Source organism: Acaricomes phytoseiuli DSM 14247, from assembly GCF_000376245.1.
GTDB lineage: Bacteria > Actinomycetota > Actinomycetes > Actinomycetales > Micrococcaceae > Renibacterium > Renibacterium phytoseiuli.
In genome coordinates, this window is record NZ_AQXM01000049.1 from 1 (window position 1) to 56,156 (window position 56,156).

The following is a 56,156-nucleotide window of genomic DNA, read 5'->3' on the forward strand; positions in this document are numbered from 1 at the left end:
TTCAGCCAGTTGAACAACGAGGCTTCGGAAATCCCGAAGTCTCTCGCAATCTGCGATAACGGGGCCCGGGCTTTACGGGCCACAGCCACGACATCGTCACGGAACTCTTTCGGATAGGGCTTGGGCATGAGATACATCCTTCCAGCGAGGACGAATCCTCACAGATCAGATGTCAACCAAACCCGGGGCAGACCCTGTGCTCATGATGATCTTGCCCATACTCATGATTGTTTTGTTGGCGGTTGCTTTGATCTCGCTCGCCAGAAGTAAGTCTGTCACACCAGGACAGAGAGTGCTGTGGGCCGTTGTCATAGTTTTGCTCCCTATCCTGGGATCGGTTCTTTGGCTCGTCGTTGCTTTCCTCATCAGACGGCAAGAAGACGGTAAACAATCATCAGCCAATCGTGATGAAGTCGTGGCGGCGAGTTCAAGTCAAACCTGAGTCCCGCTGGGGTTCGGGTTTCGGAGTATTCTTTAGAGATTTAAGGCTAGATAAGAGACGCAACCTGTCTTGTAAACAGGGGGTCGCCGGTTCGAATCCGGCAGGGGGCTCCACGGAAAATCCCCGGAATCATCGCATCTAGCGCATGGTTCCGGGGATTTTGTACTATGAGGCGCATGACGTTCATCGTGGTCGGCATCTGCATCGGAGTGATTCTCGCGACAGGGCGTGTGCCGAAGATCCGATGGGTGCCCTTGATTGCAGCCGGGGTGTTACTGGCGGTGGCGATTTTCGGATTCCAGAACCTGCGCCTGGTCTCTACCGGGGAAGCACTCCTGCTTCTCCTCAGCATCCTCATTTCGATGGTCCTGTATTCAGGTGTCCTCTGGGATCGGCAGAAGCTTGACCCGCAAGTCACGTACTGGGGCTGGGCCTGGCGCGAGCTCATCCACCCCGGGTACGCACGAGCCCTCTACCGAGAGCGCCTTAGTGCTTCAACGTCAGGTGATACGAGATACCCGGTGGAGTAATCTTCATGTGTCTAGCACGCTGAACCTCACGTGATGCTCACGACCTGCACCGCTGGATAACAGGGCGCTTGATCATTCACCTCATGCGCGAAGAAATCACGGATGGCCGCAGCGACTCGGGCGGCGACCTCGGGCGCCGGCTGATCGGCGAAGACGCCTATCCGCGCGACGATTCGCAAGCCGCCACCATGCTCTTCGACCGCTACGCTGCGCATAGCGTTTGTGCTGTTTCCTCTGATCAGAGCCAGGAGCCGCCCAGCCGTAGCATGAGCGGTATTCTTTGGCGGATAGAGGTTGCGCACGCCCTGGACTGCCAGCACGGTTCGGTTGAGTGCATCGACGGTATCGGTGTTATTTCGTGGCGCCTCAGAGAGGGTCATCTACGACTATCCTCGTGTTGTAAGGCGCGAACATCGCTGATCGTGATGTCAATCGCTTCGATTCTCAGCTGGGTGTGCTGTGCCAGAGCCTGTTTGATCCGGTCCCTGACCTGCATGGCGAGCCTCTGCAGCGAAGGTTGGTTGCTGAGACCTGACAGCAGGGCAGTCACCCTGATGCTGATGCTGACCGCAGCACCGGGCTCGGTGATCTCGCCCTTGAGCCGGCAGCGCCCCACCATCGCTCCATCAGAGGAGTCGACAAAAGATCTGATCAACGCGATCACGGAACCCTCGGTCTGGCTCAGCTCGGAATTTCCGTGGTCATCAGCGGTCAGTCCCTCACTAGGATCCGTCAGCGGAATGGTGCGCCCCGAATGCGCCTCGAGGGCGATATTGCTGAAGATGGAACTCAGCCAGGTGCTCTCTTCCTGGTTCGTCGGCTGCGATTCGTGAGTTATCAGCTCGCCGGTGATTTCGTTGAGCTGGCTCAAGGCATCCAGTGCGGCCTGGCATTCCGGGCACGAATCGATATAGGGATCGGCCGGTTGCCGCCTGGCCGCCAGGTAGTCGCTGAGTTCATCGATGGAACGGCCGCAGCTCAGAAGATCGTCGGTCGTCATCGCCATCCCTCCATCTCTCTAACAAGTGCTATGCGGGCCCGAGACAGCTGACCGCGCACTGCGGTCGGGCTGAGCTCGAGCTGGTCCGCGATTTCCTGATAACTCAACTCGCCCATTTCACGAAGCGCCCAGCACTGCCGCTGAGCCTCCGGTAGGCGTTGCAGAGCTTCAGAGAGCGCTTCCATCTGGGAACCCACAAGGGCTGCGCGCTCCGGGCTATCTGCCTCACGGGTCGAAGCGACGACATTATCGATATCGTCATGCTGCTTCCGCTGGCGGAGCAGATCTGTGCTCTTGAAGCTTACGATCCGCATGAGCCAGCTTTTCGCTTTACTCGGATCCTTGATTTTATCCAAAGTCGTCCATGCAGCAACTAAGGAATCCTGAACCACATCTTCAGCGTCTGCTTGCGAACCCAGTAGCCGTGAAGCGTACGAGCGCATCAATAATGCATAACGCCTGGCGAGAGATTCAAAAGCTGCAACGTCTCCATCACGTGCTCGCTCAATGAGTAAATCGTCCGTGGCTGTGTCGAGCTTATTCATACTTTCCGCTTCCCTGGGCATTCTCTCCAGGTTATGCGATCCTATGGACCTGAAGCCAGGGCCACGGCTCTTCTCACCCGTGGTGCCGGGAAGAAGCTGCCCCTGCGAGCTGCAGGAAGCCGAGAAATGACGCGGGGCGCCGGCAGCGAGTGAAATCACTCCTGCCGACGCCCCCGCATCGTGCTACCTATCAGTGCATGAACTGAAGATCAGTCAGTTCTGCTTATCGTTATTGCGGAAGCCGTCGAGGAGCTTCTCACCAGCGGCCTTGATATTGGCTCCGGCTTCATCGGCAAAGTTCTTGATGTTATCGCCTGCGTCCTGAGCGAAGTCCTTGACGTTCTCCATCGCGTCCTTCGCGCCGGCCTCGGCCTGATCCGCCTTGCCTTCAGCCTGAAGGTCCTTATCGTCGGTGACGTTGCCAGCAGCTTCCTTGGCGTTGCCAGCGAGATCCTGCAGCTTGTTCTCTGCTTTATCTTCCATACCCATTGATCTATCCCTCCATTTTTATTGGTTGGTTCTGATAACCGGGCAAGTCTTAGTTGACCCGGTGCTGATGCGACCAGCCGGTGCGTGCTCCGGCATTGATCGTGATGAGGACCGGAACCGGTCCCAGTTCCCCGAGGAGTACGTCGAGGCCTTTGACGGCGGTCTCGACGACCTCGGCGATTTCGCGTGGTGAAGCACCCTTCCGGCTCTGTACATTCACCTTGAGGGCATTCACCCGGGAGCCAGCCTTAGCGGCTTTTGCCCGGCGCCCCAGATCCCAGGTGCTCACCGAAGTGGACAGGATCCGTGTATCTTCCTCCAGCGTCTCTTTGAGACTCTTAGAGGCGAGATCCTGACGGACTTCCAGCTCGCCCTGACCTCCGGAACCGCCTTCCTGCCCCTTCGCCAGCAGAAGCGAGGTCCGTCCTCCGCCCTGCGAGAAGATCCAGATGAGCAGCAGCACGATCACGCCGAGGATCACTGCCAAAGCTGCGATCCAGAGCCAATTGCTGCGCCAGCTGTCAATCATGAACGTCGTGCTCTGGAAGCCTTCGCTGGTCAGTTCCCACAAGCGGCTGACGCTGCTGCGCCAGGCTTCTGCGAACCATGGCCAGATGCCGCTGAGTAGAGTAGCCGCACCCGCTGCCAGGAACAGCAGGGAGAACAAGAAGATCATGAACCGGTTGAAACCGCGATGTGTTCTGCTCATGCTCCGACCGCTCCTTCCTGCCCGACCTTGACTTTGACCTTAAGCTCCCGCGGAAGCCTCCAGGTGGCGACTTCCTGATTGAGCCGCTCCAGGACGATATCCCCATCAACCGGTACACCGGTGGTTGGCCGGATATCGACCGCTGCGGTTCGCTTGCTCACTCTGACCATGACCTGATCCGGTTGTACCCGGGCTGTGTTCCGGGCGACATTTGCCAGTGCCGCAGCGACGACGGAGTCATCGACCACGATAGCGTTGCGGTCCCCGTTGCTGTCCAGGGCCCGGCGAGGCCGGTGCCCGCTGCCGATAGCAACGATGAGGAGCAGCAGTCCGATCAGTAACAATCCGATCCCGGCTAGGATCAGGCCCCAGGGCACGGTGTTCTCCGGAACTCCGGTGAGCCAGTCCGCCATCTGCAGGGGACTCGCGAGAAGTGCGGGCCTTCCGGCTAGATGAAGAACGATCTCAGTGCCGACCCAGGCAAGGGATGCGATCGCGATGATCCCGATCCCCACCGAAGTGGCTGCCCGGGAGCGATGGATATCCCTGCGGACCATGCGCCGGTTGAGCGCCATAGCAGGAGCGTATTCCTGCTGGTCCATGGTTCTCACCTCACTCCTGAATAGATTCGGTTAGGGATTGGCTTAGCTAACCCTCGGTGGTTCCGTGATTTCAGCTCCGCTGATCACGATGTCCACCCGGCCTAGTGTCGATCCCGTGATTTCACTGCCTTTGCGCACCACTTCCGCCCTTGCCCGGCGTGCTCTCGCATTGAGATCAACATCCTGAGCAGCCTGAGCGTCAGAAGCGAGCTGGATAAGCGGCGGCGTCACCAGAGGAACGGTGAGCTGCAAGCCGAGGAGGCCGCGATCATCACGGGTCTCTACCTTGATCTGGCCCGGCTCCAGAGCGAAAGCCTCCGCGGCAACAGCCGCCAGCACCCGGTTCAGCGCCGTTTTCGTGATTTTGGTGGAACCGGGGTACGCGGATGCGTACTCAGTGCTAGCGGCGTTGCTCATGATGAGGACCTTTTCCCAGTGAGTGCGTCAAAGACGCCTCGAAGGTCCAATTTGCCCTCTGCCGTCCGGCCGAGGATGGCTCCTATTGCCATGAAGATCACCATGAGCAGGAACCCCCAGAAGCCGAAGGCCAGGGCTGTGGCAGCTAGAGCCGTCCCGATGGCTATTCCAGTAACCGTGGAGCTCATTCGACTCGGCCTCCTTCAGTAGCTTTCTTGTCCTTGCTCTTGCTGTCTTTGCCGTCCTTCTCATTGTCCTCGGAAGGAATGTGGATGTCGGTGACGGTCACATTGACCTCGACGACATCGAGCCCTACGAGCTTCTCGACAGCACGGTACACGGCGGAGCGCACGGAGTCGGAGACTTCCTGCAGCGGCTGCGGGTAATCGACAACAATCGTGATATCTACAGCAGCCTGCTTCTCGCCTACCTCAACTGAGATTCCCTGGGTGAGGTCGGTATTTCCGACGGCATCCCGGATGGCTCCGAGTGCTCGGGCGGCACCCCCGCCGAGAGCGTATACGCCGGGAACATCGCGAGTTGCGATTCCGACTACCTTGGCGACAACACCATCTTCGATAGTGGTCTTGCCTGCGACGCCCGCATGGGCTCCAGAGTTCTTCTCATTCTGACGTGCGGTGGGAGTTGGTGTGCTCATCAGTGCCTCCTTGGTCGACTGGCGTTCCGTAAACGTTACGGTGTATTTCTACGCTGCATCTACGACCGTGCCGCAGATGCGTTGATACCAGTAAGTCGTGCCGAGGCGTGGGAAGCTCACGCTTTTAACAATGTGATCTGGAGCACACTTTGCCGAAGGGTGAAGTCCCGGCTCGGCGGTGGCCACGCCCTGGCTAAAATGGAAACTCTGCTGCCGTACATCCGAGCCGCGAAATGAGGAAGTCTTGTCAATATCCTTGCCAGCGCCCGCTGCGTTCACCGCGCGGTTCGCTTCTGCGGAAGAACTGCAGGATTGGGATGAGCTTGTCACGGCCAATCCGCAAGGCGGCAATCTGCTTCAATCGGAGGCGTTCGCCGAGGCCAAGGCCGGTGCGAGCTGGTTTCCGCGGTACTTGGTCCTGGAGGCAACCCAGGAGGCGGGATCCTATCGCAGCTATAACCTGCTCCTGGAGAAGCGTATTCCGGTCTTCGGCCGGTTGTGGTACCTGATTAAGGGGCCAGACCTGGCCACTGCGGATCATCTGCCGGCAGCTCTCGACGCCATTCGCGAGCTAGCAAGTCAGCAGCGGCCCGGAGTCTTCGCGGTGAAGATCGAGCCGGATATCGTGGACACTCCTGAAGTTCAGGAGATCCTTCGTGCTGAAGGTCTCGTCAAGACCTTCAACCTGCAGCCAAACGACTCGACAGCACTGCTGGATACCACGGGGGAGCAGAAGCAGCTCTTCGCGCGGTTTTCTTCACGGGCCCGGAACGCCATCCGGCGAGCGCAGCGCGAAGGCGTCGACGTGCGTCAAGTGGCCCCGGTAGAAGCCAACTTCCGGATCATGCACGAGCTGATGGCCAGAACCCTCACGGATAAGGCCTCGATCAGGCAGCTGCGCGGCTTCGATTATTACAATTCCTTCTGGTCCGGGTTCGCCCGACGCGGGCAGGGCTGGCTTTATTTCGTCTATGAAGATGACGTCCCGGTGGTCGGGGCCTATGTGGTGAAATACGGCCGTAAAGGCACTTATAAGGACGGCGGCTCGGCTGGGCAGCGCACAAAATACGGGGATTCGCATCTTCTGCAGTGGCAGGCGATCAATGATCTCAGAGCGCAGCCGGGCTCTATCGATGAATACGATTTCTGTGGGACCCCGCCCGCGGCTCAGCTTAAGGACCCGAATCATAGCTACTATGGCTTAGGTCTCTTCAAAACATCCTTTGCCAGGGAGGTCACGGATTTTGTCGGTTGCTGGGATGTGCCCGTCGACTCTCTCCGCTACCAGGCCTGGGCTAGTTTTGGTGAACGTCTGACCAGGCGCCTATCTCTCCGTCAGACTGGCGGCTTTTTCTATTGAGGTTCTACTGAGGTCTAACTATCATGGTGAAAGACGAAAACGAGCTCGGGCAGGAGCCCCCGCGGATCTCTGCTAGCCGCCCTCGCCCGCAGACTCCGAGCCGGCCTATGCCCAAAGTCCCGAGCCCCGAAAGTCCTCCTGCCCCCTCAGCCGATCCAGTGCGATCTACCCGGTCCAGCCGTTCCGTACGATCTAATCGGCAGGTGCGGACGCCGGCGGAGAATGGTCCTGGCAACACCAAGAACGGAGCTAAGAACGGCGAGGGCTCCCCGTCCCAGGCGAGCCGGGAGAAGTTGGCGGCCAAGCGACGGTTACGGCGCCTGGTTAGCGGTGAGGCGCCACCCACGGCTCCTATGAATATCGTGGACCGGCTGGCCGGCAGTCCCTATGCCAACCCCACGATCCAGGTGGGCGACGTCGATAAGTCAGCCCGGAAGACGATCGACTTCACTTTGCTGCTGGCGGAGACGATGTTCCGCTTCGGTGCCGGTGCACTCGAAGTGGAGACCAGTGCTATCGCGGTCACCGCGGCTTTCGGCCTGCGCAATGTCGAAGTGGATATCAACAACCAGTCCGTGGCGATCAACTATGCGCCGAAGAATGCTACCCCGATCACGGTGTTGCGGGTGGTGCGCTCCTGGACTAATAATTATGCGGGCCTGGCGCTGGTGCATCAGCTCGTGACCGATGTGATCTCCGGGGGCATGGACCGGCAGAGCGCTGAGCGCCGGCTGCAGACGATCCTGAAGCAACCCAAGCCCTTCCCGCGCTGGATGGTGACCCTGGCCACGGTCATCTTCTCCGGCTGCGTAGTCGCGGTGCTGGGCGGCGGGATCTGGGGTGCGCTGGCCGCCGGTGCCGCTTCGCTGCTGGTCGGGTTGCTCACTCAGCCGCTGCGCCGGTGGCGCGTCCCGGACTTCTTTATCACCGCGGCCGGTGCCTTCGTGATTACCGGAGTGGCGCTGATCGGCTGGTTCGTGCACTTGCCGATCGCGCCGGGGCTGGTGGTCACTGGGGGGATCCTGCTGCTGCTGCCTTCCGGGCGCCTGGTCTCCGCCGTGCAGGACGCGATCAACGGATTCCCGGTGACCGCGGCGGGGCGCTTCCTTTCCGCGTTCCTGACCTTCGGCGCCATCGTGGCGGGAATCGGCATCGCCTCGGTGGTCGGGTTACTGGTCGGCGCAGATCACAGCACTGTGCTCCAGTCGCAGGCTTCCGCGCCGCCACCGCTGCCTCTCGTGCTAGTGCTCATCCTGATAGCCACGGCCCTCATCGGTGTTGCTGAACAGACCCTGCCCCGCCTGCTTCTACCCACTGCCGTGACCGGGCTGATTGGTTATGCCGTGTTCCTCGGCATCTCGCAGCTGGGTATCGGGCCGCGTCTGGCTCCCGCAGTCGGTGCAGTAGCGGTGGGTTTTGTCGCACGGTTCATCGCGCTCCGGCTCGGTGCTCCGCAGCTGGTGGTCGCGGTGCCGAGCATCCTATTCCTGCTTACCGGTCTCGCTATCTTCCGGGCGATGTTCTCCATGACGGTTGCCGATGATGTTTCGCTCGTCGGCATCATTGGGCTATTCAACGCCATTGTCGTGATCCTTGGCGTGGCCGCCGGGGTGGTCTTCGGCGATAACCTCGCTAGGCCGTTCCTTCACAGGCAGGGTTCCTACGAGAATTTCAGGGCGCCCCGGCGCTGAACTAGCATTTACCTGGACGGGGCACAGCCTGGGCTGGGCAAGATATCAGGTGATAGTCCAGTCTACGGGCTCAGCGCCCTGGCGGAGCAGAAGATCGTTGACCCGGCTGAAGGGCTTTGAACCGAAGAATCCGCGGGAGGCCGAAAGTGGGCTCGGGTGCGGTGAGGTCACCGTGGGTGCGCCGCCGAGCATCGGAGTGAGATTCCTGGCGTCATTCCCCCAGAGCAGGGCTACGAGGGGCAGATGCTTGCCGTTGCCGTCATAGCGGGCCACAAGTGCCTGGATAGCTGTTTCGGTGACCCGTTCCCAGCCTTTGCCCCGATGCGAGGCGGGGGAGCCGGGGCGGACGCTCAGGGCGCGGTTGAGCAGGAGCACGCCCTGCTGTGCCCAGGAGCTCAGATCCCCGTGCTCAGCCTGCGGTACGCCCAGATCTTCCTGGAGTTCTTTATAGATATTGATGAGACTGCGCGGGATCGGGCGGACATGGCGCTCTACCGCGAAAGAGAGACCGATAGGATGGCCGAAGGTGGGGTAAGGGTCCTGGCCGACGATCAAGACCTTGACTTGACTCAGCGGCTGCTGGAACGCCCGGAGCACATGCTTAGGTGCCGGCAGGAACCCGGGACCGCCACCAGCGGCTCGGGCCGCTTCGAATTCCGAGCGCAGGAAGCGCCCCAGTTCTTTGAGTTCGGCTTCCACCGGGCGCAGGGCCTCGGCCCAGTCCTGGCTGACCAGGGCCAGCGGATCCGTTTCGAGCAGGCCGAGCGCCTCGAGATTCGTGGGCTGCGACCCATTCGCGGCTGGGCTCTTGGCGCCCTGCGCGCTCTGGGTCTCGGTTTCTTCGAACTTCACGCTCGCCATTCTTGCATTAAAGCCCTCTGCAGGAGCCTGAATGACAACGTTGTGATTCACCGATATCATAGGTTTCACGAAGAGCAGTGGATTGAGCCGGTAAGGGAGTGGCGTGGGCACAGTAGCAGCATCCGGCGGGGCGGCCCGCAGCGTGCATTCGCAGCGTGAAGATGCCACGCCGGGCGCCGGGCTGAGTGAACGGGATGAGCAGATCCTCGACCTGGAGCGACGCTGGTGGAAATACGCCGGGGCCAAGGAGCAGGCCATCCGAGAGCTCTTCGATCTTTCCTCGACGCACTACTACCAGATCCTCAATGCGCTCATCGATACTGACGCAGCGCTGGCATATGATCCGATGCTCATCAAGAGATTGCGTAGACTACGTAGCACGCGCCAACGCGCGAGGCTGGAACGCCGTTTGGGTCGCTAGGGGCCTGAAAGACTTTCCGCCGTTCCGACCGATGCAGTGTGAGGACCGCTACGCCATGAGTAATTACCCTCGGGATGAATTCGACAATATCCCGGAGTCTTCTTCACGTCAGGGGGCGCACCGCACCGCAATGGCGCAGCCCCGTGGTGGCCTGATTCCGACCATCGGATTCGCTGTTATCGCCTTGCTGGTTGGGGCGGGGCTCTTTTTTCTGGTTCCTCGACTCACGGACGGTGAAACACTGGCTGTCTCATCTGCATCGAGTGCTGCCCCGACGGCTTCGACGGCCTCGCCCTCCCGGACCGCTGCCACCGCTAGCCCTAAGCCCACCTCGGCTTCGACGGCCTCACCTAAGCCCTCCGAGTCCCCAGTTCCGCCAGCTCCCACCACTCCGCCCGCCCCTGTTGTGGATCGTAGCCAGCCTGTCGCGGTCTACAACGCCTCCGGAGTGAGCGGCTTAGCTGCCGGGGTCGCCGGACAGCTCCGCAGCCAGGGCTGGACTGTTCCGACTACCGGGAACTGGCGGGGTAGCCCGCAGAATGCCTCGGTGGTCCTTTACCAGTCTGAACAGCTGAAAGCGAACGCGGATGAAATCGCGGCCTCCCTCCGAATCTCCTCTGTTGTCTTGTCTCCGCAGGTAGCTTCGCCGGTACTGGTCGTCCTGGGGCCTGGTGCAGGCTAGCCCGGGGGTTGGCTGAGCATCTCCCGCAACGGATATTCTCCTTGCACTCCAACGGCTAGAGTGCTAATTATGGAGTTAGCACTCTCTGCATCAGACTGCTAGAACCGGGAAGTTTTCCCTTTTTAGCGCCTTGTCCTGACGCAGAGAGCAGACCAGTTTGGCGAGGCTTGCACTGCAGCGTACCGAGATCGCTGAAGTGTACTGCCGTCCGTCGCGGGCGCCAGGACTGGTCGACGTACTCCATGTACCAGACACGTCCCGAAAGGACAGAAGCCTCCATGGCCAAGATCATTGCATTCGACGAAGAGGCGCGCCGCGGCCTCGAGCGGGGCCTGAACACCCTCGCCGACGCGGTCAAGGTCACCCTCGGCCCGCGTGGCCGCAACGTCGTCCTGGAGAAGAAGTGGGGCGCCCCCACGATCACCAATGACGGTGTCTCGATCGCTAAAGAGATCGAGCTCGAAGACGCTTATGAGAAGATCGGCGCAGAGCTAGTCAAAGAAGTCGCTAAGAAGACCGATGAAGTCGCCGGTGACGGAACCACCACCGCAACCGTCCTCGCCCAGGCGTTGGTCCGCGAAGGCCTGCGCAATGTTGCCGCCGGTGCCGATCCGCTGAGCCTCAAACGCGGTATCGAGAAAGCAGTGACCGCCGTCACCGAGCAGCTGCTGGACTCCGCCAAGGAGATCGAGACTAAGGACCAGATCGCCGCTACGGCATCGATCTCGGCCGCGGACACCCAGATCGGCGAATTGATCGCTGAAGCCCTGGACAAAGTTGGCAAAGAAGGCGTCATCACTGTCGAAGAGTCCAACACCTTCGGCCTGGAGCTCGAACTCACCGAAGGCATGCGCTTCGATAAGGGCTACATCTCTCAGTACTTCGTTACCGATCCAGAGCGGCAAGAAGCGATCCTGGAAGATCCTTACATCCTGATCGTCAACTCCAAGATCTCCAATGTCAAGGACATGGTCGGAATCCTGGAGAAAGTCATGCAGTCTGGCAAGCCGCTGCTGATCATCGCCGAGGACGTCGAAGCCGAGGCTCTGGCGACGCTCATCGTGAACAAGATTCGCGGCACCTTCAAGTCCGTTGCGGTCAAGGCTCCGGGCTTCGGCGACCGCCGCAAAGCCATGCTCACCGATATCGCCATCCTCACCGGCGGCCAGGTCATCGCAGAGGAGATCGGCCTCAAGCTGGAGAATGCCGATCTGGACATGCTGGGCCAGGCCCGCAAGGTCGTCGTGACCAAGGACGAGACCACTATCGTTGAAGGTGCTGGCGATGCCGAGCAGATCGCCGGCCGTGTGGCGCAGATTCGGGCCGAGATCGAGAACTCCGATTCGGACTATGACCGGGAGAAGCTGCAGGAGCGCCTGGCCAAGCTGGCTGGCGGCGTCGCCGTGATCAAGGCCGGTGCCGCTACCGAGGTAGAGCTCAAAGAGCGCAAGCACCGTATCGAAGACGCTGTGCGCAATGCCAAGGCCGCGGTTGAAGAAGGCATCGTCGCCGGTGGCGGCGTGGCTCTCATCCAGGCGGGCGAGAAAGCCTTCGAGAACCTCTCCCTGGAGGGCGACGAGGCGACCGGTGCGAATATCGTCAAGGTCGCCATCGACGCGCCGCTCAAGCAGATTGCTTTCAACGCCGGCTTCGAGCCCGGTGTCGTCGTGGATAAGGTTCGCGGCCTACCCGCGGGTGAAGGCCTCAACGCCGCTACCGGCGAATACGAGGATCTGCTGGCCGCCGGGGTCAACGATCCGGTCAAGGTGACTCGTTCTGCGCTGCAGAACGCCGCCTCCATCGCCGGTCTGTTCCTGACCACCGAAGCCGTGGTCGCGGATAAGCCGGAGAAGAAGGCAGCTGCCGCTCCCGGTGCTGATGATATGGGTGGAATGGGTGGTATGGGCGGCTTCTGAGCCTCCCGTGCTTCGTTTCTCGCAGAGAATCTCTCAGGAAGGGGCCCGCCGTATGGTGGGGCCCCTTCCCCTTTCCCGCTGAGTGGTCGGTTGCGGCGAGTTAGCGCTCATCTAACTCGCCGCAACCGACCACTCAGCGGCTCTCTAGGGCCCTGGCGCGTGACATGATGGAAATCATGACGATCATCGCTGCTGCAGACGGCTCGGCCCTGGGCAATCCTGGACCAGCTGGCTGGTGCTGGTACATCGATGATCAAAACTGGAAGGCCGGAGGCTGGCCGCACGGTACTAATAACCAGGGCGAGCTCATGGCGGTTCTGGACTTATTCCGGGCTACCGCGCATCGACGCCAGGAGCCGCTGCGAATTCTCTGCGACAGCCAGTACGTGATCAATTGCGTCACGGTCTGGATGCCCGGCTGGAAACGCCGCGGCTGGCGCAAGGCGGATGGCTCGGCGGTGCTGAACCGGGATCTACTCCAGCAGATCGACGCCGAACTGCCCGGCCGGGACTATGAATTCGAATGGGTCAAAGGGCATTCTGGCCATGAGCTCAACGAAGCCGCGGACCAGCGCGCCCGTGCCGTGGCTACCGCCTATCAAGCCGGTGCCGACCCCGAGAGCGGGCCGGGGCTGGCAGGGGCCTCCGAAGCCAGCGCGGTTGCTGGTCCGTACTCCGGCTCCGCTCCAGCCCCCCAGTCAGAACCTGAAGAAGCCGATCTCTTCTCGATGCTCGAAGAAGCCGAGCCGCCCCCGCCCCCGAGCGCTGGAGCAGGAGCCGAGATCATCGCGCTGCTCAACGACTACGACCGGGAAGCCCATGGCGCCGAGGCTAGCCGTCTGGCCACCCTGCTAGCCGAGGAATTCGAAGAGGTCGGGCCCAGCGGTCGGATCTGGGAACGGGATGCAGTGCTCAACGATGCCGACCAGGAAACCGGTGAGGGGCGAGTATCGCTCGAGCCGCTGGGAGCTTCCCTGGACGCAGACCGGGCGATTCTCCTATACCGCGTGAGCGATAGGGACGGAAGCGCGGTGCAGAGCTCGCACTGGCAACGTCGAGACGGCCAGTGGCGTTTGCATTTCCGGCAAACTACTCCGCAGTCGTGATATCCAGCGGCCCGGTCTCCAGCGTCTCGGGCGCATAAGGCAGACGGACCGTCATGGTCGCCCCGCCACCGGGAGTATCGCTGATCTGCACCGTGCCACGATGATTGGTCACGATAGCGGAGACGATAGCCAGGCCCAAGCCCGATCCACCGGTATCCCGGTTCCGGGAAGAATCCGAACGGTAGAACCGCTCGAAGATCCGGGATCGCTCTTCCTGGGGCACCCCCTGACCGTGATCGCGGATTTCCAGCACTGAGGCATCGACGGAGCCGTCGGCGCGGCGCTCGACTCCCACGGCCACTTCAATGGGGGTGCCTTGCGGTGTGTAACGCAGTGCATTGGCCATGAGATTCGATACCACCTGCCGTAGCCGGGAGTCATCGCCTACAGCAGGCGCGTTGCTCGGCGCTTCGCCGCCCAAGCCAACCACCGTGATCTCGCGGCCCGGAGCGCTGGCGCGGGCATCGACTGCCGCGTCATTGCCGATGACCAGCAGATTGACCGGCTGGGCTTCCATAGGCCGGCGCTCGTCGATCCTGGCCAGCACGAGCAGGTCGGAGACGAGCACGCCCATGCGCTTGGCCTCGCTCTCGATCCGCCCCATGGCGGTGCTGATGTCCTCTTCATCCTGCAGAGCGCCGTGCCGGTAGAGTTCGGAGAAACCGCGGATGGTGACCAGCGGGGTGCGCAGTTCGTGGGAGGCGTTGGCGATGAATCTGCGCATCTGGCTCTCAGAGCGGGTTCGCGCCTCGAAGGCCCGCTCGATATGCGCGAGCATGGTGTTCAGTGAGACCGAGAGCTTGCCCACCTCGGTTGCCGGATTCTGCACCGCGACGCGCTGGGACAGATCTCCGTCGGCGATGGCGGCAGCCGTTCGCTCGACCCGGTTCAGGGGTTGGAAGCACCTGCTGACGGTCAGGTACGCGATCAGCGTTCCGATGCTCACCGTGAGGATGCTGACCGCGAGCATGACGGCGGTGAGCCGGGAGGTCGACGGGGCGAATTCCGCATAGGAGATGGCGATCAGGATGTACCCGCTCTGGCCCTGGCCCGGGCTGCCGGGGACTTGGAACTGCAAAGGGGCTACGAGCATTCCGCGCCAGGCGTTCGAGCCGTTTGCGGAAGGCAGATCGAAGGGCACGCCGTTGCTTTGCTTCGCTTCTTCTAAAGTGATGGCAGGGAAATCCGGGCTGCCTGCTGTGGCTCGCCGTTCCTGGAGCACGCTGCCGTCCTGCGCACTGAGCCGGGCGTAGATCGTGCCGTCACCGGTGCCAATGGAGAAGCCCGAGCTGCGGATGGTCGATTCGACGATGCGCAGCTGCGAGTCAAGCTGCTCCTCCTGGAAGCTGCGCAGCAACACCGAAGCGGCGGTGCCCAGAACCAGCAGGGAGAAGGCGAGCAGTGCGCCGATCATGGCCACCAGCTGAGTGCGCAGGGAAGCGCGCCGCCAGCTTTGCAGCAAGGTCAGCGCTTCTCCGCGGTGCGCAGCACATAGCCGACACCTCGTTTGGTCTGGATCAGCGCCGGTTGCTGCGGATCGGCGTCGATTTTGCGTCGCAGATAGGAGATATAGGATTCGACGATGGAGGCGTCTCCGTTGAAGTCGTATTCCCAGACGTGATCGAGGATCTGCGCTTTGGACAGAACCCGATTGGGGTTCAGCATCAGATAGCGCAGGAGCTTGAATTCGGTGGGTGAGAGTTCGATGTTCGTGCTGCCCCGGCGCACTTCGTGCGCATCGTCGTCGAGTTCCAGATCGTCGACGCGGATCACAGCATCATCGTCCGCGGTCGGCTGCGTGCGGCGCAGCACCGCCCTGATCCGGGCGACCACCTCGTCGAGGCTGAAGGGTTTGGTGACATAGTCGTCCCCGCCCACGGTCAGGCCCGTGACTTTGTCCTCGGTCTCATCCCGGGCGGTGAGGAAAAGCACCGGGAAGTGCTTGCCCGCAGCCCGTAAGCGCCTGGTGACGGTGAAACCGTCCATATCGGGGAGCATGACATCCAGCACGGCCAGATCCGGGGTGTGGTCTTCCACTGCGGCGAGGGCTTCCCGGCCATTGCCCGCCGCGACGACCTCGAATCCGGCGAACCTCAGTGATGTCGAGAGCAGTTCTCGGATATTGGGCTCGTCGTCGACGACGAGGAGCCGCGCTTCCGGTCCATTCTTGTTCACGTCGACCATGATCTCCCAGTTTGCTGAGCGTTTCCTGAAAACTTTCCGAATTCGTGGGTTCTCTTGGAGAACCCCTGGGAATTCAGAGCGGGTGGTCTGCCACGAGCTTGGCGCCGTCGAGAATCCGGTAGGCGTACCCCTGCTCGGCCAAGAAGCGCTGGCGTTTAGCCGCGAACTCCTGATCCGTGGTGTCTCGTGCCACGAGGGTATAGAACCGGGCGGAACGACCATCTGATTTAGGCCGCAGCAACCGGCCCAGTCGTTGTGCTTCTTCCTGACGAGATCCGAAGGACCCGGAGACCTGGATCGCCACCGAAGCTTCGGGGAGGTCGATGGAGAAGTTCGCGACTTTGGAGACCACCAGAACCGGGATGCGCTTGTGCCGGAATTCTTCGAAAAGCTCCTGCCGTCGCTTCACCGGGGTATCCCCCGTGAGCACCGGGGCATCGAGCAGCTCGCCGATCTCCTCGAGCTGCTCTAGGTATTGCCCGATCACCAGGGTCTGCTCCCCGTGATGAGCTGAGACGAGTTTCGCCACGGCTTCGGTCTTCGCCGGTGACATGGCGGCGAGCCGGTACTTATCAGCGTCCTCGGCCATGGCGTAGGCCAGGCGTTCGTCCCGGGGCAGATCCACGCGCACCTCGACGCAATCGGCGGGTGCAATATACCCTTGCGCCTCGATGTCTTTCCAGGGAGCGTCATAGCGTTTCGGGCCGATCAGGGAGAAGACCTCTCCTTCCCGGCCGTCTTCCCGAACCAGCGTGGCGGTGAGGCCCAGGCGCCGCCGAGCCTGCAGATCGGCGGTCATCCGGAAGACCGGTGCCGGGAGCAGGTGCACCTCGTCATAGATGATGAGGCCCCAATCCTGGTTGTTGAGCAGTTCCAGATGGGGCTGTAGGCCGCTCTGGCGGCGCTTCGTCGTCAGCACTTGGTAGGTGGCGATAGTCACCGGGCGCACTTCTTTGACCGAGCCGGAATATTCGCCGATCTCGCTTTCGGTCAGCGAGGTCCGTTTGAGCAGCTCGGTCTTCCATTGCCGTGCGGAGAGCGTGTTCGTGACCAGGATCAGTGTGGTGGTCGCGCTCGTAGCCATCGTGGCCGCACCCACCAGGGTCTTCCCGGCTCCGCAGGGCAGGAACACCACACCGGAGCCGCCGGCCCAGAAGTTCTCCACGGCGAGCTTCTGGTAGGGCCGCAGCGACCAGCCGCCCGGGCCCGGGCGCTCTTCGAGTGCTATCGGATGAGGGGTGCCATCGACGTACCCTGCGCGGTCCTCCGCCGGCCAGCCCAGTTTGAGCAGGGCTTGTTTCACCGCGCCCCGCTGCGATGCGTGGACGACCACGGTCATCGGGTCGATCCTGGGCCCGAGTAGATCGGCGATTTTCTTCGCCCGGATGGCTTCTTCCAGAACCGCGAAATCGTCGGTGCGCAGCACCAGCCCGTGCACAGCGTCTTTTTCCAGGCGCAGCCGGCCGTAACGGCTCATTGTCTCCGCGATATCCACCAGCAGCGACTGCGGCACCGGGAACCGGGAATGCTCCAGCAGCGCGTTGATCACCTGTTCTGCATCAAGACCAGCAGCACGGGCATTCCAGAGCCCCAGCGGGGTCAATCGGTAGGTGTGCACGTGTTCGGGAGCGCGTTCCAGCTCGGCGAAAGCGGCGATGGCCTGGCGGCCCGCTTCAGCATTCGGGTGATCCACCTCGAGCAGCACGGTCTTGTCGCTCTGCACGATCAGCGCACCATCGTTCACGTCTTCTGCCTGTTCTCTGGCTTCTTAATCCGGGGTTTCTTATCTGGGTCGTTTCTTATCCTGGACCGGGGCCGGGCGGTTCGACATCGATGATCCGATGCAGCGAGACCACGCGCTCGCTTTCGCGGTTCGCATCGTAAATCCTGGCCCTGCCTCCGCTCACGGAAAGCACAACGAATTCTGCCCGTGCCGGATTCCCGGAGGCGTCCACTGTGGTCATGAGCACCGGCTGCCGGCTGCGCGCCGCTTCGTAGAGCGCCTCCACGGTCAGCTGCGGAGCGAGGGCAGTTTGCTGGGCCGCGGTTCCCTGCCGGAGCACTCGCAGCTGTTCTTCGGGCAGTGGCGCTGCCTGGCGGGTCGGTACTGAACCCGGCCCATTCGTTACGTCGTACACTGTTCGCCTGGCGGCTTCTTGAGTTGAAGCGCTTGCCTGCTCCACGAGCGGGGCGATGCCTTTCTCGCGCAGCAGCCGGGCGATCTCCGCTGGCGGAGCCGTGCTGCTGAGCAGCTCCGGGCCCAGGGTGCGGAAACCCAACGGGGCGAAATCGGTATCGTGGAGCAAGGTCGTGAGCACGGCTTCATCGGTGATGGCGAGGACCGATCCGGCAGCGAAGACCCGCACGGAGCCGTGCCGGGCTGCGGCGTCCCGGATGAGATAGTCCAGAGCCTGCGGCACCGCAGTGGAGCTGCTTTCAGTCAGGAAGCTGAGCAGCTGCTCCGGCTCCCGGCCCGCATCGAAGGCTCGGCGTAGGCTGGCATCAGAGAAACGGTAGATGACGGCGGGGCCCTGGCCTTCCCGGTCGGCCATCCGGGACAGTTCGGCGGCAAGCTCCGGATCCAAGTACCCGGGGGCCACCGCGGTGAGGTCGTTCTGCAGCAGGATCTTATCCACTGCGGCGGGCAGCGCAGCGGCGAGCACTCGTGCAGCGGCTTCCGGTTCGTCCTGGAGTAGCAGTCTTGCCTGCGTGGTGACGGCCCCTGCGCCGGTGAGTCCGAGTGCTTCGGCTTCATCGAGCACATCCGGGGCTAGCCGGCCCAGGCGACGCCAGAGCCGGGGGCGGTACCAGCCCGCTGCGGTGTACAGAGTCTCACAATCAGCGGCCGGGATCCGCGTACGCTGGGCTTCGCGTTGCTCTGGGATGCTCATCAGACGATCGAAGAGGAGCCTGCGCAGCCGGGGCATATCGGCTCTTTTGGCTTCTGCAGCCAGGGGGCTGATGGCACGATGGGCACTGTTATGCTCGTGCTCGGCGGGCTGGGGCTCTCCGATGAGCGAGATCGCCCGGTCAAGCCCGAGCCAGGCCTGTGCCAGTCGCAGCCACTGCTCTTCCCTCGGCAGCTCGGGCCAGCCGAGCCCTTGCCCGGTCAGCTGCCAGTGCGAGGTGTCCGGATCGAGGCGCACCAGATCGGCTGCCGCTGCCAGTTCCAAGACAAATCCCGCGTGCTCTGGTTCCATGGCGGCCGCGCTCGCCAGTAGCCGTAAAGCGCGTACGCCTATTCCGCCGCTGCGCAGGGTGGACACGGGCCTGCTCCGGATGGCCTCCAGAGCCAGGCCCACATTGCGGAGCGTCTCGGAGATGGTGCTGAGCGCGGCGTTATCCCGTTGTGCTGTGGACACGGTGGCGCCTGTGGCTGTATGCCCTGGATCAGGCCAGGGCTCCTGGTCCAGATGTTCGATGATGCGGCCTGAGCGCAAGGCCAGCCCTGCTTCTCGGGGGAGCTCTACATGACGTTCGTCAAGGGGTACCAGGACCCCCGCCTCGATCAGGAACTGAGGAGCTGCATGATTGTCCTGCTGCGGGTGCGGCAGTAGCCCGATGGGGCCGTCTGCGAGCCGGTTGAGCAGTTCTACCGCCCGTGCCGGGGCGACGGCTAGCAGCGCGGGTAATTCCCGTGAGATATGGGTTGCCAGCGCGGTGGCCGGATCCGCGCCGGTCAATCCAAGACGGGGGGCCGTAGCCTGCATCCAGCTACTGCTCACGGTTTGCAGTATCCGGTAGGGTCGGCCCAAGCCTGCCGGGTGATTGCCCATGACCTCGTACAGGCTGCTTACCGGAGCATAAGCTGCTTCCTCTGCTGTTGAGTTGCTGCCTGTTGTGCTATTGATCCGGTAGAGCAGAGCTAGCTAGCTGGTTGAGCTCGCTGAGGATGCGGTTCATGGTGCTGAGGTCTGCGCCGCCCACTGCATTGAGAAGAGTCTGCGCGGATACGGGGCCGGTGTGCACGAGGGCTGCTTCGAGGATCTGCAGATGCGGAGTATCAAGCTGGTCGAGCGCCCGCTGGAGGCTGAGCCGGGATGCCGCGCGGCCGGCAAGGCTCGCAAAATCCGCGACAGGAGGGTCGATCAGATCCGGTCGGGCTGCGAACAGTTGGAGCAGATCTGAGTCGCTGCGCGAAGGCAGCTCAGTACTCAGCGCGCGGATAGCCGACATGGTCTTCCGGCCGTTCAGAGTCTCCGGCGCCGTGCCACGGCGCCGAGTAGGATCACGACCATCAGGATGAAAGCCAGGGGCAGGGAAACCATCGGAATCCAGATGATCTCGGAGCCGCTGCGCGCTCCGGTGAGATTGAGGCTGATGATCCAGGCCAGAAAGCCCAGACCCACGACAGCGCTGAGTACCGCGCTCAGGATGACGAGCCGCCAGAGCCAGGGCACTCCTGATGCGCCGGGGGAGTCTCCCGGTTCGGTGCTGCCCTGCTGGGGGAGGTTTCGGACTGGCATAGGTTAACGCTAGCAGCGCAACGAGTCTGAATTGCGGGCTCTTATCTACTAAAATGCTAAAAACACCATCAAATAACCAGCAAGATTTTCTAGCCGCCGATGCCTGTCGAGGAGCGGATACGCTAGAGACCATAAGAGATTAGAGAATTCCTGAGCCTGCCGGCAGCTCGTCCCCTCTGGGACTATTCGGTAGGCCATGGGCTTCGATAATGAGATAGAGGTAACGACGTGCCTACCGGCAAGGTCAAATGGTTCGACAGTGAGAAGGGCTTCGGCTTCCTGACCTCTGATGACGGACAGGAAGTGTTCCTGCACGCTCAGGCGCTTCCGGCGGGAGTGCAGGATGTCAAGGCCGGGACTCGGATGGAGTTCGGCATCGCGGACGGCAAGAAGGGCCCTCAGGCGCTCTCCGCGCGCGTCCTCGAAACGCAGCCCTCCGTCGTCAAAGCTACCAGGAAGCCAGCCGCTGATATGGCGGTGATTGTCGAAGATCTCATCAAGCTCCTGGAGAGCACCGCGAACAGCTTGCAGAAGGGTAAATATCCCGACCGGGCCGGTGCCAGCAAGGTCGCGTCCGTTCTGCGGGCGGTTGCCAGCGATCTGGACGGACAGTGACCAGCTCGGCCGACGCAGAGCCACTGGAGTCTCCGCAGCAGCGCAGCCCGAAAAAGCCGCGCAGCCGGAAGAAGTCTGCGCCGTCGGGCGTTCCGGTATGGCGCGTGGGCAAACCGGATGCGGTACTGGCCGCCTCCGTGGATGCCGCTCGACAGGGCATTGGTGAGATCGTCCGCGAGGAACATATCGGTGCCCACCTCGCGGTGAAGAGTGAAGGCGAGCGGGTTGCGACCCAGCTCTTCGAATGCACCCTGCCCGGGTACCGCGGCTGGCAGTGGTTCGCGGTGCTGGCCCGTGCGCCCAGGGCCAAAGAGGCCACGGTCAGTGAAGTCGGGCTCCTGCCTTCTGCGGATTCGGTATTGGCCCCGGAGTGGGTTCCGTGGTCCGAGCGGATCCGGCCCGAAGATGCTCTGCCTGATACGGCCGCTGACGCGGTAGAAGAGCACCCGGAGCCTGAGTCCGAAACCTCTGAAACCGAAACAGCAGAAACTCAAGCCGAGGAAAACTGAGCCTAGCTGCGTTAGTCGTGTTAGTCGTGTTAGCTGCGTTGCCCCACCAGATAGTCGATGCACTTGGTTAGGGCGGTGACGTCATCCGGTTCGATAGAGACGAAGGTCGCGACTCGAAGCTGGTTGCGACCCAGTTTCCGGTAGGGCTCCACGTCGACGATGCCGTTCAGTCGCAGCGCCGAGGCAAGCCAGGCAGCGTCCACGGAATTATCGAAGTCGATGGTGGTCACCACTTGCGAGCGGTGCGCCGGGTTAGTCACGAAGGGGCTGGCGAATTCCGATTCCTCGGCCCAGCGGTACATCCTGGCCGATGACTCAGCGGTGCGGCTCGTGGCGTACTGCAGGCCGCCGTTGCCGTTGAGCCAGCGCAACTGCTCGGCGAGGGTTACCAGAGTGGTTAGCGCCGGAGTGTTGTACGTCTGATCGAGCCTCGAGTTCTGCACTGCGGTCTGCAGTGACAGAAAGGGCGGGATCCAGCGCTCGCTCGCGGCGACCTGCGCCACCCGCTCCAGGGCCACGGGTGAGCAGAGCGCCAGCCACAGGCCGCCATCGGAACCGAAGTTCTTCTGCGGTGCGAAGTAGTAGACATCGCACTCCGAGATATCCACGGGCAAGCCGCCGGCGCCGGATGTTGCATCGATCAGGACTAGGGCGTCGTCAATAGCCCCGCTGACGCGCTTCACGGGTGCGACCACCCCGGTGGAGGTTTCGTTATGCGGCCACGCGTAAACATCGGCGCCGGCCTCCGCCGCCGGTGCGGGCACGTCGCCGGGAGGAGCGGTAATGATGCTGGAGGCTTCCAGGAACGGGGCCTGGTCCGTCACCGCGGCGAACTTGCTGCCGAATTCACCGAAGCTCAGGTGCTGAGCCTTCTGCCTGACCAGGCCGAAGCAGGCGGCGTCCCAGAAAGCGGTGGAGCCGCCTACGCCGAGTATTACTTCATAACCTTCCGGTGCTGCGAAGAGCTCCGCCAGCCCTTCCCTGATCTCCGCGACCAGGGAGCGCACTGGGGCTTGCCGATGTGATGTGCCCAGTAGATCCCGTGCGGTCAGAAGGGCCTCGAGCTGTTCCGGGCGGACTTTTGAGGGACCGGAGCCGAACCTGCCGTCACGCGGGAGCAGGTACTGCGGTACATTTTCTGACAAAACAACCTCCATGTAGTACTGGGCGGATGAGCCTTCGGCACCGGACCGCATGGCGATGAAGTCATTCTGTCGTACTCTGCGGGATCCGGCTATGCTTCCGCTGCCGCTGCGGAAGTTTTCAGCGGGCATGCAATCGGGCTAAATTAGAGGCAGCGTCCGCGCCGAAAGCGGCGTCGTGAAGCCCGCGACAGTCCATCGGCCGCCTGGTGAGGAGTTTTTCGAGTGACCGATCTTGTTGACACCACAGAGATGTATCTCAAGGCAATCCTCGAACTGGAAGAAGAGCGCATCGTGCCGCTGCGGGCTCGGATCGCAGAGCGCTTGCACCATTCTGGGCCTACGGTTTCGCAGACGGTGGCCCGGATGGAAAGGGACGGCCTGGTGGTGGTCTCCGGCGACCGGCATCTGGAGCTGACTGATCTGGGCCGGGAGCGAGCCACCTCGGTGATGCGCAAGCATCGCCTGGCTGAGCGCCTGCTCTCTGATGTGATCAAGCTGGATTGGCCGTATGTGCACGATGAAGCATGCCGCTGGGAGCACGTGATGAGCGAGCAGGTCGAGGAGCGCATCTTCGAACTCCTGGGCCGGCCGGAGGATTCACCTTACGGGAATCCGATTCCGGGCCTGGAGGTCTTCGGGGGGCATAAAGCGCGTGAATTCACGGCGGGCATGATCAATCTCTCCGATGCGATGACGAAGTATCAGCCGGGTTCCCGGGTGCGCTTGGGGCAACTCTCCGAGCGGATCCAGGTGGATCCGGAGCTGCTCGAGCAGTTGGCGGAAGCCGGGCTCAAGCCGGGTGCGGAGGTCTCGCTGGAGCAGGTAGGTGACTACATCGCGGTTAGGGTGCAAGGTATCGAAGGGGCGCTGGAGCTGCCGCAGGAAGTCGCGGTCCACGTTTTCGTGGTGCTGGACGACCCGGCGTCAGCCGAGTGAAGAGTGATGAGGATTTAGGTCACAGAATTATTACAAAACGGCTTCATGCCGTATAGTTATTCTCTGACGCTGACATCAAAGCGTTATCTGAGCCGGTGCCTAACCTTGCCCTCCGGTCGCAGTTTATATAGCCATCAAGGGCAAGGACGGGGGAACCACAACTGGTCAGTTCGCTGATCTTGGGGTGAAGTTCTCATTTTCTGGAGTGCGTTCAGAAGCCACTGCTGTGCGCTTTTCAGGGAGACCGGGTCGCTCTCGATCCGAATCCGACAGCTAACCTCGTAGGCCACGTTCGAGAGTAAAGAAAAGTAGGGAGTTCTGCCCGTGAGTCATCCGGATCAGCCGCAGCGCGGCCGTCGGGCTGCGGTAGTGACCACCGGTCATCCGGTCGTGACACCAAGCAAGAGTAATGATCAGACTGCTGTCACGCAGGGTGCTGCCACCCAGCGCCCCAGGGACGCGGCGCGTCGTGCGCGCCAGGCCGCGCAGCAGCCTTCGGCAACGGTGTCGGCAAGTGCTAGTGAACCGCTGCCCTTCCCGTTGAACCCCTCAGAGTCCGTAACGGCATCAGTGGTTTCCCCAAGCGCGAAATCCGCCGGGCGCGAAGTGTTCTCCACAGCCGCTACGGATTCTGCGGCTCCGATGTCGGCGCTGCCTCGCCGGAGCGCGGTACGGCAGAACGAACGGCTCAGCCAGCAGGCAAACCGCACTGATCGCGGCGTCAGCCGGGCGCATCTGGCTCAGCGCGGCAGCATCGCCATGGCTGCTACTGGCTTGGCCCTCGCCGTGATCGTGCCCTCCACCACCGCCGCTTTGAGCGATCCGGTCGCCTTGGTGGGCAATAACAACGACGCTCTGAGCGCCGCACCAGTTTCTGCCGACAGCGGTGCATCCGTGACGTTCGACGGTGCCGCCGGAGCGAGCAACAACGATCCGGACAACAAGCTCAAGGATGTCCTCAAAGTCTCCGCCAACAAAGTGGCGCCCCTGCAATCCAAGGGCACTCTGGGCGCTCCGTTGGAGAAGCTCCAGACCACCTCGCCCTTCGGGTACCGCGTCAACCCGTTGACCGGTGCTGCTGGTGAACTGCATACCGGTCAGGACTTCGCCGCGCAGTGCGGTACACCCGTTTTCGCTTCTGCGGGCGGCACTGTCTCCTTCGCTAGCTGGGATGTCGGCGGTGGCGGCAATCGCGTGGTGATCGATCATGGCAACGGCCTGAGCACCACGTACAACCACAACACGTCCCTGAACGTCGCCCAGGGCCAGAAGGTCAACCGTGGCGATCTGGTCTCCATGAGCGGCACCACCGGCAACTCCACCGGCTGTCACGTCCACTTCGAGGTTATGGTCGATAACAAGACCGTCGATCCCATGAACTGGCTGGCAACCCCCTGATATCGGCTCCGGATCACGAATCGTGATCGGCTCTAAAATCACAGGAAATTTTTTCGTAACCATAATGTGACATTTGCCGTGAAATGCGGTACTGTCAAAAATGCAACGGCTTCAGCTGAAGCTGCTGCTCTCAGGTAAAAGCCTAACTCTGCCAATTCCTGAGATTCGTTCGCACTATACATCGCATGGCAGAGGCGGGGGAACCACAATTCGGGCCGAAGTCAGGCCCTCGGGGTGAAGTCGCAAAGATCTTCGCAGATCTGCGCGGCCGGGTGACTCCCATCCGAATCCGACAGCTTACCTCGCAGGCTTTTGGGAGAGGTATTACGTGCCGTTCAAGACACCTGCTGGCCGCCACCGCGCGGCTCAACAGACCAGTCCTATCGTTGCTCTATCTCAAGCGGTTACCGCTAACGCCGGGGTCTTCGGTCGCCAAGCAGCAGTTGTCGTCGCTGCAACCGGTCTTGCCGCCGGGGTAACCCTTCCCGCCGTTGCCGCAGAGCAGACTCAGCCCCAGCTGGCGAGTTCAAACATGGCGGTTGCCTCTACAGTCACCGCTGCGCTCGGCGGCCAGGTCACTGCTAGTGCAGAGGCTCCCATCGATTTCCAGCATGTAGCCGCTTCTTCGAAGCCTGCTCCGGCAGAGCGCCCTGCTGCGGAAACGACCACGCAATCGCAGAGCGTCAGCAAAACCCAGCAGGCTCCAGCAGCGGATGCTCTGGCGGGTTCAGGCGACCTCGCCGCGGTTGTTGCCGCTGCCTACCAGGGCGTAGGCAAACCGTACGAATGGGGCGGAACGACCCCTAATGGCTGGGACTGCTCAGGGTTCATCGCCTGGGCCTACGCTCAGGCCGGCATCCAACTCCCGCGGACCAACCAGTGGACTGTGATGGTGCAGACCAGCACGCCCAAGCCGGGCGACCTCGTCGTGCAGAACGGCGGCAGCCACGTTGCCATCTACGTAGGCAATGGCATGGAGGTCGGTGCCCTGAACCCGACCCAGGGAACCCTGCTGACCGCTGTGGATGCCGTTGGTACCGCCACCTACTACACGATGCCCTGAAACTTTTCCCTGACTCGGGTGAATCTCACCAGAGTGCTGAATCACTGAACTGAATACGAAAACTAGAAGACCAATACTAAGAATTTTGAAGGAGAGCACTCTGATATGAGCAACTCCCGGATCGCGCGCCATCGGGCGGAGCCAGCAAAGACTAACTCCATGGCCGTTATCGCCAAGACCATCGGCGGAAACGCAGGCAGCGTCAGTCGTCAGGCTGCTGTGGTCGCAGCAGCATCGGGTCTCGTACTCAGCGGTGGCGTAGTGGCTCAGGGTTCCACCAATGAAGGATCGATCCAGGCCAGCGCCAACAACGTTTCCGCAGCCCCGGCGACGGTCACCGCCAACTTCTCTTCGGTGACCGCTTCGCCGTCCGCGCACGTCGTATTCGAAGCACCCGCAGCTGCTTCCAAGCCCGCACCCAAGCCGGTCGCCGCTAAGCCCCAGGTCGAGACGCAGAGCAACTCCAGCGCCCAGCAGAGTTCTCCGGCCGCTGCGCCCAAGCCTGCTGCTGCTGCTCCTGCTGCCGACGGCAAAGCCGGCAGCATCGGTGCCGGCGTCGCGGCTGCTGCTTATGCTCAGCTGGGCCAGACTCAGGATTGCACGGCTCTGGTACGCCGCGCTCTGAGCGCCATGGGCCTGCCCACCACGCCCATGGGCCCAGAGTATTTCCGCACCCTCGGCCGGGTCCTGGGCCCGGGTGAGTCGCCCAAGCCCGGTGACATCGCCTATTACTCCAATAACGGCTATGGCAGCAAGCACATTGCTATCTACGTAGGCAACGGCCAGGCTGTACACGGTGGTTGGCTAGGCAATCAGACCGTTCTCGGCTCTGTTATTATCCCCACCGGGGCCCCCGACTACTATGTTTCCGTGACGGACAACTAAACTCTGCGCAAGCTGCATGAGGATGACTGGTTCGTCAAAGCGCTTGCCCGGTACCGCATTGGTGCCGGGCAAGCGCTTTTTCAGCATGGTTCATTCTGGTTTCCTACCGACACGTCCTTTACCAAAGTGCCGGATTCGCTGAATGAGACGGCGGCAGCCTAGGCTAAGGACTGAGTTCAAGACCGGGAGCTGCGACAAGGCAGCCGGCTCTGTCGGAGTGCTCCAGGTCAGTCCGGAAGAGGACGCAGATGCGAACCCTTGTGCTGAATGCTGGATACGAACCACTGGCGGTAGTGACTTTCCGCCGGGCGCTGGTCCTTGTCCTGACCGGTAAAGCTTCGGTGCTAGCGGAAGCCGGCGAGCCAGTGATCGGCCCGAATGCCGTTTTCAACCGGCCCTCGGTGATCATCCTCAATCGATATATCAGACTGCCCTACGCAGAGGGAGTGCCGCTGAGTCGCCGCGGAGTGCTCCGACGCGATGAGCATCGGTGCGCGTACTGCGGGAAAGCCGCCAGCACGATCGATCATATTCAGCCGAAATCTCGCGGCGGTGCGGATAGCTGGGAGAATCTGGTCGCTTGCTGCCTCAGGTGCAACAACCTCAAGGGCGATCACACGCCAGCGGAGATGGACTGGGTTCTGCGGATCACCCCGCACGTACCGCGGGGAAGGCGGTGGCAGGTCCGCGAATTCGAGCGCCCTGCGCCGGATTGGGATCCGTTCCTGGGCGAACATGCGGCTTGAGTCTGAGACGGTTGCAGTCCTAGTGCTTGCCGGCGGGGCGGGCAGCAGGCTCGGCGGCATTTGTAAGCCCGCACTCGATTACCGTGGCACTGCTCTTCTGCGCCGGGTCATTAGTGCTGCCAGAGCCGGAATTGCTGATTCCGGAACCGAGCTGCCTCAGCTCGAGCGTCATCCTGAAGCGCAGGGGAGTGCTCCGGTGGTGGTTGTTGGGGATCAGCAGTCCCTCTCCGAGCTGGTGGCGGGCTCGGCGGATATCCGCTGGGCCAGGGAGGATCCGCCGGGCAGCGGGCCAGTGGCGGCCGTGGCAGCGGGTCTCGAAGAAGTGACAAGCCCTTGGACGCTTCTACTTGCCGCTGACCTGCCGGATCCGGGCCCAGCGTTGCGGCAGCTGCTCGCTGCTTGGGACGCGTCAACCGATCTTTCAGACGGCAGGATCCTGATCTCTGCGGAAGCAGAGCAGCCTTTATTCGGAATGTACCGGACCGAGGCTCTGCGCCATGCCATGAACCAGGCCCTTGCTGAGTCCGAGTCTTTGGGGTCTGAGAGCGGAAGCCGCCACGGGCAGCGATCCGGCCCATCATTGCGCCGTGCGATTGCTAAGCTGAAGTTAGTGCGGGTTCTCGTCTCGGAGCAGTGCATCCCAGATATCGATGAACCTGATGACGCCCGTTTCTGGGGAATCGAGATACCGGAGGTAGCGGTGGCGGAAACGAAGGAAGAGATCTTAGCGCGATGGTGCGCAGAATTGCTCGCGCACTACGAGATCCCGGAAACCCAGATCGATATCGATGAGATCTTGAGTCTGGCCGGAAAAGCCGCGCACACTATCGTCCGCCCGGCAGCTCCGCTCACCACGTTCATTGCGGGTTACGCTGCGGGGCTCGCTGCCGGAAGCGGGCAAGCCGCCGAGCCGGTAGCCTTGGAATCGGCGTTCGCGGTAGCCAGGCAAGCAGTACGGCAGTACCCAGACGGGGCTCAGCATTCCGGCGGGAGTGGGACAGACGCGCAGCCGGATGCTTGAACCGGTATCTCCGGACTCGCTCCCTGCAGATCTGAACGACTCACCTCGAGGCCATGAAACCGGCCTGGATTGGTATCTGGCGCGGGAACGGGCGCATCAGGCCGCCATCCCGTTGACCGCAGAGCACATTCCGGTCGATGCTGCCGCAGTGGGCCGCCAGCTGCTCGAACCGGTCACCGCGATTCAGCCGATGATGCACTTCTCCGCTTCTGCTATGGACGGCTGGGCCGTGAGCGGCTCGGAGCCCTGGATTCTCCTGGATGCGCTGGTCGAGGGTGAACGGCTGTACCCCGGGCAAGCGGTCAGTATCGTCACAGGCGGGCAGGTTCCACCGGGCGCTCAGGCGGTTCTGCGCAGTGAAAGCGGGCAAGAAGGGCTCGACGGGGAAGGCCTGCCGGTGCTGCGCCGCGGGCCCGCAGCCAAACCCGGGGAACCCCGGAACGGTCAGCATATCCGTGGCATCGGAGAGGAAGCCCCGGAGGGGGAGCTGCTGGTCGCAGAGGGCACGGTGCTGAGCCCGGTGCACGTGGCACTCGCCTGCCTGGCCGGCCTGGACGAAGTCCCCGTGCGAGCCCGGCCGCGGGTGGGTCTTCTCTACACCGGGGATGAAGTGATCAGCTCTGGGTTGCCGGCACCGGGGCAGGTCCGTGACGTCTTCGGCCCGCAGCTGCCGGCGGTGGTGAGACTCCTGGGCGGTGCCGTCACCCGGCAGCAGCGTCTTCCCGATGATCTCAGCCGTACGGAAGATGCGCTCGCGAGTACCGATGCCGAGCTGCTGATCACCACCGGTGGCACAGCGGGCTCTGCTGCAGATCAGATCCGGACGGCGCTGCAGCGCCTCGGTGCGCAGATCCTGGTGCCCGGAGTGTCAGTCCGGCCGGGTTCGCCCGCACTGCTCGCCCGGCTGCCAACCGGGCACCTAGTGCTGGGGCTGCCGGGAAATCCACTGGCCGCGTTCATGAGCCTGAGCACCCTCGGCGAGCCATTGTTCGCAGGTTTCGCGGGCCGGGAACTGCCGCCGCTGGCAGAGGTCGAAACCGGGGAGGCCTTCGAACCGCTCGAGGGGCGGACCCGGCTGATTCCCTATCGGGAGCGCTACGGATTCGCCTGCCCGGTGCCTTTCGCCGGCGCGGCGATGCTCCGGGGCCTGGCCAGCGCTCGGGGAATCATGGTGATCCCCGAACAGGGTGCCGCTATCGGGGAGTCGGTAGCAGCGCTCCCCTTGCCCTGGATGGCGCATTTCCCCTCCTCGGCAGGTGACTAGCTGGCGGGGGAGGGCTCGGCCGGCTCCAGCCGGATCACCACCGATTTGGAGGTCGGTGTGCCGCTCGTGATCGCTGTGGAGTCGAGCGGAACCAGCACGTTCGTCTCCGGGTAATACGCGGCGGCGCAGCCCCGAGGCGTCGAATAGGCCACCACCCGGAATGCTTTGGCGTGCCGTTCCTGGATCGTCCCGTCCGCCAGCGGCCACTCGGAGATCAGATCAACCATCTGCTCATCGGCCAAGCCCAATTCGGCAAGATCCTCGGCATTGACCATGATGATCCGGCGGCCGTGGTAGATCCCGCGATACCGGTCATCGGTTCCGTAGATCGTGGTGTTGTACTGGTCGTGCGAACGCAGGGTCTGCAGCAGCAGCCGACCGGCGGGAACTTTGGGGTAGTGCAGCTCATTGACCGTAAACTGGGCACGGCCATCGGGGGTGTTGAATCGTATGTCCGCGCTGGGACCGTGCGGCAGCTCGAAGCCACCGGGATTCTCGAGCTTGGCTTCGAAATCCTTGAAACCGGGTACCACTGCGGCGATATGACAGCGGATGAGACTGTAGTCACCGGCTAGGGCGCGCCAGTCCGTTTGCGGGGTACCGGGCTTGGGCGCGCCATCGTCGGTGAGAAGTTTCTCCGCAATCTCGGCGACGATCGCGACCTCTGAGCGCACCTCATCGGAGACCGGAGCCAGCCGCCCGCGTGAGGCGTGCACCATACTCATGGAATCCTCAACGGTCACCTGCTGCTCTCCGCTGCTCTGGGTGTCCCGTTCGGTGCGCCCCAGGGTGGGCAGGATCAGCGCCTGGGTGCCGGTGACCACATGCGAATAGTTGAGCTTCGTGGAGACCTGCACGGTCAGCCGGGTGTTGCGCAGGGCGCGTTCGGTGTGCTCGGTATCGGGGGCGGCCCGGACGAAGTTCCCGCCCATTCCCATGAAGAAGCGGACTTTTCCTTCATCCATGGCACGGATCGCGGCCACGGTGTCGTAGCCGTGCTCGCGCGGTGAGACGAAGTCGAACTCCGCGTCCAGGGCGTTGTGGAAGGTTTCCGGCATCCGCTCGAAGATACCCATGGTTCGATCGCCTTGAACATTGGAGTGCCCGCGGACCGGGGAGACGCCTGCGCCCGGTTTGCCAATGTTGCCCTGGAGCAGCAGCACGTTGACCACATCGCGCAGCATCGCCACGGAGTGCTTGTGCTGGGTCAGGCCCATGGCCCAGCAGATGATGGTGGAATCGGAGGCTTCCAGATCCGCAGCCAATGAGCGGATCTGCTTTTCGGCGAGACCGGTGGCCTCGAGGACTTCGGCCCAATCCAGATCCGCCAGGCCGTCCCGGAAGGCTTCGAAGCCGGTAGTGTGCTCGGCGATGAACTTCTCATCCAGCGCGCCGCGTTCGATGAGGCAGGCGGCGAGGGCCTGGAAGAGGGCTTGATCCCCGCCGAGCTTGATCTGCAGGAACTCATCGGCGATCTTGGTGCCGTTGCCGATGATCCCGCTGATCTCCTGCGGATTGGCGAAGCGGAACAGCCCGGCTTCGGGCAGCGGGTTGATGGCGACGATGCGTGCGCCGTTGCGCTTCGCTTTTTCCAGGGCGGAGAGCATCCGCGGGTGATTGGTGCCAGGGTTCTGCCCGGCGATGATGATGAGCGAAGCCTGGTAGATATCCTCCAGGGAGACCGTACCTTTGCCGATGCCGATGGTTTCGGACAGGGCGGAGCCGGAGGACTCATGGCACATATTCGAGCAGTCCGGAAGATTGTTGGTGCCCAGACCGCGCACCAGGAGCTGGTAGACGAAGGCGGCTTCGTTGCTCGTGCGCCCGGAGGTGTAGAAGACAGCCTGGTCCGGATGATCCAGACCCTTGAGCTCATCGCGGATCATTGCGAAGGCGTCGTCCCAGGAGATCGGCTCGTAGTGTGTAGCACCTTCGCGCAGCACCATCGGGTGCGTGAGCCGGCCCTGCTGGCCCAGCCAGTAGTCGTCCTGTTCCCGGAGCTCCGCTACGGAGTGCTGGGCGAAGAACGCGGGATTCACGGTGCGCTTGGTGGCTTCTTCCGCCACCGCTTTGGCGCCGTTCTCGCAGAACTCGGCGATATGCCGGCGCTCCGGTTCCGGCCAGGCACATCCCGGGCAGTCAAAGCCCTTCTTTTGGTTGACCCGAAACAGCGTCCGCGCGGTACGGACCACACCCATCTGCTCCACCCCAATCTGCAGGGAGTGCATTACTGCGGGCAAGCCAGCGGCCCGGGTCTTCGGTTCCCCGATTTTCAGATCATCTTCGTTGATGCCTTCGCTGGGTGCTTTGCTCATGCGTCCAGTCTAGGTGTCCCGGAAGATTTATGCCTTCGCAGGGCGGCAGAGAGCCGGTGGCGGCCTCGCTATTCTCGCCCCGGCTTGGCAGAATGAAGACGTGAGCAGGCTGATACGACGGGGCAAAGTGCTCAAAGTGGACTTGAGCGATGCGCAGCGCCCGGTGCGGCAGCGGGAAGACACGATAGCGGCTGAAGAGCCGTTGGAAATACGCTTGGGCGAGCAGCCCTTCAGCGTGACCATGCGCACCCCCGGTGATGATTTCGATTTGGTGGCGGGGTTCTTGCTCTCGGAGGCCGTGATCGGCTCCGCAGATGAGCTCGTCTCTCTGCGTTTCTGCGCGGGCGAGGACGAGTCAGGGAGGCAGACTTTCAATGTGGTCCAGGCCCAGCTGCGGCCTGATGTCCCGCTGCCGGATCTGCAACGGCATGTTTACACCACGAGCTCCTGCGGGATCTGCGGCACCGCCTCGATCGACGCGGTGCGCAAGTCATCCCGTTACGTTCCGCAGGCTCCGGAGCTTTTCGATCCCCACCTTCTCGCCGAGCTACCGGAAAGACTGCGCGCTGGGCAGGCGCTCTTCACCCGGACCGGCGGCGTGCACGCGGCGGGGCTTTTCACGGCGGCAGGGGAGTTGCTGTGCCTGCGCGAGGATGTCGGTCGGCATAACGCCGTGGACAAGGTGCTGGGCTGGGCCCTCCGGGAGGGAATGCTGCCGCTCAGCGGAACTATTCTGCAGGTCTCGGGGCGGGCTTCCTTCGAACTGGTTCAGAAAGCGGCGATGGCGGGAGTTCCGGTGCTTTCCGCCGTGAGCGCGCCATCCTCGCTCGCGGTGGTGCTGGCCGAAGAGGCCGGGGTGTGTCTGATCGGGTTCAGCCGGAACCAGAGATTCAATATCTACGCGGGCTCCGAGCGAGTAGCACTCACCGCTTTATCCGCGCGGCTTGCGGGGATTTCCTGAGCCGAATCCTTGTCGAAACCCCGCAGGGCGGCGTAGGATAGTTAGTAACATTTCAAGAATAATTGGTGTGCATGGGGTGTGCACCAATTCTGATACCACTCTAATACCACGTTTCTGGGGGTCCGCTGGTCTGGAATATGACCGGGGTAGGAAGCGTCTGGACACTATGTTGCGTCCTGATTTGTGCCGCATCCTGATGAAGGAGATCCTCTGTGCACGATGACCGCCTGCTGACCGAAGGCCGCCTCGATCGCTTCGTACGGGATCGGATCATTCCGGCCTGTTATCGACGCACGATTCCACTCACCCTCACCGCCTGGGCGGCCCCAGGCGAACCTGTTCCTTTCGAGGAAGCAGCGGCGCAGGACTTCCAGCCCATCGCTCCCGGCACCCGTTGGGGCGCTGCCTGGAGCACGCTCTGGCTGCACGTCACCGGTGAGATCCCCGAGGATTTCGGCGGCAGCGGACTCCGCCCGGAAATCCTGGTGAACCTGGGCTACAGCGAGGACATGCCCGGATTCCAGTGCGAAGGGATAGCCTGGCGCCCGGACGGCAGTCTGGTCAAGGCCCTTTCCCCGCTCAATCGTTACGTTCCCTTGGTCCCGGTAGCCGAGGGTAGCACGATCGACTTCTTCGTCGAAGCCGCCGCGAATCCCAATGTCAGCGGCTCCTGGACCTTCCAGCCCACGGCTCTGGGCGACCGGACGACCGCGGGCGCCGAGCCGATCTATACTCTGGGCGAGATCTGCCTGGCCGAGCTAGATGAAACGGTGCGGGAACTGCGCCAGGACATCTGGACGCTCAGCGGTCTGATGCGGGAACTCCCCACGGATTCACCGCGCCGGCACGGGATCCTGCGGGCTCTGGAGCGCATGCTGGACGTGATGGACCCAGATGATATCGCCGGAACCGCGACGGCGGGCCGTGAGGCTCTGGCTGAGGCCCTGGCGAGCCCTGCGCATGGCTCAGCGCATCGCGTGGTCGCCACCGGCCATGCGCATATCGACTCCGCGTGGCTCTGGCCCGTACGTGAGACCATCCGCAAGTGCGCCCGGACCTTCGCCAATGTGCTCGCGCTCATGGAAGAAGACCCGGACTTCGTCTTCTTCTGCTCTTCCGCGCAGCAGCTGCAGTGGATCAAAGAGTTCTACCCGGACCTCTTCGAGCGGATCAAAGCCAAGGTCGCTACCGGGCAGTTCGTCCTGGTCGGCGGAATGTGGGTGGAATCGGACACCAACCTGCCCGGCGGCGAAGCGATGGCTCGGCAGTTTCTCGAGGGCAAGAGCTTCTTCCGCCAGGAGCTCGACGCCGACTGCCGCGAGGTTTGGCTGCCGGACTCTTTCGGCTACTCCGGTGCGTTGCCGCAGATCGCCCGGCAGGCCGGGATGAACGGGTTCCTGACCCAGAAGATCTCCTGGAATCAGATCAACGTCATGCCGCATCACACCTTCCTCTGGGAAGGCATCGACGGCAGCCGCATCCTGACCCACTTCCCGCCGGTGGATACCTATAACGCCGAGCTCAGCGCGCGCGAGCTTGCCCACGCCGAGCGCAATTTTCGGGAGAAGGGCCGCAGCAACACCTCTCTGGTGCCCTTCGGCTGGGGCGACGGCGGTGGCGGCCCCACGCGGGAGATGCTCGCGGCAGCGCATCGCACGGCAGACTTGGAAGGCTCGCCGAGGGTCCGTATCGCCTCAGCTGCCGAGTTCTTTCGGCAGATCGAAGATGAATACCCCGAGCCGCCCGTGTGGCTCGGCGAGATGTACCTCGAACTGCACCGGGGCACCTACACCACCCAGGCCAAGACCAAAGCCGGCAATCGGCGCAGTGAGCATCTGCTCCGCGAAGCCGAGCTCTGGGCCGCCACGGCGGCAGTGCGCCGGGGCCGCAGCTATCCGGCCGTCGAGCTCAAAAGACTCTGGCAACTCACCCTGCTGCAGCAATTCCACGACATCCTGCCGGGCAGCTCGATCGCCTGGGTGCACCAGGATGCTGAGCGCAACTACGCCGCGATCGCCAGCTCCGCGGAGCAGATCATCGCCGAGTCGCTTCAGACTCTGGCCGGTGATGGCGAGCAGGAACTCGTCTTCAACGCGGCGCCTTTCGAGCGGGAGGGCGTTCCGGCGCTTGCCGCCGCGGGGCCGGTGCGCCCGGAGACCCCCGTGCAGGTTGAAGAGCGCGATGGCGGTTATGTGCTGGACAATGGTCTGGTGCGGGCCGTGATCGATAGCGCGGGTCGGATCACCTCGCTGATGGACTACGCCAGCGGCCGGGAAGCGATAGCACCGGGCGGTGCCGGAAATCGGCTGGAACTGCACCGGGATACCCCTAATGCGTGGGATGCCTGGGATATCGACGAGTTCTACCGGCGCAATGTCACCGAGATCGACGAGGCGCATTCAGTGACGCTGGAGCGCGGTGGTTGGGAAGCCGTTGTGGTCGTGGAAAGCCTGGTCAACTCGTCTCCGCTGACTCAGCGGATCAGCCTGGCAGCGGGCTCGCCTTCGCTGCGGATCGTGAATCACGTGGACTGGCAGGAGCAGGAGAAACTGCTCAAATTGGGCTTCGATCTCGATATCCGCGCCGACCGCAGCACCGCAGAGACCCAGTTCGGCCATATCCACTGACCGACGCACAACAACACTTCCTGGGAAGCGGCGAAGTTCGAGATCTGCGCGCACCGCTGGATCCATGTGGCCGAGCCGGGGTACGGGGTGGCGATCGCCAATGGCTCCACCTACGGGCACGATGTCTCACGCACCGTCCGGCCGGAGGATCAGGGCACGACCACTCGCGTGCGGCTCTCGCTGTTACGTGCGCCGAAGTTCCCCGACCCGGAAGCGGATCTGGGCCAGCACGAGCTCGTGGTGACCATCAGGCCCGGGGCGAGTATCGCCGATGCCGTCGATGAAGGTTACCGGGTCAATCTGCCCTTGCGGACCGTGCAGGGGGCTGAGCCGGTAGAACCGCTCTTCGCGGTCTTCAACGATGCGCTGACCATCGAGGCGGTGAAACTCGCTGCGGACGGCTCGGGGGACGTCATCGTCCGGCTCTACGAGTCCCTGGGTGAGCGCTCCACCGGGCTGATCCGGGCCGATTTCCCAGTGCAGGGCGTTTCCGTGGTGAACCTTCTGGAAGAGCCGGTCGAGGAGCCCACAGGAGTCCTGATCGGCAACGATTCGGCGGAGCTGACGCTCCGCCCCCTCCAGCTCATCACACTCCGCTTCCAGCGTTAGCGGGAGGATTAGCTAACGGGAGGACCAACTAGCGCGAAGGCTAGCGCAGCAGCCGCCGCAGGAACTGCCGGGTACGCGGTTCCTGCGGATCGCCGAGCACCGCATCGGCGGGCCCGTGCTCCACGATGACGCCTTCGTCCATGAACGCCACCTGATCCGCGGTATCCCGGGCGAAGCCGAGTTCGTGCGTGACCATCAGCATCGTCCAGCCGTCATCGGCCAGCTCTCGGATCACGGCGAGCACATCGCCGACCAGTTCCGGGTCGAGTGCTGAGGTTGGTTCGTCGAAAAGCAGAAGCTCAGGCTGCAGAGCCAGGGCGCGGACGATGCCCACGCGCTGCTGCTGGCCGCCGGAGAGCTCGAAGGGGTAGGCGTCTTCGCGTCCGCCCAGGCCGACGCGCTCGAGCAGCGCCCGGGCTTCGGTGACAGCTTCCTCCCGTGGCCGGCGCTGCACCTGCACCGGCCCCTCGATCACGTTCTGCAGCACGGTCATATGCGGAAAGAGATTGTAGTGCTGGAAGACCATGGCGGAGCGGTCCCGGAGTTCGTTCAGTTGGCTCTGCCGCGGGTGCTCGCTGAAATCTATCTGCGTACCGGCTAGATCGACGGTGCCGGCATCGGCGATCTCCAGGCCGTTGAGGCAGCGCAGTACGGTGGTCTTCCCGGAGCCGGAGGGGCCGATCAGCGCCAGCACCGAGCCACGGGGCACCTCCAGGTCGATGCCCTTGAGCACGGGCACGGCCGAATCGCCCGTGCCGAAGCTTTTGCGCAGCCCGCGGACGCCCAGCAGGGGCTTGTGATCTGACGGCGTATCAGTGGGCGACATAGCGGTCCAATCTCTTTTCGATCCGGGATTGTCCCATCGACAGGAAGAGGCAGATGACCCAGTAGATGACGGCTGCCTGCAGGTAGAGCGCCATGAAGTCCCCGCTCACCGAGGCGATCTGCTGGGCCTGTCGGAACAGTTCGGTGACCAAGATCAAGGAGGCGAGTGAGGTGTCCTTGACCAGGGAGATGAAGGTGTTCGACAGCGGCGGAACGGAGACTCTGGCGGCTTGCGGCAGGATGATCCGCCGCAAGGTCTGCTGCCGAGACATGCCGATCATATGCCCGGCTTCCCACTGCCCTTTGGGCACCGACAAGATAGCGGCGCGGATGACCTCTGCGGCGTAGCCGCCCACATTGAGCGATAGCGCGATGATCGCACTCGGCCAGGGCTCTAACCGCACGCCGATGCTGGGCAGACCGTAGAAGATCACGAAGAGCTGGACCAGCAGCGGAGTGCCCCGGATGATCGACACGTAGACTCGGGCGGCCCCGGAGAGGACGCGGTTCTTCCCGATGCGCATGAGAGCCACGAGTAGGGCGATGGCCAGGCCCAGGGCGAAAGAGGCCAGGGCGAGCGGGATAGTGGCGCTGATCGCGCCGAGCAGAAGCGGCCCGAGTGAACTTAGGATGAGATCCCAGCTCATCCGCTGGGCCTTCTTGCGCCCATGTGATCAGCGACGATCGTGACCGGCTGCCTCAGCGGGCGCTCATTCGAGACTACGTTCACTGTGAAATTCACTGTGAAACGTCAGCGCCGAAGTACTTCTCCGAGATCCTGGTCAGCGTGCCATCAGCGGAGAGCTCGGAGAGCGCCTGGTTGACCGCCTCGATGAGCGCCGTCGACCCCTGCCTCGCAACAAAAGCGCTGCGCGAGGTATCCGGGCTCTCTGCGGCGATCTTCAGCCCGCTGTCCGGGGTGTTCTGTTCGAAGTCCAGGAAGGTGAGCTTGTCGTTGACGATCGCATCCACCCGGCCCTGCTGGAGCAAGGCGACGGACTGTGCCCAGCCTTCAACGCCCTGAACGTTAGCGCCGTTCTCCTGAGCCATGCGGTACCAGTTGCTGGTCATCGACTGCGCGGTGGTCTTGCCGTTCAGGTCGTTGAAAGAAGAAATGGAGCTGTCGTCCATCCGGGTGACGATGACACCGGTGGAGAGAGTGTAGGGCGTGGAGAAGAGGTACTTCTGCTCGCGTTCGGGATTAATCGCGATCTGATTCGCGATGAGATCGAAGCGGCTGCTGTCCAGGCCGGCGAAGATTCCATCGAACTGGGTCTCCTGGAAGGTCGCCGTGACGCCCAGTTTCTCGGCGACGGCCTGGGCGATCTCGACATCGTAGCCGGTGATAGCCCCGGAACCTCCATCAGCGCGGTAGGTGAAGGGCTTGTAGGTGCCTTCAGTACCGAAGATGAGCTCCCCGCGAGAGGTGGCATCGCTCAGCGAGGTATCCTCCCCGCTATTGCCTGCCGAGCAGCCGGTGAGAGCAAGAGCGGCGATAACGGCAATACCGGCTAGAGCGCGGAGTTTCATCTGGTTCCTTTACTGCACTGAAGTTCCAATGCGTGGGGGTACTCGACTACAGGCCAGAACGTCATACTCCGGATGGCTGATAAAGCCCCGGGCGTCATAGCCGGTTCGCTGAGATTATCAGTTCCAACAATCGGGGAGCGGGTTTGTATTTCCTCAGATGTCATTAAATCGCACCGACGATTTCCAGGAGTTTCTGGACTGATGGCGAGGCCTCCCGGTTCCAGACCGCGGTGAACTCCCGCAGCAACGGTTCACCGCTGAGCGGAATCCGGATGAGATTCCCCGCGGTGAGGTCGGGTTGGGCGCTGCGCAGGCTCAGTACGGCCGGAGCCACCCCGGCGCGGGCATGGGCCCGGATGATGCTGGTGGTGTCGAGGGTCGCTGCGGGCTCGGCAAGACTCCAGCCGGCGGCTGCCAGCCACGCTTCCAGGGTGTCCCGAGTTCCTGAGCCGACCTCCCGCACGAGCAGCTGGGCAGCGGCGAGGTCTTCGGCGTGCACGGTGCTCTTGCCCGCCCAGGGGTGTTCCGGTGCGGTGACGACGACTAGTTCATCGGAGCACACTGGGCGCCAGAAGAGGCCGCTGGGAATATCCGGCCCCTCTACGAAGCCCAGATGGGCGCTCCCGGTGTTCACCAGTTCGAGGACTTCGGCGGAATTGCACGCGATGAGCCGGACGGTCACTTCGGGGCTCTGCCTGCGCAATTCCAGAAGCCATTCCGGGATCAGCAGTTCTGCGATGGTCTGAGAAGCAGCGATGGTGAGGGTTCCGGCCGGTTGCCGCAGAGCGGCGAGCCCTGCCTCGAGGCGATGCGCTGCCTCGAGCACCGGAGCAGCCAGTTCTAAGAGCATCCGGCCCGCTTCTGTCATCGTCGAGCCCAGTGACGAACGGACCACCAAGCGGACGCCTACCGCGTGTTCGGCGGCGGCCAGGCGTGCCGAGACCGCCTGCTGGGTGATGCCGAGCCGCTGCGCCGCACGGGAGAGCGAACCCGCACGGGCGATCTGCTCGAGTACTTCCAGGGTGTCGAGTTCAAGGGCCCGATCCGTCAGCCGCCGAGTTGCCACAAGGAAATATTGTAGCAATGCGGCTGAATCAGCGTGGTCTTCGAGCAGTGGAAGCCGCCATGATGAAGTCCATGACCATGCATCAGGACTTCTCCGCTCAACCGGCTCAGTCCACCCCGCCATCTTCGGAGCAGCTCCCACGGCAGCGGAAGATTCTCCGTGAACTCGCAGACCGGCGGGAACTCTTCGCGAATCTGGCACCCAACTGGTACGCCTCGATCATGGGCACCGGGATCGTCGCCGTCGCGGGAGCCACACTGCCGTTGCAGTTTCCAGGACTACGCACTGGTGTCACCGTGATCTGGGCGATCGCGGCGCTGCTGCTCGTGGCCTTGAGCGCGGCGACCGTGCTGCACTGGATGAGACACCGACAAATCGCCAGAGGCCATCATCTCAACGCCGTGACCTCGTATTTCTATGGTGCACCGCCTATGGCGTTCCTCACCGTCGGTGCCGGCGCTCTGCTGCTCGGCAAGGACTGGATCGGACTGCAGGCCGCGGTAACGGTCAGCTGGACTCTCTGGACCATCGGCACCGCCCTGGGGCTGCTCAGCGCGATCATCGTGCCCTACCTGGCGTTCACGCGACACCACAACACCGCTGAATCCGCATTCGGCGGCTGGCTCATGCCCATCGTTCCGCCGATGGTCTCCGCCTCAGCCGGGGCGCTGCTGCTGCCATATGCGCCAGCGGGGCAGATCCGCGAGACTCTGTTGTGGGCCTGCTACGGTTTCTTCGGCCTGAGCCTGATCGCTTCGCTCATCGTGATCACGCTCATCTGGAACAGGCTCGTACAGCATCAGATCGGTGCTCCCGGAATGGTGCCCACGCTATGGATTCTCCTGGGCCCGGTGGGCCAATCGATCACCGCGGTGAATCTGCTGGCAGCGAACGCCCCCACGGCGGTCGGCACCAGTACGGCCAGAGCGTTGCTGATGCTGGCCCTGGTGTACGGCTTCGCGATGCTGGGTTTCGCGATGCTGTGGACCGTGATCGCTCTGCTCATCACGATCCGGGCCGTCCGTGAGGGCCTTCCGTTCAGTCTGAGCTGGTGGTCTTTCACCTTCCCCGTGGGCACCTGTGTCACCGGTTTGAACGGTTTGGCGGAGCATTCCGGGCTCGTGCTGGTCCAAGTGCTCGCGGTCATCTACTACCTTGGCCTCATCGCCGCCTGGCTGATCGTAGCGGCCCGTACATTTCACGGGTCGGTGATCCGAGGTACTCTCTTTCTCGCGCCTCGTAACGCTTAATTGATTGAGGGTTGGTCGACGGAGAGCGCGGATTCCAGGGCAACGGAGAAGACTGCTCCGCGAGCAAGGGAAGAGCATATGAGCATGGAAGGGGCGGCGTTCCAGTCGCTGCGCAGCGCCATGAGTGCCGAAGACGATAACGGCGGGGTGAACCGGGAGACCGTCCGCCGCACTATCGCCTTCGCCAAGCCGTACCGGGGCAGGCTGCTGCTCTTCGTGCTGCTCTCCGTGCTGGCCGCTATAGTCGCGGTGGCTACTCCGGTGTTGGCCGGGCAGGTCGTCAACGCTATCGTCGCCGGGAATAACCTGCAGCTGGTGATCTGGTTAGCGGTGCTCATCGCCCTGGTCGCGCTGCTCGAAGCCGGCGTCAACTTCGTGCTCCGCTGGGTCTCCTCGAGACTCGGCGAGGACGTCATCCTCAGCCTGCGCACCTCGGTTTTCGACCACGTGCAGAAGATGCCGATCGCCTTTTTCACCAGGACCCGAACCGGTGCCCTGGTCAGCCGGCTCAACAACGATGTCATCGGAGCGCAGCAGGCCTTCGCCGGTACGCTCTCCGGGATCGTCAGCAACCTGGTGACTCTGCTACTCACCCTCATCGTGATGCTCGGAACCTCCTGGCAGGTCACGGTGTTGGCGCTTCTGCTGCTGCCGGTCTTCCTGCTGCCGGCCCGGCGCTTCGGATCCCGGCTGGCCAACTTGCGGAAACAGGCGGCGAATCTTAATGCGGATATGAGCACTCAGATGACCGAGCGGTTCTCAGCGCCGGGAGCCACTCTGGTCAAACTCTTCGGCCGCCCTGACGAGGAGTCCCGTGAATTCGAGCGGCGCGCCGCCCGGGTCCGGGACATCGGGGTGACCTCGGCTCTGATGCAGTTCACGTTCCTCACGGCGCTCACCCTGGTCTCCGCGCTGGCGCTGGCGCTAGTGTACGGCCTTGGCGGGTTCTATGCGATGCGAGGCGACCTCGCCGCAGGCGATGTCGTCACCCTGGCCCTGCTGCTGACTCGTCTTTATGCTCCGCTGACCGCTCTGGCTAGCGCTCGGGTGGACCTCATGAGCGCCCTGGTCAGTTTCGCCAGGGTTTTCGAAGTGCTCGACCTCACCCCGTTGATCGTCCAGAAGCCGGATGCCAAGACCTTGCCCCAGAAGGCGCTCGGCGTGGAGTTCGATCACGTCCGCTTCGGTTATCCGGCTGCGGATAAAGTCTCGCTGGCCTCCCTCGAAGAAGTAGCCACGCTCGATGCGCGAGCCGGTGAAGAAGTGCTGCACGGGATCAGCTTCACCGCGGAGCCGGGCCAGACCATCGCCCTGGTGGGTTCCTCCGGGGCAGGCAAGTCCACCATCGCGCAGTTGCTGGCCCGGCTTTACGATGTGGATTCCGGATCGGTGCGGATCGGCGGCGTGGATATCCGGGATCTGACCTTCGAATCCCTCCGGGAATCGCTCAGCATGGTCACCCAGGACGGCCACCTCTTCCATGAGAGCATCAGATCCAATCTGCTGCTGGTCAAGCCCGAAGCCACTGAGGAGGAGATCTGGTCAGCACTGCGTCGGGCTCGCCTGGAAGGGCTGATCGCGAGCCTGCCCGACGGCCTGGACACCGTGGTCGGAGAACGTGGCTACCGGCTTTCTGGAGGAGAGCGGCAGCGGCTCACGATCGCCAGACTGCTGCTGATCCAGCCCGCAGTGGTGATTCTGGATGAAGCGACCGCAGCCCTAGATTCGACGAATGAGGCGGCGGTGCAGGCCGCGCTCGCCGAGGCGCTCCGGGGCCGGACGGCCGTGGTGATCGCGCACCGGCTCTCCACCGTCCGGGAGGCGGATATGATCCTGGTGGTCGAGGCCGGGCAGATCGTAGAGCGCGGTACGCATGCGGAGCTGCTGGCTGCTCAGGGCCGGTACGCGGATCTGTATCACACCCAGTTCGCCTCGGCGACGTGATGCGTCAGCGTGATGCTTCAGCAGCGCGTCCAGCGACTGCTGAGCAGCTGATGCTTAGCCGACCCGTGCACTCGCCAGATCACGCTCAGCTCCTGCGGGCCGAGCACCCGGTATTCGGCCCGGTACAGATCCGCAGCGCAGGGATGCTCCGCCTGCCATGACCCAGCGTGCAGATCCAGGCGGTGGAAGAAGCCTCCATGGTCGAAGTACCAGTCCAGCACGGCCGGATGATCAGTGCTGCGCAGCAGATACTCCCGGCTGACCTCGACGGTGGCGGATTGCCAGCGCAGGGTGCCCTGTTCCCGGTAGACCAGGCCGGTGCCGGAGGGTTCGATAGAGACCGTTCCGATGAATTCGCCGCTGCCGCTTGCCGGAGCGTCGCATTCGGTGACTGTCCGCTGGATATCCCAGCTGCCGGAGAGGAATTCCGTGGCATCGGCCACCGGGTGGCGGCCCGCAGGGTGCTCAGGCCAGGAAGCGCTCACGTGCCCGAGGCGGGATTCGAACCCACGGCCTTCCCTTTAGGAGAGGGACGCTCTATCCTGCTGAGCTACTCGGGCCGTTCGCGCGGGTACGAGTAGGAGTATCCGCGCATCCGCCAGCTTACCGTACCGGCTCAGGTCGTCCTGCTGCGATTCGGTCGGGGTCGCGGTTTACTCTGAGACTATGAGGCAGGATGCGCGGATTTTGCTGAGAACGCTCTTCGGGGCCTGGGCCGTGCTCAGCATCCTGCAGTTCTTCCTGGCGGAGATTGTTGTCGTGATGGCCTGGGCCGGCCCTGCGCCGTATAGCTGGGTGGGCAATTACATCAGTGATCTGGGAGCCCTGAACTGCGGCTTGTACCAGGGCCGGGAGGTCTGCTCCCCGTTGAACGGGGTGATGAACGCCTCCTTCATCCTGCAGGGCCTGGGCCTGCTCGCCGGCGGCTTCCTCATGAGCACCAGGCTACTGGGCTTCGGCGGACACCCGGAACAGGACTATGGCCCGCAGCTCCGTGCTGCGCAATGGGTCAGGGTCTTGCTGATCGTCGCGGGGCTCGGCGTGACTTTCGTCGGGCTGGTACCCGAGGACACGATCTCCCAGCTCCATTACTCCGCGGCCATCTTGTTCTTCGTCTCCGGGGTCATCGCGCAGTTCGTGCTGTGGTGGATCTGGACGGGGCGCAGCTGGGCCAGCTGGATCCTGCTGGCTACCGGCATCGTCTCCGCACTGGCCACCGCCGTCTTCATCGGCTTGATCATGCTCTCGGATGTCCTGGACCCCTATGCCGGTCTGGTGGAACGGCTGATCGCTTCCGCACTGGCCACCGCCGTCTTCATCGGCTTGATCATGCTCTCGGATGTCCTGGACCCCTATGCCGGTCTGGTGGAACGGCTGATCGCTTATCCGGTGATCCTGGGGTTCTCTGTGATGGGGGCGACGGTTGCCCTCGGCGCGAATCGGGAACGCAAGCGTCAGATCTGACGCCGGCCGGTCACTCCTGGCTGTTCTTGCCCTTGTCTCTGGTTTCTGCTGAGCCGAGGATTTCTCGCTGCAGCCTGCGCCTGAAACGTAGCCCTCGGCTGATCAGCAGAACTGCCCCGCTGATCAGGGACAGGATGAGCAGTGCCCAAGACGAGACGACGAGCACACTCGCTAGCTGCGCCTGCCCGGGGTCGACAGTCTCCGCCGAGAGTACCCCATCGATCACCACATTGGCGCTAAGCTGAACCACCGCGAAAGCCAGTGGCGGAAGCCAGAGTAGCCAGCGAATTACGCCGCGTGCGGTATTGAGGCCGATCAGCAGCAGCCAGGTGAAGCCGAAGATCAGTGGGAACAGGGTGCCTGCGGTTCTATGGACGTACTGCAGCTGCCCCAGCCCTTCCGCATTGAGCGCAGCGCGCAGAGCGCTGATGTACTCGGGAGCGAACCCGAAGATCATGGAATCCGGCATGACCAGGCCATCGGAGAGCTGCGTCATCTGGCTGAGCGTCAGCAGGTGGTAGTACCAGAACATGAAGGCACTCGCGATGACTCCCGCGATGACGATCAAGGATCCGTTACTACCGGTATTCCGGCCGCTTTCCGATGCGATATCAGAGCCCGGGAGCGGCGCCCCGGCAGCAGGGCGAGTGGGGGTGTACCCCGTGTTTGCTCGGGTGGCGCGATCGCCGTGCTTCTTCGCGCGCTGTGAAGGGGTCTTGGCCATAGCCGCTATTGTCGCATCGAGACGCTGTACGGAGACAGCTCGGCGGCCCAAGTCAGGAGTGCAGGTGGCCGGAATGTTCCGGTATGAATGATGTACGTTATGATGTTATCCATACGTTGCGGTGAGGCTCTGGGATTCCCGGGGCCTTCTTTGACGTAGTTTGACGTAAGCGCCTACCGTGAATGCCGATGCTTTAGGGGAACCCGTGTTACTTGCTGGCCGGAAAACACTGATGACCGCGGGGGCCAGCCTCGTGCTTCTGATGGGGCTCACCGGATGCGGGGGCGCCGATAACACAGCTCCGGCTAGCAGCCAGGCCCCGGCGACCACGCCGGCTGCTTCGGGGGCATCTTCAGCGGACGCCTCTGCGCTCGCGGCCCAGCTGACACCGGCTGACGCCAGTACTCTAAGCGATCCGGCTTCGCCACGGGCCACTTTGGTGGTCTTCACCAACTATCAGTGCCCTTACTGCGCCACGATGGATCAGCAGCTGCACCGGGCGGCCCAGGACTATGGTGATGACCTGCGAATCGTAGTGCGCAACTTCCCCTTGCCGCAGCACCGTAATGCGCCTTTAGCGGCCCAGGCTGCAGAAGCCGCAGGTGAGCAGAGCGCTTTCAGCCAGATGGCGGGGCTGATCTTTGAGCGGCAGAGCGAGTGGGCTTCTATGGAAAGCGGCCTGGAGGAAGTCTTCGCGGGATATGCTCAGCAGCTCGGCCTGGATCAGGCTCAGTTCACCACAGACCTGAACTCCCAGAAGATCCGGGATCGGGTACAGCGTGATATGCAGACCGCGAATGAACTCGGGGTGCGCGGCACGCCGACCCTGGTGCTCAATAATGAGCTGCTCCAGGTGGACTCTTCGGATTACGCCGCCTTGCAGCAGTCTATTGAGCAGGCGCTCGCAAACTGATCTGCTAACCGTATCGCTGCGGTCAGTCAGGTTATAGGCTGAACCGTATGGACGAAACGCTTCCAGTACTGTCAGAACTAGAACTGCCGGATCTGGATGCGGATCTGGATGATTCGAATCTGGCCGCGCAGTTAGTCCGGACCGCCGGGCAGCTGGCATATCAGATGCGGGCTCAGGGCCTTCAGGGGCAACGCAAGACCACCGTCTCCGATGTGGTCACCGCTGCGGATCAAGCTGCTGAGGAATACATCGTCGCCCAGCTGACCCGCGTGCGTCCGGATGATGGAATCCTGGGTGAAGAAGGCGCTGCCCGCGCGTCTCGTAGTGGGCGTTCGTGGGTGATCGATCCTGTCGACGGCACGTACAACTTCCTTTCCGGGTTGAGCTATTGGTGTTCTGCTATCGCGCTCAGACGTGATGTCGCTTCAACTGGTGCCAAGACTGCCGATCCTGAGGTCATTCTCGGCGCGGTGTATCAGATCCAGGAGGACAAGCTCTGGTTGGGCGGAGAGGCTCTAGCGGCGACACTGAACGGCCGGCCGATCAGCGTCGCCGCAGCAGAGGATTCAACAGCATCGGGCGAGATCGGGGCCCTGGGGCAGATCAGCGCCGCGACCTACCTGCACCCCAGCTGGCTCGCCGCCCCCGATGCCCGGGAACCCTGGCTGGCTGCCGCGCAGAAACTGGCCACTATCCGGATGCTGGGCTCCGGTTCCTGCGATCTCTCCCGGGTGGCCCAGGGCGAGTTGGGCTGCTGGTTCCAGCACTCCACCGCGGAATGGGACTGGCTTCCGGGCAAGGCCATCGTGCGTGCCGCAGGAGGCGCCACGGAGACCCTCGAGGTTCGTGGACTGCGCTGGTTCCTGGCGGGCAGTGCGCTCGCTGTGGCCGAGCTCAGTGCAGCGCTCCGGGGCGGGTGATCCAGGATTGCGGCTCTCTGGTGCGGAGGAACCCTTCTGGTCAGTGCCAGGTTCTAGACTAGAGACCATCATGGATATGCTCTTCGGTCCGCTCACGTCGCACTCAGCACAGGACAAGTCCACGGGAAATCCGTTACCGGATCTGGATCCGCAAGAGCTTTTGACCGGGCTCAACCCGGAGCAGGAAGCCGCGGTGATGCACCGTGGTTCCCCGCTGCTGATCGTCGCGGGTGCCGGTTCCGGGAAGACCCGGGTGCTCAGCCATCGCATCGCCTATCTGCTGGCGAGCAGCCAGGCGCATCCGGGGGAGATCCTCGCGATCACCTTCACCAATAAGGCGGCTGCCGAGATGCGCGAGCGCATCGAAGCGCTCGTGGGCGATCGCGCCAAGAATATGTGGATCTCCACCTTCCACTCATCCTGCGTCCGCATTCTGCGCAGGGAAGCGACGAATATCGGGCTGAGCAGCAATTTCTCCATCTACGATTCGGCGGACAGCCTGCGCCTCATCACCCTCGTGGCCAAGGGACTCGACCTGGATCCCAAACGCTTCGCGCCGAAGGCGATCCAGCACAAGATCTCCGCACTGAAGAACGAGCTCGTGGATGATGACAGTTTCGCGGCGGCGGCCTCGGGGCCGTTCGAAGAAGGCGTTGCCGAGGTGTACCGGGGCTACACCCAGCGGCTGCGCCAGGCGAACGCCCTGGACTTCGACGATCTGATCGCGCAGACGGTCTGGATGTTCCGCGCTTTCCCGGGGATCGCCGAGTACTACCGCAGGCGGTTCCGTCACGTCCTGGTCGATGAATACCAGGACACCAACCACGCCCAGTACGCCCTGGTCCGGGAGATCGTCGGCCCAGGGGAGAACGGAGTCCCCGCAGAGCTGACTGTAGTGGGGGATTCGGACCAGTCTATCTACGCCTTCCGGGGCGCCGATATCCGCAATATCGTCGAATTCGAAAAAGACTACCCCCAAGCACGCACCATCAAGCTGGAGCAGAACTACCGCTCCACGCAGACCATCCTCTCCGCGGCCAACGCGGTGATCGAGAAGAACTCGGACCGCCCGGACAAAAAACTCTGGACCGCCGAAGGCGATGGCGAGAAGATCGTCGGCTACGTGGCGGAGAACGAGCACGAGGAAGCCCGGTTCATCGCCGAGGAGATCGACCGGCTCCAGGATGACGAGGGCCTGCGGCCGGGCGATATCGCGATCTTCTACCGGACCAACGCCCAGTCCCGGTCCATCGAAGAAATCCTGATGCGAGTGGGCCTGCCGTACCGGGTGATCGGCGGAACCCGGTTCTATGAGCGCAAGGAGATCAAGGACGCCGTCGCGTACCTGCGCGTGCTGCGGAATCCTGATGACGATGTCAGCCTGCGCCGGGTGCTCAACGAACCCAAACGGGGTATCGGGGACCGTGCGGAAGGTGCTGTTGCCGCGCTGGCCGAACGCGAACGGCTCTCGTTCATGGCTGCTCTGCGCCGGGCGGAAGACGCGCCGGGCTTGGCCACGCGCAGCCTGAACGCCGTGACCGGTTTCGTGCGGATGCTCGATGATCTGGCGCAGATCGCCGAGACCTCGGGCCCGGCCACCGTGCTGGAGGCGGTGCTGGAGCAGACGGGTTACCTGGAAGCGCTGCGTGCCAGCACTGACCCGCAGGATGAATCCCGGGTGGAGAACCTCGCGGAACTCGTCGCGGTGGTGCGCGAATTCGAACGGGACAATCCCGAAGGGACGCTCGGCGATTTCCTGGAGCAGGTCTCCCTGGTCGCCGATGCCGACCAGATCCCCGACGCCCCGGGGATGAGCCCCGCCGAGGCGGAGGCCGCAGTGGCCGAGGCGCGTCGCCTGGGCGTGATCACCTTGATGACCTTACACACCGCGAAAGGGCTGGAATTCCCGGTGGTGTTCCTCACCGGCATGGAGCACGGGATCTTCCCGCACGCCAGATCCGCCACCGATCCTCTGGAACTCGCTGAGGAGCGGCGGCTGGCCTACGTCGGGCTGACCAGGGCGCGCCAGCGGCTTTATCTCACCCGTTCCGAAGTGCGCAGCCTATGGGGGCAGAGCCAGTACAACCCGGCGAGCCCGTTCCTCGATGAAGTGCCCGCCTCGCTCATCGACTGGAAGCGGGAAGGCTCGGCGATGCCGGTGCCGTCGATCGGCTCCTCGGGCTGGGGGAGGGAGCGCTACGGCGGGTCTTCCTGGAATGCCGGCAGAGCCTACGGGGCCGGCCCTGGCACGGGTGCGGCTCCTTCTGCAGCCGCTGCGCCGAAAAAGAACAACAGAGTCCAGCAGAACAAGGAGATCCCGGTGCTGAGCATCGGCGATGCCGTGGAGCACACCAGCTTCGGCTCCGGCACTGTGCTCGCCCTGGAGGGCAGCGGGGATAAGACCGTGGCGAAAGTCCGCTTCGGTGCGGAGGAAAAGCGCTTGCTGCTCCGCTACGCACCGCTGACCAAGGCCTAGTCGGGTCCGCCGATCACATCCGAGATCATGAATGTGTGGGCTTACTCACTAAACCGGTAGTCTGGGAGCGGGGCTCGGTACGACTGCATTAGAGTTCCCCTGGAAACTACTTCGACGTAGAAGGACTTGAGCCCGTGGACCTGTTTGAATACCAGGCGCGCGACATGTTCGAAGCACATGGAGTACCTGTGCTTGCTGGCATTGTCGCCGAAACCCCAGAAGACGCGAAGGCGGCCGCCGAGAAGATCGGCGGCGTCACCGTAGTGAAAGCACAGGTCAAGGTCGGTGGCCGCGGCAAAGCCGGTGGCGTGAAGGTCGCGAAGACCGCTGATGAAGCCTTTGACCATGCCTCGGCGATCCTCGGCATGGATATCAAGGGTCATACCGTGCACAAGGTGATGATCGCGCAGGGCGCTGATATCGCCGAGGAGTTCTACTTCTCCATCCTGCTGGACCGCGCTAATCGCGAGTACTTGGCGATGTGCTCCGTAGAAGGCGGCGTGGAGATCGAGCAGCTGGCCGTGGAGCGCCCGGAGGCGCTGGCCAAGGTCTCGGTGGACCCGCAGGTCGGTATCGACCGCGCCAAAGCCGAGGAGATCGTCGACGCGGCAGGCTTCCCAGCCGAGCTGCGCGAACCGGTCATCGAGACCATCCAGAAGCTCTGGGACGTCTTCGCGGCCGAGGACGCCACCCTGGTAGAGGTCAACCCGCTGGTGAAGACCGGCGACGGGCGCATCCTGGCTCTCGACGGCAAGGTCACCCTGGATGAGAACGCGGGCTTCCGCCACCCCGAGCACGAGGCGCTGTCTGATAAGGCATCGGAAGACCCGCTGGAAGCCAAAGCCAAGGCCAACGATCTCAACTACGTGAAGCTGGATGGCGAAGTTGGCATCATCGGCAACGGCGCAGGCCTGGTCATGAGCACCCTCGACGTCGTCGCCTACGCCGGCGAGAAGCACGGCGAGGTCAAGCCCGCCAACTTCCTGGACATCGGCGGCGGAGCTTCCGCCGAGGTGATGGCCGCCGGCCTGGACGTGATCCTCAACGACCCGCAGGTCAAGAGCGTCTTCGTCAACGTCTTCGGCGGGATCACCGCCTGCGACGCAGTGGCCAACGGCATCGTGAAAGCCCTGGAGATCCTGGGCGACAAAGCCAGCAAGCCGCTGGTAGTCCGCCTGGACGGCAATAACGTCGAGGCCGGCCGTCAAATCCTGGCCGACGCCGGGCACCCGCTGGTGACCCAGGCCGAGACCATGGACGCCGGCGCTGATAAAGCCGCTGAACTTGCCTACGCTGCGAAGTAAGGGGATCTAAAACTATGGCTATTTACCTGAACAAGGATTCCAAAGTCATCGTCCAGGGCATCACCGGCGGTGAAGGCACCAAGCACACCGCTCTCATGCTCAAGGCGGGCACCCAGGTGGTCGGCGGCGTCAACGCGCGCAAAGCCGGTACCACGGTGAGCCACCAGGACCAGAACGGCCAGGAGGTCGAGCTCCCAGTGTTCGGCACCGTGGCCGAAGCCGTGGAGAACACCGATGCGGACGTCTCCATCGTCTTCGTCCCCCCGGCGTTCACCAAGGACGCCGTGGTCGAGGCGATCGAAGCTGAGGTTCCGCTGGTCGTCGTCATCACCGAAGGCGTTCCGGTGCAGGACAGCGCCGAATTCTGGGCGCTCGCGCAGTCCAAGGTCGACGCGGACGGCAAGCAGATCACCCGCATCATCGGCCCGAACTGCCCCGGCATCATCACCCCCGGCGAATCCCTCGTCGGGATCACCCCGAACAACATCACCGGTAAGGGCGGCGTCGGCTTGGTCTCCAAGTCCGGCACGCTGACCTACCAGATGATGTACGAGCTGCGGGACCTCGGCTTCTCCACCGCCATCGGCATCGGCGGCGATCCGATCGTCGGCACCACGCATATCGATGCGCTGGCTGCTTTCGAAGCGGACCCGGAGACCAAGGCCATCGTGATGATCGGTGAGATCGGCGGTGACGCCGAGGAGCGGGCCGCTGATTTCATCAAGGCCAATGTCACCAAGCCCGTGGTCGGCTATGTCGCAGGCTTCACCGCCCCCGAGGGCAAGACCATGGGCCACGCCGGGGCCATCGTCTCCGGTTCTGCAGGTACCGCTCAGGCTAAGAAAGAAGCTTTGGAGGCCGCCGGCGTGAAGGTCGGCAAGACTCCGAGCGAGACCGCTCGCCTGCTGCGCGAGGTCTACCCCGGCTAATCAGCCAACTACGCTCAGCCTCGGCCCGTCACCTTTTCCAAGGTGGCGGGCCGAGGCGTTTCCGGAAGGCGGCTCACTGAGACCTTGTCGCAGCTGCGAGGTTTGTGGAACGCTTGGATAAAACTGCTCGCAGGCCCGCGGGATGCTGACTTCGCCGATTCAACTTTTATAGACATCCTGTCGGGGAAGTGAGCTAATCTATCTCTGGGCTATGGAATGCAAGTTTGAATAGCTCTCGGCGCTGCGCCCCTGTGATCTCATGGCGCCGGAGATCGTGCCGAAGAAGATAGTCAGGATCGTTGAGCCATGCTACTCATCAGACTGCTCCGAGAATACGGGCGGCGCTACCGTCGCTATATTCTCGCCGTCATCATTTTCCAGCTTCTCGCGACCATCGCGGCGCTGTATCTGCCGAGCCTGAACGCTCAGATCATCGATCAAGGCGTCGCCACAGGGGATACCGAGTACATCTGGCGGGTCGGTGGTCTGATGCTCGTCGTGGCGATGGGCCAGGTCTTCGCCGCGATCATCGCCGTCTATTTCGGTGCGAAAGCCTCGATGGCGGTGGGCCGGGATCTTCGCCGCGGGATCTTCGACAAGGTCGGCAGCTTCTCCGCAGAGGAATTCGGGCGCTTCGGTGCTCCGACGCTCATCACCCGGGGCACCAACGATGTGCAGCAGGTGCAGATGGTGCTGCTCCTGGGCCTGAACTTCATGGTCTCCGCCCCGATCATGTGCGTCGGCGGCATCATCATGGCACTGCGGGAAGACATCAATCTTTCCTGGCTGCTCTGGGTCTCCGTGCCGGTGCTGCTGGCGATCGTCGGCTACCTGGTGTACTTGCTGCTTCCGCTGTTCAAGTCGATGCAGGCCAAGATCGACAAGATCAACGGTGTCCTGCGCGAGCAGATCGTCGGCATCCGGGTGGTCCGGGCCTTTGTCCGGGAGCCTTATGAGACCAAGCGCTTCGATGCCGCGAACTGGGATCTGACCAAGGTCTCGCTGCGGGTGGGCAGCATCTTCGTGCTGATGTTCCCGCTCATCACGATGATTCTGCACCTCGCCACCGCGGCGGTGCTGTGGTTCGGCGGGCAGCGCGTCCACGCCGGGGAGATGCAGGTAGGGGCGCTCACCGCCTTCCTGCAGTACCTGCTGCAGATCCTGGTCGCGGTGATGATGGGCACTTTCATGGCGATGATGGTGCCCCGGGCCGTGGTCTGCTCCGAGCGCATCGCCGAAGTCCTCGACGTCGTGCCCACGCTGCAGAACCCGGAGCATCCCATCAATCCTGAAACCCGGCGCGGGGACGTGGAGTACCGGAACGTCACCTTCCAGTACCCGGGCGCAGAGGCACCGGTGCTGAAGAACATCTCCTTCAGCGCGAAGCCCGGCCAGATGGTGGCGATCATCGGGGCCACCGGCACGGGGAAGAGCACCTTGCTCTCGCTCCTGCCCAGGCTCTACGACGCAGTGGAAGGACAGGTGCTGCTCGACGGAGTGCCGGTCGACCAGATGAGCCGGGAGGCGATCACCTCCCGGGTGTCACTCGTCCCGCAGAAGCCGTACCTGTTCTCCGGCACGATCGCATCGAATCTGCGCTTCGGGAAACCGAAAGCCGATGACGATCAGCTGTGGGAGTCCTTGCGCGTCGCCCAGGCAGCAGACTTCGTCGAAGAGAAAACCGATGGGCTGGAGTCGAAAATTTCCCAGGGCGGCACCAATGTCTCCGGCGGCCAGCGGCAGCGCTTGTGCATCGCCCGGGCGCTCGTCGCCGACCCTAAGGTCTACCTCTTCGACGATTCTTTCTCAGCGCTCGATGTGGCCACGGACGCCCGGTTGCGCAAAGCCCTGGCCGCTAAGACGCAGGATGCCACGGTGATCATCGTGGCCCAGCGGTTGGCGACCATCGTCAATGCGGATCAGATCCTGGTACTGGACCGCGGGGAGATCGTGGCCCGCGGCACGCATGCCGAGCTCTTGGAGGGGTCCGAAACCTACCGCGAGATCGTCGATTCCCAGCTCAGTGTCGAGGAGGTGGCGTGATGAGTGATCAGGACGCGAAGAAGAACGTGAGCACGGAACCGGCTGAGGAGGAGGTCCTCGACGAGGAGTTCCGCCCGACCGAATCCGACGGGGATATGTTCGGCAGCGCCCCCGCCAAGAAAGCCAAAGCCTTCTGGCCCTCGGCCAAGCGCCTCGTCGGGCTGCTCAGCAAGGACCGCAGAGCGCTCGTCTTCATCTTCCTCGCGGTAGCGGCTTCCGTGGTGCTGACCGTGGTCGCTCCGAAGATCCTCGGCAAGGCCATGGACGTGATCTTCAACGGCATCCTCGGCGCGCAACTGCCGGCTGGAGTGCCTAAAGAGCAGATTGTGGCCGGTGCCAGGGCGGAAGGCAATAACAATTTCGCGGATCTGCTCGACGCCTCCAATGTGGTGCCGGGGCAGGGGGTCAACTTCAACGACCTCTCCTTCCTGATCCTGGTGGTGCTCTCGATGTACTTCGTCTCGGGTGTCTTCCAATGGGCGCAGGGGTACGTGCTCAACCGGATCGTGATGAAAGCCATCCGCAAGCTCCGGGATGACGTCGAAGCGAAACTGAACCGTCTGCCGCTGAGCTACTTCGACACCGGACAGCGCGGCGATGTGCTCTCCCGGGTCACCAACGACGTCGACAATGTCCAGCAAGGCATGCAGCAGGCCTTCTCGCAACTGGTCAGTTCGGTGCTGCTACTCGTGGGCTATGTCGTGATGATGTTCATCGTCTCCTGGCAGCTGGCGCTGATCGCGTTGATCGCCATCCCGCTCTCCGGGGTGGTCGTTGGGGTGATCGGGGTGCGCAGCCAGAAACTCTTCGCGAACCAGTGGAAGAACACCGGGATGCTCAACGGCCAGATCGAGGAGTCTTTCTCTGGGCACTCTCTGGTCAAGGTCTTCGGCCGGCAAGCAGATATGCTGGAGCGCTTCGAAGAGCGCAATGAGGCCCTGTTCAAGGCGAGCTTCGGAGCGCAGTTCGTCTCCGGTATGATGATGCCGATCATGCAGTGGGTCAACTACCTCAGCTACGTCGGCATCGCGGTGATCGGCGGCCTGCGGGTCGCCTCCGGCCAGATGACACTGGGCGACGCCACTGCGTTCATCCAGTACTCGCGTGAGTTCAACCAGCCGCTGGCCCAGATGGGCGGTATGGCCAATCAGCTCCAGTCCGGCGTGGCTTCCGCGGAGCGGGTGTTCGAATTCCTCGACGCCGATGAGCAGGAGCCGGATAGCGCTCAGAAGCATCTGCCGGCTCGCACCGATGGGCATGTCGAGTTCCAGCAGGTCAGTTTCAGCTACAGTGAGGACAAGCCGCTCATCGAGGACCTCTCCTTCGCGGCCAAGCCCGGTTCGACCGTCGCCATCGTCGGGCCCACCGGGGCTGGTAAGACCACCCTGGTCAACCTGGTGATGCGCTTCTACGAGCTGCAAGGCGGGCAGATCACTCTGGACGGGGTCGATATCACCGAACTCTCCCGCGCCGAGCTGCGCTCCAAAGTGGGTATGGTGTTACAGGATGCCTGGCTCTTCGGCGGAACGATCTACGACAATATCCGCTACGGAAACCTGGACGCCACGCAAGAGCAGGTGCTTGCCGCGGCGAAGGCAACGTATGTGGATCGTTTCGTCCGGGCCTTGCCTGAGGGCTACCAGACGATCCTGGATGACGAGGGCACGAGTCTGTCCGCAGGCGAGATGCAGCTGATCACGATCGCCCGCGCCTTCGTCTCGGACCCGTCTCTACTGATCCTGGACGAAGCCACCAGTTCTGTGGATACCCGCACTGAGGTCCTGGTGCAGAAAGCCATGGCCGCTCTCCGCGCGGATCGGACCAGCTTCGTCATCGCGCACCGGCTTTCCACGATCCGGGACGCCGATACCATCTTGATGATGGAGCAGGGCCGGATCGTCGAACAGGGCAGCCATCAAGAGCTGCTGGCCGCAGGCGGCGCTTATTACCGGCTCTATCAGGCCCAGTTCGCCGGTGAAGATGCAGAAGCTCGGTTCGATGCCGATCAGGCGCTGGAACAGGAATCCGAAGGCGGCGATGAGACTCATGCTGCCGGTGACGATGCGGCGCAGGCTGCCACTGCGCAGGCGACCCCGGGTAGTCAGGGGTAAACCACAAAGGGTGGTTAGAAGCCACATACAGAGAAGGGTCCGTGAACTACGATTCACGGACCCTTCTCTGTATGCGGTAGTGGGTTTTGGGGGACTTATCGGGCGGACCCACTACCGGATCTATAGAGTTTCGGCTGTTGAGGCCGCTCTAATCGATCACTGAAAATTATTCTTCTCGGGTCATGCGGGTCTGCCCCGGGTTTGGTTGACATCTGATCTGTGAGGATTCGTCCTCGCTGGAAGGATGTATCTCTTGCCCAAGCCCTATCCGAAAGAGTTCCGTGACGATGTCGTGGCTGTGGCCCGTAAAGCCCGGGCCCCGTTATCGCAGATTGCGAGAGACTTCGGGATTTCCGAAGCCTCGTTGTTCAACTGGCTGAAGAAAGCAAACATCGAAGACGGGCGCGTGCCGGGCCTGACCGAGGACGAGCGTAAGCAGCTCCGCGAGGCGAACAAGCGGATCCGACTCCTCGAGCAGGAAAAC

General features: G+C 62.9%; 54 protein-coding genes, 1 tRNA gene, 1 pseudogene and 2 riboswitches. Of the genes and pseudogenes, 30 read left to right on the forward strand and 26 right to left on the reverse strand.

Features of this window, described 5'->3' with window-relative positions; translation table 11 throughout:
• Positions 1-128, reverse strand: a 128-nt coding sequence (locus C501_RS0103850; RefSeq protein WP_026174448.1) for a transposase, incomplete at its 3' end; no start/stop codon positions are given.
• Positions 129-202: 74 nt separating this feature from the next.
• Between C501_RS0103850 and C501_RS13915 the strand changes: the two genes are divergently transcribed.
• Together C501_RS13915 and C501_RS0103860 are read left to right on the forward strand one after the other, a co-directional pair.
• Positions 203-442 (forward strand): PLD nuclease N-terminal domain-containing protein, encoded by a 240-nt coding sequence (locus tag C501_RS13915; RefSeq protein WP_169332112.1) that lies wholly within the window; start codon positions 203-205, stop codon positions 440-442.
• A gap of 167 nt (positions 443-609) precedes the next feature.
• Positions 610-972, forward strand: coding sequence for a hypothetical protein (locus C501_RS0103860; protein WP_245532396.1), 363 nt, complete (start codon positions 610-612; stop codon positions 970-972).
• A gap of 26 nt (positions 973-998) precedes the next feature.
• Here the strand turns inward: C501_RS0103860 and C501_RS12430 are convergent, their stop codons facing one another.
• From C501_RS12430 to C501_RS0103905, 9 genes are all read right to left on the reverse strand, one after another.
• Positions 999-1,352, reverse strand: coding sequence for a hypothetical protein (locus C501_RS12430; RefSeq protein ID WP_018134317.1), 354 nt, complete (start codon positions 1,350-1,352; stop codon positions 999-1,001).
• Positions 1,349-1,972 (reverse strand): hypothetical protein, encoded by a 624-nt coding sequence (locus C501_RS0103870; RefSeq protein ID WP_245532397.1) that lies wholly within the window; start codon positions 1,970-1,972, stop codon positions 1,349-1,351. The genes C501_RS12430 and C501_RS0103870 overlap by 4 nt, the downstream gene beginning before the upstream one ends.
• Positions 1,969-2,517 carry an RNA polymerase sigma factor gene (locus C501_RS12435; protein ID WP_051064460.1) on the reverse strand — a complete coding sequence of 183 codons (549 nt, stop codon included), beginning with the start codon at positions 2,515-2,517 and terminating at the stop codon, positions 1,969-1,971. Before C501_RS12435 ends, C501_RS0103870 begins: the two co-directional genes overlap by 4 nt.
• Before the next feature lie 213 nt (positions 2,518-2,730).
• Positions 2,731-3,006, reverse strand: coding sequence for a CsbD family protein (locus C501_RS0103880; RefSeq protein WP_018134320.1), 276 nt, complete (start codon positions 3,004-3,006; stop codon positions 2,731-2,733).
• 49 nt (positions 3,007-3,055) lie between these two features.
• Positions 3,056-3,715, reverse strand: a complete 660-nt coding sequence (locus C501_RS0103885) for an Asp23/Gls24 family envelope stress response protein (protein WP_018134321.1) — start codon at positions 3,713-3,715, stop codon at positions 3,056-3,058.
• Positions 3,712-4,317 (reverse strand): hypothetical protein, encoded by a 606-nt coding sequence (locus C501_RS0103890; protein ID WP_018134322.1) that lies wholly within the window; start codon positions 4,315-4,317, stop codon positions 3,712-3,714. Before C501_RS0103890 ends, C501_RS0103885 begins: the two co-directional genes overlap by 4 nt.
• 42 nt (positions 4,318-4,359) lie before the next feature.
• Positions 4,360-4,734 (reverse strand): hypothetical protein, encoded by a 375-nt coding sequence (locus C501_RS0103895; RefSeq protein ID WP_018134323.1) that lies wholly within the window; start codon positions 4,732-4,734, stop codon positions 4,360-4,362.
• Positions 4,731-4,922: a DUF2273 domain-containing protein gene (locus C501_RS0103900; RefSeq protein ID WP_018134324.1), complete on the reverse strand. Its 192-nt coding sequence runs from the start codon at positions 4,920-4,922 to the stop codon at positions 4,731-4,733. The genes C501_RS0103895 and C501_RS0103900 overlap by 4 nt, the downstream gene beginning before the upstream one ends.
• Complete coding sequence (locus tag C501_RS0103905; protein ID WP_018134325.1) at positions 4,919-5,392, reverse strand: Asp23/Gls24 family envelope stress response protein; 474 nt, start codon at positions 5,390-5,392, stop codon at positions 4,919-4,921. The genes C501_RS0103900 and C501_RS0103905 overlap by 4 nt, the downstream gene beginning before the upstream one ends.
• A gap of 244 nt (positions 5,393-5,636) precedes the next feature.
• Here C501_RS0103905 and C501_RS0103910 point away from each other — a divergent pair, with 244 nt between their 5' ends.
• Together C501_RS0103910 and C501_RS12440 are read left to right on the forward strand one after the other, a co-directional pair.
• Complete coding sequence (locus tag C501_RS0103910) at positions 5,637-6,752, forward strand: lipid II:glycine glycyltransferase FemX (RefSeq protein ID WP_245532398.1); 1,116 nt, start codon at positions 5,637-5,639, stop codon at positions 6,750-6,752.
• Between the two features lie 203 nt (positions 6,753-6,955).
• Positions 6,956-8,443 carry a threonine/serine exporter family protein gene (locus C501_RS12440; protein WP_406566363.1) on the forward strand — a complete coding sequence of 496 codons (1,488 nt, stop codon included), beginning with the start codon at positions 6,956-6,958 and terminating at the stop codon, positions 8,441-8,443.
• Between the two features lie 45 nt (positions 8,444-8,488).
• Here the strand turns inward: C501_RS12440 and C501_RS0103920 are convergent, their stop codons facing one another.
• Positions 8,489-9,304: a uracil-DNA glycosylase gene (locus C501_RS0103920; protein WP_018134328.1), complete on the reverse strand. Its 816-nt coding sequence runs from the start codon at positions 9,302-9,304 to the stop codon at positions 8,489-8,491.
• Between the two features lie 142 nt (positions 9,305-9,446).
• Between C501_RS0103920 and C501_RS0103925 the strand changes: the two genes are divergently transcribed.
• From C501_RS0103925 to C501_RS0103940, 4 genes are all read left to right on the forward strand, one after another.
• Positions 9,447-9,725 carry a DUF3263 domain-containing protein gene (locus C501_RS0103925; RefSeq protein ID WP_211206341.1) on the forward strand — a complete coding sequence of 93 codons (279 nt, stop codon included), beginning with the start codon at positions 9,447-9,449 and terminating at the stop codon, positions 9,723-9,725.
• Positions 9,726-9,780: 55 nt separating this feature from the next.
• Complete coding sequence (locus C501_RS13920; RefSeq protein ID WP_026174585.1) at positions 9,781-10,407, forward strand: LytR C-terminal domain-containing protein; 627 nt, start codon at positions 9,781-9,783, stop codon at positions 10,405-10,407.
• Between the two features lie 278 nt (positions 10,408-10,685).
• A complete protein-coding gene (gene groL / locus C501_RS0103935) occupies positions 10,686-12,323 on the forward strand; it encodes a chaperonin GroEL (protein WP_018134331.1) in 1,638 nt (545 codons plus the stop codon).
• A 176-nt stretch (positions 12,324-12,499) separates the two neighbouring features.
• Positions 12,500-13,429, forward strand: coding sequence for a ribonuclease HI family protein (locus C501_RS0103940; protein WP_043568164.1), 930 nt, complete (start codon positions 12,500-12,502; stop codon positions 13,427-13,429).
• Here the strand turns inward: C501_RS0103940 and C501_RS0103945 are convergent.
• The 6 genes from C501_RS0103945 to C501_RS0103965 form a co-directional block, all read right to left on the reverse strand.
• A complete protein-coding gene (locus C501_RS0103945; RefSeq protein ID WP_425393274.1) occupies positions 13,413-14,843 on the reverse strand; it encodes a sensor histidine kinase in 1,431 nt (476 codons plus the stop codon). The genes C501_RS0103940 and C501_RS0103945 overlap by 17 nt on opposite strands.
• A 50-nt stretch (positions 14,844-14,893) precedes the next feature.
• A complete protein-coding gene (locus tag C501_RS0103950) occupies positions 14,894-15,604 on the reverse strand; it encodes a response regulator transcription factor (protein ID WP_026174586.1) in 711 nt (236 codons plus the stop codon).
• 82 nt (positions 15,605-15,686) lie between these two features.
• Complete coding sequence (locus C501_RS0103955; protein ID WP_018134335.1) at positions 15,687-17,357, reverse strand: DNA repair helicase XPB; 1,671 nt, start codon at positions 17,355-17,357, stop codon at positions 15,687-15,689.
• 55 nt (positions 17,358-17,412) lie between these two features.
• Complete coding sequence (locus C501_RS12445; protein WP_169332113.1) at positions 17,413-19,338, reverse strand: helicase-associated domain-containing protein; 1,926 nt, start codon at positions 19,336-19,338, stop codon at positions 17,413-17,415.
• Between the two features lie 118 nt (positions 19,339-19,456).
• Positions 19,457-19,789 carry a hypothetical protein gene (locus C501_RS13520; RefSeq protein ID WP_051064462.1) on the reverse strand — a complete coding sequence of 111 codons (333 nt, stop codon included), beginning with the start codon at positions 19,787-19,789 and terminating at the stop codon, positions 19,457-19,459.
• Positions 19,790-19,803: 14 nt separating this feature from the next.
• A complete protein-coding gene (locus tag C501_RS0103965; protein WP_018134336.1) occupies positions 19,804-20,079 on the reverse strand; it encodes a hypothetical protein in 276 nt (91 codons plus the stop codon).
• A 228-nt stretch (positions 20,080-20,307) separates the two neighbouring features.
• On the opposite strand from C501_RS0103965, the gene C501_RS0103970 reads away from it, so the two are divergent.
• Positions 20,308-20,694: a cold-shock protein gene (locus C501_RS0103970; protein ID WP_018134337.1), complete on the forward strand. Its 387-nt coding sequence runs from the start codon at positions 20,308-20,310 to the stop codon at positions 20,692-20,694.
• Positions 20,691-21,203 carry a DUF3027 domain-containing protein gene (locus C501_RS0103975; protein WP_018134338.1) on the forward strand — a complete coding sequence of 171 codons (513 nt, stop codon included), beginning with the start codon at positions 20,691-20,693 and terminating at the stop codon, positions 21,201-21,203. Before C501_RS0103970 ends, C501_RS0103975 begins: the two co-directional genes overlap by 4 nt.
• 29 nt (positions 21,204-21,232) lie before the next feature.
• Here the strand turns inward: C501_RS0103975 and serC are convergent, their stop codons facing one another.
• Entirely contained in the window at positions 21,233-22,360 is a 1,128-nt protein-coding gene (gene serC, locus C501_RS0103980) for a phosphoserine transaminase (RefSeq protein WP_156807617.1), read from the reverse strand.
• 210 nt (positions 22,361-22,570) lie between these two features.
• On the opposite strand from serC, the gene C501_RS0103985 reads away from it, so the two are divergent.
• The 7 genes from C501_RS0103985 (at position 22,571) to C501_RS0104015 (ending at position 29,661) form a co-directional block, all read left to right on the forward strand.
• Entirely contained in the window at positions 22,571-23,284 is a 714-nt protein-coding gene (locus C501_RS0103985; protein WP_018134340.1) for an iron-dependent transcriptional repressor DtxR, read from the forward strand.
• A gap of 119 nt (positions 23,285-23,403) precedes the next feature.
• A riboswitch (cyclic di-AMP (ydaO/yuaA leader) is annotated at positions 23,404-23,588 on the forward strand.
• A gap of 20 nt (positions 23,589-23,608) precedes the next feature.
• Positions 23,609-24,682 (forward strand): M23 family metallopeptidase, encoded by a 1,074-nt coding sequence (locus C501_RS14710; RefSeq protein ID WP_245532399.1) that lies wholly within the window; start codon positions 23,609-23,611, stop codon positions 24,680-24,682.
• 139 nt (positions 24,683-24,821) lie between these two features.
• A riboswitch (cyclic di-AMP (ydaO/yuaA leader) is annotated at positions 24,822-25,008 on the forward strand.
• Between the two features lie 2 nt (positions 25,009-25,010).
• Positions 25,011-25,745: a C40 family peptidase gene (locus C501_RS0103995; protein ID WP_245532400.1), complete on the forward strand. Its 735-nt coding sequence runs from the start codon at positions 25,011-25,013 to the stop codon at positions 25,743-25,745.
• 105 nt (positions 25,746-25,850) lie between these two features.
• On the forward strand, positions 25,851-26,630 hold the full coding sequence (locus tag C501_RS0104000; RefSeq protein ID WP_018134343.1) for an NlpC/P60 family protein: 780 nt from the start codon (positions 25,851-25,853) through the stop codon (positions 26,628-26,630).
• Between the two features lie 248 nt (positions 26,631-26,878).
• Positions 26,879-27,376 carry an HNH endonuclease gene (locus C501_RS0104005; RefSeq protein ID WP_018134344.1) on the forward strand — a complete coding sequence of 166 codons (498 nt, stop codon included), beginning with the start codon at positions 26,879-26,881 and terminating at the stop codon, positions 27,374-27,376.
• Positions 27,366-28,397 (forward strand): DUF6457 domain-containing protein, encoded by a 1,032-nt coding sequence (locus C501_RS0104010; protein ID WP_083906532.1) that lies wholly within the window; start codon positions 27,366-27,368, stop codon positions 28,395-28,397. Before C501_RS0104005 ends, C501_RS0104010 begins: the two co-directional genes overlap by 11 nt.
• Positions 28,390-29,661 carry a molybdopterin molybdotransferase MoeA gene (locus C501_RS0104015; protein WP_018134346.1) on the forward strand — a complete coding sequence of 424 codons (1,272 nt, stop codon included), beginning with the start codon at positions 28,390-28,392 and terminating at the stop codon, positions 29,659-29,661. Before C501_RS0104010 ends, C501_RS0104015 begins: the two co-directional genes overlap by 8 nt.
• On the opposite strand, the gene C501_RS0104020 is transcribed toward C501_RS0104015, so the two are convergent.
• Positions 29,658-31,976 carry an FdhF/YdeP family oxidoreductase gene (locus C501_RS0104020; protein ID WP_018134347.1) on the reverse strand — a complete coding sequence of 773 codons (2,319 nt, stop codon included), beginning with the start codon at positions 31,974-31,976 and terminating at the stop codon, positions 29,658-29,660. The two genes, C501_RS0104015 and C501_RS0104020, sit on opposite strands and share 4 nt — an antisense overlap.
• Before the next feature lie 100 nt (positions 31,977-32,076).
• Here C501_RS0104020 and fdhD point away from each other — a divergent pair, with 100 nt between their 5' ends.
• Positions 32,077-32,937 carry a formate dehydrogenase accessory sulfurtransferase FdhD gene (gene fdhD, locus C501_RS0104025; RefSeq protein WP_043568167.1) on the forward strand — a complete coding sequence of 287 codons (861 nt, stop codon included), beginning with the start codon at positions 32,077-32,079 and terminating at the stop codon, positions 32,935-32,937.
• Positions 32,938-33,149: 212 nt separating this feature from the next.
• A pseudogene (locus tag C501_RS12450) lies at positions 33,150-36,173 on the forward strand (alpha-mannosidase).
• Between the two features lie 40 nt (positions 36,174-36,213).
• Here C501_RS12450 and C501_RS0104035 read toward each other — a convergent pair.
• The 4 genes from C501_RS0104035 to C501_RS0104050 form a co-directional block, all read right to left on the reverse strand.
• On the reverse strand, positions 36,214-36,999 hold the full coding sequence (locus tag C501_RS0104035; RefSeq protein ID WP_018134351.1) for an amino acid ABC transporter ATP-binding protein: 786 nt from the start codon (positions 36,997-36,999) through the stop codon (positions 36,214-36,216).
• Positions 36,986-37,645 (reverse strand): amino acid ABC transporter permease, encoded by a 660-nt coding sequence (locus C501_RS0104040; RefSeq protein ID WP_018134352.1) that lies wholly within the window; start codon positions 37,643-37,645, stop codon positions 36,986-36,988. The genes C501_RS0104035 and C501_RS0104040 overlap by 14 nt, the downstream gene beginning before the upstream one ends.
• A 91-nt stretch (positions 37,646-37,736) precedes the next feature.
• Complete coding sequence (locus C501_RS0104045; RefSeq protein ID WP_018134353.1) at positions 37,737-38,528, reverse strand: amino acid ABC transporter substrate-binding protein; 792 nt, start codon at positions 38,526-38,528, stop codon at positions 37,737-37,739.
• 163 nt (positions 38,529-38,691) lie between these two features.
• Positions 38,692-39,594: a LysR family transcriptional regulator gene (locus tag C501_RS0104050; RefSeq protein WP_018134354.1), complete on the reverse strand. Its 903-nt coding sequence runs from the start codon at positions 39,592-39,594 to the stop codon at positions 38,692-38,694.
• Between the two features lie 17 nt (positions 39,595-39,611).
• Between C501_RS0104050 and C501_RS0104055 the strand changes: the two genes are divergently transcribed.
• Together C501_RS0104055 and C501_RS0104060 are read left to right on the forward strand one after the other, a co-directional pair.
• On the forward strand, positions 39,612-40,844 hold the full coding sequence (locus C501_RS0104055; protein WP_245532401.1) for a TDT family transporter: 1,233 nt from the start codon (positions 39,612-39,614) through the stop codon (positions 40,842-40,844).
• Positions 40,845-40,922: 78 nt separating this feature from the next.
• Positions 40,923-42,788 (forward strand): ABC transporter ATP-binding protein, encoded by a 1,866-nt coding sequence (locus C501_RS0104060; RefSeq protein WP_018134356.1) that lies wholly within the window; start codon positions 40,923-40,925, stop codon positions 42,786-42,788.
• A 17-nt stretch (positions 42,789-42,805) separates the two neighbouring features.
• Here C501_RS0104060 and C501_RS13925 read toward each other — a convergent pair whose 3' ends face one another.
• Both C501_RS13925 and C501_RS0104070 read right to left on the reverse strand, forming a co-directional pair.
• A complete protein-coding gene (locus C501_RS13925) occupies positions 42,806-43,273 on the reverse strand; it encodes a DUF6314 family protein (RefSeq protein ID WP_018134357.1) in 468 nt (155 codons plus the stop codon).
• A 1-nt stretch (position 43,274) separates the two neighbouring features.
• Positions 43,275-43,348, reverse strand: a tRNA-Arg gene (locus C501_RS0104070).
• 106 nt (positions 43,349-43,454) lie between these two features.
• On the opposite strand from C501_RS0104070, the gene C501_RS12460 reads away from it, so the two are divergent.
• Positions 43,455-44,252: a DUF998 domain-containing protein gene (locus tag C501_RS12460; RefSeq protein ID WP_018134358.1), complete on the forward strand. Its 798-nt coding sequence runs from the start codon at positions 43,455-43,457 to the stop codon at positions 44,250-44,252.
• A gap of 10 nt (positions 44,253-44,262) precedes the next feature.
• Here the strand turns inward: C501_RS12460 and C501_RS0104080 are convergent, their stop codons facing one another.
• Positions 44,263-44,976 carry a hypothetical protein gene (locus C501_RS0104080; RefSeq protein WP_018134359.1) on the reverse strand — a complete coding sequence of 238 codons (714 nt, stop codon included), beginning with the start codon at positions 44,974-44,976 and terminating at the stop codon, positions 44,263-44,265.
• A 232-nt stretch (positions 44,977-45,208) separates the two neighbouring features.
• Here C501_RS0104080 and C501_RS12465 point away from each other — a divergent pair, with 232 nt between their 5' ends.
• The 8 genes from C501_RS12465 to C501_RS14560 form a co-directional block, all read left to right on the forward strand.
• The gene (locus C501_RS12465; RefSeq protein WP_018134360.1) at positions 45,209-45,889 is read left to right on the forward strand and encodes a DsbA family protein; all 681 of its coding nucleotides are present in this window, start codon (positions 45,209-45,211) and stop codon (positions 45,887-45,889) included.
• A gap of 47 nt (positions 45,890-45,936) precedes the next feature.
• Positions 45,937-46,809 carry an inositol monophosphatase family protein gene (locus C501_RS0104090; RefSeq protein ID WP_018134361.1) on the forward strand — a complete coding sequence of 291 codons (873 nt, stop codon included), beginning with the start codon at positions 45,937-45,939 and terminating at the stop codon, positions 46,807-46,809.
• A 70-nt stretch (positions 46,810-46,879) separates the two neighbouring features.
• Complete coding sequence (pcrA, locus tag C501_RS0104095; protein WP_018134362.1) at positions 46,880-49,285, forward strand: DNA helicase PcrA; 2,406 nt, start codon at positions 46,880-46,882, stop codon at positions 49,283-49,285.
• A 134-nt stretch (positions 49,286-49,419) separates the two neighbouring features.
• Positions 49,420-50,589, forward strand: a complete 1,170-nt coding sequence (gene sucC, locus C501_RS0104100) for an ADP-forming succinate--CoA ligase subunit beta (RefSeq protein ID WP_018134363.1) — start codon at positions 49,420-49,422, stop codon at positions 50,587-50,589.
• A gap of 14 nt (positions 50,590-50,603) precedes the next feature.
• Positions 50,604-51,518 carry a succinate--CoA ligase subunit alpha gene (gene sucD, locus C501_RS0104105; protein WP_018134364.1) on the forward strand — a complete coding sequence of 305 codons (915 nt, stop codon included), beginning with the start codon at positions 50,604-50,606 and terminating at the stop codon, positions 51,516-51,518.
• A gap of 306 nt (positions 51,519-51,824) precedes the next feature.
• Positions 51,825-53,561: an ABC transporter ATP-binding protein gene (locus tag C501_RS0104110; RefSeq protein ID WP_018134365.1), complete on the forward strand. Its 1,737-nt coding sequence runs from the start codon at positions 51,825-51,827 to the stop codon at positions 53,559-53,561.
• Positions 53,561-55,672 (forward strand): ABC transporter ATP-binding protein, encoded by a 2,112-nt coding sequence (locus tag C501_RS0104115; RefSeq protein WP_018134366.1) that lies wholly within the window; start codon positions 53,561-53,563, stop codon positions 55,670-55,672. The genes C501_RS0104110 and C501_RS0104115 overlap by 1 nt, the downstream gene beginning before the upstream one ends.
• 253 nt (positions 55,673-55,925) lie before the next feature.
• The coding region (locus C501_RS14560; protein ID WP_026174446.1) for a transposase at positions 55,926-56,156 on the forward strand (231 nt) is incomplete at its 3' end.

Coding starts and splice junctions, on each gene's coding strand:
- C501_RS13915 (WP_169332112.1), top strand. CDS start 203: ATGATGATCTTGCCCATACTCATGATTGTTTTGTTGGCGGTTGCTTTG.
- C501_RS0103860 (WP_245532396.1), top strand. CDS start 610: ATGAGGCGCATGACGTTCATCGTGGTCGGCATCTGCATCGGAGTGATT.
- C501_RS12430 (WP_018134317.1), bottom strand. CDS start 1,352: ATGACCCTCTCTGAGGCGCCACGAAATAACACCGATACCGTCGATGCA.
- C501_RS0103870 (WP_245532397.1), bottom strand. CDS start 1,972: ATGACGACCGACGATCTTCTGAGCTGCGGCCGTTCCATCGATGAACTC.
- C501_RS12435 (WP_051064460.1), bottom strand. CDS start 2,517: ATGAATAAGCTCGACACAGCCACGGACGATTTACTCATTGAGCGAGCA.
- C501_RS0103880 (WP_018134320.1), bottom strand. CDS start 3,006: ATGGGTATGGAAGATAAAGCAGAGAACAAGCTGCAGGATCTCGCTGGC.
- C501_RS0103885 (WP_018134321.1), bottom strand. CDS start 3,715: ATGAGCAGAACACATCGCGGTTTCAACCGGTTCATGATCTTCTTGTTC.
- C501_RS0103890 (WP_018134322.1), bottom strand. CDS start 4,317: ATGGACCAGCAGGAATACGCTCCTGCTATGGCGCTCAACCGGCGCATG.
- C501_RS0103895 (WP_018134323.1), bottom strand. CDS start 4,734: ATGAGCAACGCCGCTAGCACTGAGTACGCATCCGCGTACCCCGGTTCC.
- C501_RS0103900 (WP_018134324.1), bottom strand. CDS start 4,922: ATGAGCTCCACGGTTACTGGAATAGCCATCGGGACGGCTCTAGCTGCC.
- C501_RS0103905 (WP_018134325.1), bottom strand. CDS start 5,392: ATGAGCACACCAACTCCCACCGCACGTCAGAATGAGAAGAACTCTGGA.
- C501_RS0103920 (WP_018134328.1), bottom strand. CDS start 9,304: ATGGCGAGCGTGAAGTTCGAAGAAACCGAGACCCAGAGCGCGCAGGGC.
- C501_RS13920 (WP_026174585.1), top strand. CDS start 9,781: ATGAGTAATTACCCTCGGGATGAATTCGACAATATCCCGGAGTCTTCT.
- groL (WP_018134331.1), top strand. CDS start 10,686: ATGGCCAAGATCATTGCATTCGACGAAGAGGCGCGCCGCGGCCTCGAG.
- C501_RS0103940 (WP_043568164.1), top strand. CDS start 12,500: ATGACGATCATCGCTGCTGCAGACGGCTCGGCCCTGGGCAATCCTGGA.
- C501_RS0103945 (WP_425393274.1), bottom strand. CDS start 14,843: ATGATCGGCGCACTGCTCGCCTTCTCCCTGCTGGTTCTGGGCACCGCC.
- C501_RS13520 (WP_051064462.1), bottom strand. CDS start 19,789: ATGTCGGCTATCCGCGCGCTGAGTACTGAGCTGCCTTCGCGCAGCGAC.
- C501_RS0103965 (WP_018134336.1), bottom strand. CDS start 20,079: ATGCCAGTCCGAAACCTCCCCCAGCAGGGCAGCACCGAACCGGGAGAC.
- serC (WP_156807617.1), bottom strand. CDS start 22,360: ATGGAGGTTGTTTTGTCAGAAAATGTACCGCAGTACCTGCTCCCGCGT.
- C501_RS0104000 (WP_018134343.1), top strand. CDS start 25,851: ATGAGCAACTCCCGGATCGCGCGCCATCGGGCGGAGCCAGCAAAGACT.
- C501_RS0104005 (WP_018134344.1), top strand. CDS start 26,879: ATGCGAACCCTTGTGCTGAATGCTGGATACGAACCACTGGCGGTAGTG.
- C501_RS0104010 (WP_083906532.1), top strand. CDS start 27,366: ATGCGGCTTGAGTCTGAGACGGTTGCAGTCCTAGTGCTTGCCGGCGGG.
- C501_RS0104015 (WP_018134346.1), top strand. CDS start 28,390: ATGCTTGAACCGGTATCTCCGGACTCGCTCCCTGCAGATCTGAACGAC.
- C501_RS0104020 (WP_018134347.1), bottom strand. CDS start 31,976: ATGAGCAAAGCACCCAGCGAAGGCATCAACGAAGATGATCTGAAAATC.
- C501_RS0104035 (WP_018134351.1), bottom strand. CDS start 36,999: ATGTCGCCCACTGATACGCCGTCAGATCACAAGCCCCTGCTGGGCGTC.
- C501_RS0104040 (WP_018134352.1), bottom strand. CDS start 37,645: ATGAGCTGGGATCTCATCCTAAGTTCACTCGGGCCGCTTCTGCTCGGC.
- C501_RS0104045 (WP_018134353.1), bottom strand. CDS start 38,528: ATGAAACTCCGCGCTCTAGCCGGTATTGCCGTTATCGCCGCTCTTGCT.
- C501_RS0104055 (WP_245532401.1), top strand. CDS start 39,612: ATGCGGCTGAATCAGCGTGGTCTTCGAGCAGTGGAAGCCGCCATGATG.
- C501_RS0104060 (WP_018134356.1), top strand. CDS start 40,923: ATGAGCATGGAAGGGGCGGCGTTCCAGTCGCTGCGCAGCGCCATGAGT.
- C501_RS12460 (WP_018134358.1), top strand. CDS start 43,455: ATGAGGCAGGATGCGCGGATTTTGCTGAGAACGCTCTTCGGGGCCTGG.
- C501_RS0104080 (WP_018134359.1), bottom strand. CDS start 44,976: ATGGCCAAGACCCCTTCACAGCGCGCGAAGAAGCACGGCGATCGCGCC.
- C501_RS12465 (WP_018134360.1), top strand. CDS start 45,209: ATGACCGCGGGGGCCAGCCTCGTGCTTCTGATGGGGCTCACCGGATGC.
- C501_RS0104090 (WP_018134361.1), top strand. CDS start 45,937: ATGGACGAAACGCTTCCAGTACTGTCAGAACTAGAACTGCCGGATCTG.
- pcrA (WP_018134362.1), top strand. CDS start 46,880: ATGGATATGCTCTTCGGTCCGCTCACGTCGCACTCAGCACAGGACAAG.
- sucD (WP_018134364.1), top strand. CDS start 50,604: ATGGCTATTTACCTGAACAAGGATTCCAAAGTCATCGTCCAGGGCATC.
- C501_RS0104110 (WP_018134365.1), top strand. CDS start 51,825: ATGCTACTCATCAGACTGCTCCGAGAATACGGGCGGCGCTACCGTCGC.
- C501_RS0104115 (WP_018134366.1), top strand. CDS start 53,561: ATGAGTGATCAGGACGCGAAGAAGAACGTGAGCACGGAACCGGCTGAG.